Here is a 46,692-nt window from a genome sequence, read left to right as displayed (position 1 = left end):
CGGCCGCCCACTCTTGACCCCTACCGGCAGCAACGGCTCCAGCTTCGCCCACTGCTGATCGGTCAGATCTCCACGTCCCACACCAAGATCATCTCACCCAGAGATCCACTTCTGAAACACGCCCTAGGCGCTCCACGCCATGCCCACCGTGAGGAACACGATGATCGAGGCGGCCACGGCGACCGCCGCGAAGAGCACGTGGGTGCGGCGCTTGCGGCGCTGCTTCTTGCGCTCCACGCGGGAGGTGCCGTCCTGGTCCTGGACGAAGTCGAACGGCATGTCCTTGCCGAGCTCGGGTTCGGAACCCTTGCGGCGCAGCCACTTGAACTTGTTGCGCCGGGCCTCCTCCTCCCGGGCGATCTCGTCGTGCACCGCGGAGAAGCGGGCCAGCGTCGCGTCGATCTCCTCGACCTCGCGCTCGTCGTCCTCCTCTGCGGAGTCGTCCTCCTCGTCGTCGAAAGCGTCGAAGTCCGGGACGTACTCGACCGAGTCCTCCAGCAGGGACTCGTCCTGCTCGGGCTCGTCATAGGGGTCGACGGCACCGGTGAGCGCCGTTTCCGCGCCGCCCAGCGCACCGTGCTGCGCCGTCGCCTCGGGGTCGGCCGCGGCCGGCCGCGGTGCCGCGGGGGCCGACGGGCGGGGAGGCGCGGCCGGTGCGGACCGGGCGTCCTCCGCCGCGGAGACCGGGGCGTGCTGCGTCGTCGGCGCGTCCGCGCCCGGAGCAGAGGCCGCGCTCGCACCGCTGCTCAGCGCCTGCGTGATCCGCGTGGCCGGTTCGGACCCGGCGGCGGGGCCGGCCGGGGGGCGGTTGCCGTTCTGCGGGGAACCTCCCGCCGGGGCGGCCGGCGGTGCGGCCGTCGTGCTCGGTCCCGCCTGCGGACCCGGCCCCGCCTGGGGAGCGGAGCCCGCGGGGGTTTGGGGGGCGGACTGCGGCGGGTGCCACCCGCGGTTGCCCCCGGGACGACCGGGCGGCTGCCCTTGGGGCTGTCCCGGGGGCTGCCCCTGCGGCGGCCGCGGAGGTGCTGCGGCCGCGCCCTGCGGCGGTTGCCCGGCGGCGGGGCCGGCCGGCGGTTGCGGATGCCCGTTGCTCTGGGGGGAGGACGCGGGCGGAGCCGGTGGTCGCTGCGGGAAGGCGCCTTCCGGCGCGGCGCCGTTGGACGCCGGGCCCTGCCCGGTGCTCCGGGGCGGCTGCGGGGCGTTCGGCGCGGCGCCCCCCTGCCCACCACTCGTCTGCGGGGCGCCGTTCTGCGCGGTGCCGTTCTGCGCGGCGCCGGGGGTGCTGGTGCCGGCCTGCGGGGCGCTGCCGCTCCGGGGCCCGCCGTTCGGCTGGGGGTTGTTGGGGGAGGGCGTGCCGCCGGCAGGTGGCGCCCCGTTCGCGCCCGGGGGCCTGCCGTTGGGTTCCGGGCGGGGGTGCGCCGGCGCTGCGGACCCGTTCGGGCCGGACCCGTTGCGCCCGGCCTCGGGTCGTGCCGGCCAGGCAGCGGAGGGATCGGCGGGAGCGGCGCCGTTCGGTCGGGCCGGGGGGTTCGCGCGCGACGGGGGCGGCGGCTCGCCGGGCGCGGCCTGCGGCGGTCGTGCGGGCTTCCGGCCGGCGGCCTCGGACCCGTTCGGGGCGGGCTGCTCCGGTTCGGCGCGGCGCCGGTGCGCGCTCGTCTCCTGCGGGGCCTTGCCGTGCTTGGACAGCAGGTCGATGACGTGGGTTCCGCTGGTTCCCTCCTCGCCCGCGGCGCGGCGGCGCCTGCGGCCGCCGTTCGCGTCGGCCTCGGAGCCGTTCTGGGCCTGAGGAGGGCCGTCATCACCGGTCGGGCGGGAGTCCCGGTGCCCGAGCTCGCCATGCCGGGGATCGTGCGGCACCAGATGTCCCTCCCAATGCGTACGTCTCGACTGCCATGTGACGTGCGTGCAACCGCAACGTTATCCGAACGCGGCCGCTATCCCCCGACAGATATCGACCGGCGCCATCGAAATAGTACGGCGGGTCGCCCAAACTGACGATACCGACGACAACTTATTCACAGCCAGTGCACGACATGGCTGCCTCGCTCGTCCAATTTGGTGCATCGCTTTCGGTTGAAAGCGGGTGAACAGCCGCCCGCCGTGGCGCGCTGCGATGTGTTGATCGCGTTCAGTAGTCGGCGGTCGGGCGCGGTGGAGCCGAGCGGCGTCCCGCGGCCATGCCCGCCAATCGCACCTCCTTGCCGCAGCGGTACGCCACCGCGTTCCGTCCGGCCTGCTTCGCCGCGTACAGCAAGGCATCGGCACTGATCAGCTGTTGCTCCGCGGACGGCGGCGCGGACTGGCCCGCGGTGCGCTCATGGGCCAATCCAACGCTGATCGTGACACGCAACCCCGCGGCCAACCGCGTCCAGGGGTGCTTCTCCACTCGCGCGCGGGCCTGTTCGCAGACCGACACGGCCGTCGTCGGTTCGATCTCCGGCAGGACCAGGACGAACTCCTCGCCGCCGTAGCGCGCGCAGAACCCCTCGGTGGGCAGGGCCTGGTGGAGCAGCTCGACGAGGTCCTGCAGCACGCGGTCGCCGAGCAGGTGCCCGTGCGTGTCGTTGACCTGCTTGAACCAGTCCAGGTCGACCAGGGCCAGGGCGAGCCCGGACCCGGACCCGCCGGTGTGCGCCGAGAGCATGTCGGCGAGCCGCTCGTGGAGGTAGCGGCGGTTGTAGCTCGCGGTGAGGCTGTCGCGCCTGCTCAGCTCGCGGGCTTCGGCGCGCTCCCTGCGCAGCCGGTTCACCTCGTGCCGGAGTTGCTCCGGCACCTGCACCGTCTCCGTCGTGGACATGAGGTCGAGCGCGGAGCGCAGGTGGTGGTAGGCCTGCCGCCACTGGCCCCGCGCCGCGAGTAACCGCGCTATCGACTCGTGCAGCTCGGCCATGCCGGTGCTCCCCGCGCCCTCGCGGCCGGAGCGGCTTCCGGGAGGTGGCGTCGCGGACGCGCCCTCGCGGACCGGTTCCGAACCGGCGAACCCGTTGCGCAGTCCGGCCATCGCGCTCACCTCCCGTCCGTGATGTCGTCGCCTGGGACGGATCGCTTGAGCCAGCAGATCCGAGTACGACTCGAATTCGCTCGTCCGGCTGAGCGAGTGTGCGCGCACGAGTGCACATCCGTCCAACTTCCCGGATGTGTACCGGCCTCCTGGCGTGCGCAAAACCGCTGTGCGCAAGCCCCACCCGCACGGGGGAGCGGTTCCGCTGTGTTGTTCGTCACTCGTCCCGGTTTCCGCGGTCGGACGCCGCGGGAGCCCGCGACGTGCGGCCGCCGTCCGGGGCGCCCCGCCGAAAGGGCTGGCACACCCGGTGATCCGTTGCCCCAGCAAGGAAACCGGTGCCTCGTCGGCCCGGGCGGTCGGTACCCGGCTCGTGCCCGCGGGGGCGGGTACCGCTCGCCGGAGGGGCCCGCCGCCGAGCGGCGCGCCCGCGAGCTCCCCCGCCGCGAGCCCGGCTCCTCACCGGGCGCACGGCGCGAACCCGTACAGCGAGCCGTTCAGCATCACCAGGTGCTGCGAACCGATCTGCCGGGACTGGACGACGCCGTCGCGGCGCGTGGTGACCTCGACCCCCACCACCCACACCGCGCCGCGCGGCTCGATCCCGTCCGAGGTGAACTGCGGATCGCGGCGCAGCGTCGACCACGCCGGGTCGAACTCCACGGTGGAGCCGCCGAGATCGCACTCCTGAGCGGGGAAGTCCGGGTGCTGGGTGCGGCGGAAGAAATCGCGCTGCGCGTCGGGGCCTTCGCGCGCCGCCGTGTTGTTCGCGGCGAAGTACCGCTGGGACAGCCGCAGCGGTTCGGCCTCGCGATCCGCCGCACACCCCGCCATCACGAGCACGAGCGGAACCAGACCACAGAGGACACCGCGGAATCCGCGGTGTCGCAGGCTGGTTCCGTCGAGCACCGCGATCAACCGCCGTTGTGGTCCATCTCGGCGCCCGCCGGGACGCTGGGGTCCTCGGGATCGTCCAGCCAGCCCTCCGGCAGCACGACGGTGCTCGCCGAGCCCTGGCGCCCCCGCGGGCCCTCCGCCTCCGGCGGGAAGGGGGTGCTCGGGTCCAACCGGGCCAGCAGGTCGTCGAGCTCCGGCAGCCGCGACACCAGGCCGAACTGCCGGCGCAGCTCCGAACCCACCGGGAACCCGCGCAGGTACTGCGACACGTGCTTGCGGAGGTCGCGCAGACCGGCGTCCTCGCCCATCTCCGCTGCCAGCAGCTCCGCGTGCCTGCGGATGACCCGGGTGATCTCCCCGAGCGCGGGCGGTTCCGGGACCGGCTCGCCGGCGAACGCCGCCTGCAGGTCGCGGAACAGCCAGGGGCGCCCCATGCAGCCGCGTCCGACGACCACCCCGGCGCAGCCCGTTTCCGACATCATCCGCAGCGCGTCGGAGGCGCGGAAGATGTCGCCGTTGCCCAGCACCGGGATGTCCGGCACGTGCTCGACCAGGCGGGCGATCGCCCGCCAGTCCGCGGTCCCCGAGTACCGCTGCGCCGCGGTCCGCCCGTGCAGGGTGACCGCAGCGGCACCGCTGTCAGCGGCGATCCGGCCCGCGTCGAGGTGCGTGACGTGCTCGTCGTCGATGCCGACCCGGAACTTCACCGTCACCGGGATGCCCGCGGGCTCGGCCGCGCGCACCGCCGCGCCCACGATGTCGCCGAACAGCCGGCGCTTGTACGGCAGCGCCGAGCCGCCGCCCCGGCGGGTGACCTTCGGCACCGGGCAGCCGAAGTTCATGTCCACGTGATCGGCCAAGTCCTCCTCGGCCACCATCCGCACCGCCTCGTGCATCGTGGCGGGGTCGACGCCGTAGAGCTGCAGCGACCGCGGGTGCTCCCGCTCGTCGAACCGGATCATCCGCATCGTCTTGGGGTGGCGCTCGACCAGCGCCCGCGAGGTGATCATCTCGCAGACGTACAGGCCTGCCCCGTACTCCCGGCACAACTGGCGGAACGGCGCGTTCGTGATCCCGGCCATCGGTGCGAGCACGACCGGCGTGTCGACGGTGTGCGCGCCGATGCGCAGCGGCGGGGCGACTCCCGGGGTCGCCGCTCGAAGGGTCGGATCGAGCACGGTCATCACCGGTGATTGTCCCCGACGCGGCCGCCGATCTCTCCCCAGGCCCGCCTTCCCGGGCTCTCCGTTCCGGGGACGTCCCCCGGGAGGCGTCCTCCCCGGGGTCGGCAGCACTACCCGGCGGGCGTCCGGACCGGGCTGGCGGACCGGTCCGCCGCGAGCTTCGCCACCAGCAGCGCGCCCAGCGCGGCGACCACCCCGCCGAGCAGGAACCCGGCGAGCACGTCGTGGGGGTAGTGCACCCCGAGGGAGATGCGCGTGAAGCCCTCGAGCACGGCGAGCAGGAGGGCGGGAACGGCTGCGGACCGCCAGGCGATGACCAGCGCGACCGCGGCAGCGGCGGCGATCGTTGAGTGGTTGCTGGGAAGCGACCAGTCGCCGACGGCGGGGCAGTCGACGAGGCTCGGTAACGCGTCCGGCACGGCGCGGCACGGGCGCCCCTGCTCGAGGACGCTCTTCAGCGCCTCGCTGATCCCGTAGGCCAGCGCGGTCACCGCGGGTGCGGCCACGCCCAGGGCGAGGGCCCGGCGACCGCTGCCCCGCACGCGCCACAGGTTCACCACCATCAGCAGTCCGAGCAGGAGGACCACCGCCGAGGTCGCCACCTCGAGCGAGGCCTGCAGCCAGCCCGGCGTGCTGTGCGCGAACCCGGTGATCGCGCGGTAACCGTCGACGCTGATGTCCGGAACGCCGTCCACCTCGCCCGCGGCCTCGGCGCTGCCCGCCCCGTGATCCATCCATTCCTCCTGCTGATGTTCACCGCCCTGTTGTTGACACTACGCATTGTCTGTGCAGTGCGGGGATGTCGATCATGCGGGTGGGTGGCCGCGCTCGGCGAGGGTGTTCGCGTGTGCGCGCACCGTGCTGGGCGGTAGTGTCGCCGCCGGTTCCTCCCGACGGACCCAGCTCCACCCGACGGACACGCCGAACGAGCCGACGGATTCCTCCGAGGAGGCCCAGTGCACGGGATGCGGGACGTGGCCCGAGCCGCCGAGGACGCCCTGCCGGAGGTCCTCGCCGACGTGCGGCGCCTGGTCGAGCGGGAAACCCCCAGTCACGACCGGGACGCGTTGGAGCGGGGGGTGGCCGAGCACGAAGCCCTGCTGGTCGAGCGCCTCGGGCGGCCGGAGACCCGCACCCTGTACGACGGGGGCCGGCGCGGCGACGTCCTCGACGTGACCTTCCCCGGAACCGCGCCGGGCCGGGTGCTGCTGCTGTGCCACTACGACACGGTGTGGCCGGTCGGCACGCTCGCGGAGTGGCCGTTCCGGGTGGACGGCGACCGGGCCACCGGCCCCGGCTGCCTGGACATGAAGATCGGCACCGTCCACGGGGTCCGCGCGCTGGTGCTGCTGCGCGAGCTGGGCATCCCGCACCCCTCCGTGCGGTTCCTGCTCACCGGGGACGAGGAGATCGGCAGCGACGCCTCGCGGGAGCACATCGAACGCGCCTGCGCGGCCGCGGACGGCACGCTCGTGCTCGAACCGGGGCGCGCCGGCACGGTGAAGACCCACCGCAAGGGGCTCGGCATGTTCGAGGTGACCACCCGCGGCGTCGAGGCGCACGCCGGACTGGACCCCACGGCCGGGGCCAGCGCGGTGCACGCCCTGGCCGAACTCGTCCCGCGGATCGCCGCCCTGGCCGCACCTGAGGCGGGCACGACCGTCAACATCGGCCGCATCGAGGGCGGAACCGGCCGCAACGTCGTGGCCGGGCGGGCGACCTGCGAGATCGACGTCCGCATCCAGGACCCGGACGAGCGGGCGCGCATCGACGCCGGACTGGCGGCCCTGCACGCGGCCGACCCGCGGGTGGAGGTGCGGGTCACCGGAGGCTGGAACCGTCCGCCGATGAACCCCAACCCGCCCTCGCAGGAGCTGTTCGCCACGGCCGGGGAGGTGGCCGCGGAACTCGGCCAGCCGCTGGAGGGCGTGGCGGTCGGCGGCGTCAGCGACGCCAACTTCGTCTCCGCGCTCGGCCGCCCCGTGCTGGACGGCCTCGGCGGTGCCGGGGCGGGGCCGCACTCGCGCGACGAGCACTTCGACCCCGGGCGGTCCCCGGGGCGGATCGCCCTGCTGGCCGGGATCCTCGCGCGGCTCGGCGCGACGAGCGGGCGCTGAGCCCCGGGCGCCGCGTCCCCCGGCCCGCGCAGAAGAACCGGCGCCGGTGCGGGACCGGCGCCGGTTCTCGTGCAGCGGGGTGGTTCAGGGCACCGAGCGGGTGGCCCTGGAGGAGATCTTCGCGACGAACTTCTCCAGCGGGCCCTGCCCGTACCAGCGCTGCCAGAGCACCGCGAACAGCACGCTGCCGGCGAGGAACAGCAGGGCGTTCGTCGCGGTCGAGTTCGGCTCACCGCCCCAGAGCAGCTGCATCACGACGAGGTGGCCGACGTAGCACGTCAGCGAGATCGCCCCCACCGCGGCGAACGGTTTCATGAAGCGGGCCGTGTAGGGCTGCAGCCACATGCACCCCCCGATCACGAGCAGCGAGAGCCCGACGCCGGCGGCACCGTTGAACGGGGTGCCCACGTGCGCGTAGGGCAGCAGCAGCCAGGCCGGCGTGTCGGTCGGTGGGGTGCCCTGGATCCGGAACAGGTTCAGGTGCAGGAAATCGTTGACCGCGACCCCGTCGGCATCGGCGTAGGACTGGATCGTCGCGTAGATGCGGTTGATCCCGCCGAACGCGTACAGCGTCAACCAGGAGGAGACGTAGGCGACGGCGGCGAGGGCGGCGCCGCCGAAGGTGAGCCGGCGCGCGACCGCGAGCGACGTGAGGTCGAGCCGGCCCAGGGCCATGCCGGCGAGGACGTAGCCGATCCAGATGAAGGTGGGGAACACGCCCGTCAGCATCAGCGTCACGGCGAACTCCCCGATCCCGCTCAGGGACGTGAGCATGGCGAAGTCCAGGTCGTTGAGCGGCGTGTCCATCAGCGTCTTCGGGAAGTAGGCGCTGCGGATCCACCACGAGACGACGGGCGCGAACGCGATCATGAACGCCGCCAGCAGCCCCAGGCTCCCCGCGCGCATGCGCAGGAACGGCAGCGAGAGCAGGAAGAACCCGCCGTAGTAGGCGAGGATGATCCACACCGGCACGATGAAGACCTGGTTCATGACCAGGCCGAGCGCGAGCATCAGCACGGCGCGGGTGCCGATGCGGACGAGCGCCTTGCGCCAGCTGCGGCCGACCGCCGGTTCCCTGCTGCCGGACATGATGGCGATCGAGATCCCCGCGAGCACGGCGAAGAGGATCGCCGCCCGCCCGTGGAACGGCAGGAACGCCCACGAGTGCGGGTGGTCGTAGTCGGTGGGACCGACGTGCGAGGCGAACATGCCGAGGATGGCGATCGCGCGCGCGAAGTCGATGCCGACCAGTCGGGCGGCCGATCCCGCCGCCGACTTGGCCTTCCCGCCGGTGCCGGACGATTCGCCCGAGCTGCTGCCGTTCGCCGGCGGCGGGTCCTGCGGCGGGGTGCGGGACCCGTCCGAGGCCGGGGACGAGCCGTCCCGCGCCGCGGCTTCCTGCGGAGCGCTCACTGGTTCAGTCGAACTCATATTCCCGTCTCATCCTGGCTGTGCGTTGCTGCTCGGCACATTCTCACCGATCGGCCTACATGCCCGTTGTCACGGTGGCTGTGCTGTCGACTCGGTGCTACTAGGCGTCGTCGAAGACACAGCTCATCTAATCCGGACGAGTGAGACGTCTCCGGGTTGCGCTGCGTTCCCGACACGCTGAGCGAATCAGATGCAGGAGACGTTCCGCTGTGCGGGGTGGTCGCGCGTGCGGTCCGCCGATGCCCTCCCCCACCGCCGACCGGCCCGGCCGCCGGTCGGTGCGGCCGCCGGTCGGCCCGGGACGGCGCACGACCGCACCGCCCGGGGGGCGGTGATCGTGCGGCCCGCTCGCCTCACCGTGATCAAGAGTACGCAGTGCGCGGCTCCGGTGCACTCCTCCGGACGGCAGGATCGACTCGGCGCGTGCGGATGAGCTCGGGGGCGGCCACCGCGCCGCCTGCGCCCGGCGCCGCCGTGCGGTTGGCCCTGCTGTACAGCCGGTCCGCTGTGCGGTTGGCCCTGCTGTTCGACCGGTCCCGCACGCAGCCGGCGACGTGAAACGACCCCGGCCGTCCGGCCGGGGTCGTAGCCGCGTGGTCCGCGGCGAGTCACATCACGCGGGCGCACGGGTGGTGCCGAGCACCGGCCCGTGCAGGCGCCGCGTTCCGCGAATCGTTCAGAGGGCGACGACGTTGACCGCCTGGGGCCCCTTCGGGGTCTGGCTGATCTCGAACTCGACCTGCTGGTTCTCCTCCAGGGTGCGGAAGCCCGTGCCCTGGATCTCCGAGTAGTGGACGAACACGTCCGGCTCGCCCTCGCGGGCGATGAAGCCGAAGCCCTTCTCCGAGCTGAACCACTTCACGGTGCCGGTAGTCATGATGCTTCCTCGATCTTTCGACAGCGGCTTGCTGTCCCGGCCGCACTGCACGACCGGGGGTTGGTCCATGCGACGACGAGGTCTCCGGCTTGCCCAGCAAGAAGAAACGCAACGGCGCCCGCAACGACGTTCTTTGCGAGCGTGGTGATACACGAACACAAAAACTTCAGACCTGGGGTCACTGTACGCCACGGAGCTCCACGAGGCGACCACCTCTGCCCCGATCGTGGTGATCAGCCGGTCCCGGCGCGTCGCGAGCGCGCGCCCCGGGCCGCGCGTGGGGCCGGTGGCCTGCTGGTTCGGCGCGTTCGGGTGGTCCTCCGCTGTTGCGCGCGGGATCTGTAGGCTGGCTCTCGAAAACGATTTTCATTGCAGATTAGCTGCCGGAGCCCCGGAGGTGTGCCGATGAAGGTGCGCAGCTCGCTGCGCTCGTTGAAGAGCAAGCCCGGAGCCCAGGTCGTGCGCCGGCACGGCAAGGTCTTCGTGATCAACAAGAGCGACCCGCGGTACAAGGCCCGGCAGGGCTGAGGGCTCGTTCCGCGCCCGGAGGTCGCTCACCGCGCGGCGCGCAGCAGGTCGTTGCACGAGCGCGCCGCGAGCTGGGCGGTTCGACGCCCGGCGACCGCGTGCGCCCCTCGCGCTGCTGCTGCGGGCGCCCGCGGTCGCCGTCGTGCTCGATCGCTCCGACCTCGACGAAGGTGCCGCGGCCGTCGACTTCGTCCAGTCGTCGACCGATTTCGTCCGGATCGGCGCAGCGCGCCTCGATCTCGACGTCGAGGTGCTCCACGTCCGCGCGATCGCAGCTTCGTTCGGCGCGGTACGTCCCGTTTCCGGCGGAAAGCGCGGACGGGGAGGAATACCTGTTTGGTCCGATTCCCGCGCGAAAGCGCGCTCCGCGCCCCAACCTACCGAATTGCGGTGGATCGTTGCTCCGGAACGGGCGGATCGGCGCCGCTCGGTGAGCGACTTCTCGTGCCGGTCTTGCTCCGGACGGGTGAAAATCGTGGGGATCGAAGGAATCGGTGGACACGGTCGGGTGATCCTGCGATCTTCATGCGCGCTGTGTTGGCAGAGCGCGATCGGGAAGTGGGGGAAACGCGTGCTTCTTTCTGGGGGCGATCGTTGGGTTCGCTTGCTCGGAGCGGTGCTGACGACCGCGGCCGTGGCCTCGGGGTGCGGATGGCAGCAGCCCGGATCCGGGTCATCGCCCGAGACCGTGACCGTGACCAAGCCCGCTCCGCGGAGCGGGGAGACCACATCGGACGAACCGGAGAGCGGGGAGGGCTCCGCTGCGGAGACGGCGACCGGATCCGAGTCGGGCGAGACCGCGGCGGAGTCCACACAGGACGAAACGGGGTCGGCGGCTGACGCGGGTAGCGCGCCGCCGTGCCGGACCGAGCAGCTGCGGGCGCGGTTCTACCCGAGCAAGGGGGCGCACGTCTCGACGGGACCGGACGGGAAGATGCACACCACGCTTCGGCTCGCCAACGTGGGTGCGGAGCCCTGCGTGGTGCAGGGGCGTGCGCGCGTGGTGTTCACCGATGGTCAGGGCGTCGAGCTGGGCGGGGACACGCTCGACACCCCGGCCGGCCCCGGTCCTGAGCTGACGCTGCCCACGCGCGGCGGCGCCCTGCAGGACATGTCGTGGGACATCCACAACGGGGGCTGCACGGATGCGCTGGGGGCGCTCATCTATCCGCCGGGGCAGGACGAACCGATCAGGCTGCCGTGGAACCTCGGAGCGATCTGCGACGACATGCGCGTCGAGCACAGCCAGCTGTACGCGGGCTGATCCCGGCCGCCGCAGAACTGTTGAGCCGGAGAGCGCACGGAAGAACGGGGGTTGAGCATGAACTGGCGATTGGCGCGAAGTCTCGAGGTGCTCAAGGAGCAGATCGACCGGGCCTTCCCGAACCGCAACGAGGCCAGCGACGGAACCATCGGCGACCGGAGCCACCAGAACAGCCGGAGCGATCACAACCCGCACTACGGGCCGGGAATCGTGACCGCGATGGACATCACGCACGATCCGCGGAACGGGGTCGACATCGACCGGCTCACCGATGAGCTCGCCGCCAGCAAGGACCCGCGGATCAAGTACCTCATCGCGAACGGCCTCATCCTGGACACGCGGCCGCAGTTCAACCCGTGGCAGTGGGTGCGGTACGACGGCAGCAACCCGCACACCAAGCACTTCCACATCTCCGTGGTGGCCTCTCCGGAGTGCGACGACCCGCGGCCGTGGAACCTGCCGAGCCTCGGCGGGCAGGGGAACCAGCACCCGCCGAAGCCGCCGCCGAACCAGCCCCAGCCCAACCAGCCGCAGCCCAACCAGCCGCAGCCCAACCAGCCGCAGCCCAACCAGCCGCAGCCCAACCAGCCGCAGCCCAACCAGCCGCCGCAGCAGGGCGAGCCGCGGCCGCCGGAACCGCAGTACCCGCCGGCCCCGCAGGGGCCGCCGCCGAGCGACGGGAACAACGTGCCGCGTCCCGACCCCGAGGTCGCCAAGACGGTCTTCCTCGTCGGCAAGGAGAGGAACGCCTCGCCGCGGGTCATGCTGGCGGCGTTCGAGACCGGCTTGGTCGAGTCGGAGATGACCAACCTCAACTACGGCCACGCCGACTCGCTCGGCGTGTTCCAGCAGCGGCCCAGCATGGACTGGGGGTCGCCGCAGGAGGTCATGAACGTCAACTACGCGGCGCACCAGTTCTTCGAGCGTGCGCTCGAAGAGGACCGGAAGCTGGGGCCGGACGTGAGCGCCGGCCAGCTCGCGCAGGAAGTGCAGAAGTCAGCGTTCGGGGAGCGCTACGACCAGCGCGAGGAGGACGCCGAGGCGCTGCTGGGCAAGACGCGCGAGCAGTTCGAGCAGCAGCCGCCACCGGGACCGCCGCCCGGCCAGGGTCAGCCGGGTCGGGGGCAGCCGGGGCGCCCACCGGGCAACCAGCAGCCGCCCCAGCCCGGTCATCCGGGGCAGCCCGGTCAGCCTGGAAATCAGCAGCCCGGCCACCCCGGGCAGCCCGGTCAGCCGGGCCAGCAACCGCCGCGCCAGCCCGGAAACCAGCCCCCCGGGCAGCCGGGGCGTCCTGGGCGGCCCGGCCAGCCTGGAAATCAGCAACCCGGCCAGCCCGGCCAACCGGGGCAACCGGGGCAACCGAGTCGTCCCGGACAGCCCGGGCGGCCACCGGCCCAGCGTCCGCCGCAGCCCGAACCGGCGCACCCGAAGGCCTTCGGTTCCTGGGTGATCGCGACCCCGGCCGGCACGCTGTCGGCGTTCGCGGGCAGTTCCAGCACGGGCGAAGTCGTCACGGCGTGGCAGGTCGCGCCGGGTGGTGACTGGGTCGGCTGGCTCGGGATCGGCGCGGAGCCGGAGGGCGCACCGGTCGTGGCGCGCGACCCGGAGGACGCGCTGTGGGTGTTCGCCCGCGCTCGCGACGGCCGGATCGCGGTGTCCAGCTGCCCCGCCCCGGGGGCTCCGTGGGGCGAGTGGGAGCACGTCGGCGAGCGGGTCGCCGGTGATCCGGCGGTCGTGCTGAACCCCGACGGTTCGCTGGCCGCGTACGCCATCGGCGAGGACGGCAAGCTGCACGGCTCCTCGCAGGCGGGCCGGGGCGGCCACTGGACCGGCTGGACGGACTTCGGTGGGGAGCAGCTGCAGGGCACGCCCGCGGTGGCGGTGCGTCCGGACGGCACCGCGTCCGTGTTCGCCCGCGGGCCGGAGGGCCAGGTGCTCACCAGCACGCAGGGCACGGCGGGTGCGGGCTGGTCGCCGTGGGAGGACCTCGGCGGCACGATGTCGGCCGATCCGGCCGCGTTCGCCCTGCCGGACGGAACCGTCGTGGTCCTCGCCGTCGGCGAGGACGAGGGCCTCTACGCGCAGCCGCAGCCGGGTGGTCGGTGGTCCGCCCTCGGCGGGGCGTGCGCCGGGGTCCCGGCGGCCCTGATCGAACCGGACGGGCGGCTCGAGGTGCTGGTCCGCGGTTCGGGAGGCGGGCTCATCGCGATCCGCCAGGAGGGCCCGCACGGCGGCTGGGAGGCCGCTCGCGAGGTGGACGGCGCGCTCTCCGGCGATCCGGTCGCGGTCGGACTGCCCGGTGGCTCGGCCGCGGCGTTCGCGATCGCCGAGGACGGCGACATGGTGACCACGACCCGTCCGGATCCCTCCGGGGACTGGGGGCCGTGGGAGCCGCTGCTCGACTCGTTGCGCGCCGGCTGAGGCCGCGCCGCCAGGGGTCGGGCGTTCGCGCGGGACGCCCGACCCCGCTCGCGCGGTCGGGGTCAGCGTGCTGGATCGGCCAGGAGGGCGTCGGCGTCGGTCTCCCAGTCCTCGACGTCGGCGAGCCCGCCGTCGACGGGGACGAAGCGGTCGTCGAGCGGTGCACCGGTGCGCACCCGCTCGGGCCAGTCGCGGTTGGCCAGCGCCGACTGGCCGAGGGCGACGAGGTCGGCGTGGCCCTGCTCGAGCAGGGCGTCCGCGTCCTCGGGGGTGTCGATGTGGCCGTTGGCGATGACGGCGGCACCGGTGAACTGGCCGGCCAGCGCCGCCAGCGACCGGGTGTCGTCCGCGAAGGCCGGTGCCGCGGCGATGTGCTCGGTCGTGTGGACGTAGTCGACGCCGGTGCCGGCCAGTTCGGTGAAGACGGCCTCGGCCTCGTCCGCGCCGCCGGCCCACTTGTGGGCGGGGTCGCCGACCTTGCCCTGGGAGATGCGCACACCGACGAGGAAGTCCTCGCCCGCGGCCGCGCGGACGGCGCCCGCGACCTCGGCGGTGAGCCGCGCGCGGTTCTGCGGGGAGCCGCCGTAGCGGTCGTCGCGGTCGTTGAGGTAGTCGGTGAGGAACGCGTCCAGCAGGTAACCGTTGGCGCCGTGGATCTCCACGCCGTCGAAGCCGGCCTCGCGGGCGCGCAGCGCGGAGTCGGCGAAGGCCTGGCGGATCGCGCCGATGTCCTCGACCGCGAGCGGCGTCGGCGCGGGGTAGGGCCCGGAGCCGCCGTAGATGCTCAGCTGCTGCCCGCGCGCGGGCTCGTCGGTGGGGCCGACCGGTCCCAGGCCGTACGGGTTGCCCTGCACCTGCGGCCCGGCGTGCATGAGCTGGGCGATGATGGCCGAGCCCGCACCGTGGACGGCGTCGGTGACCGCGCGCCACGACTGGACGTGCGCGTCGGTGGCGATGCCGGGCTGGTTGAAGTAGCCGGGGCTGTGGGCCGTGTCGACGTGGAGGCCCTCGGTGATCAGCGCGGCGAACCCGCCGGCGGCGAAGATGCGGTAGTACTCCGCGATGCGGTCGGAGACCGTGCCGTCCGGTTCGGCGCTCACGCGCGTCATGGGGGCGAGCACGGTGCGGTTGCGCAGCGCGGTGGGGCCGAGCTGGTAGGGCTCGAACAACCGCGCGCGGGCGTTGCTCTGCACGTTGCCTGCTGTTTCCGCCATGCCGCCACGGTAGAATCTGACACATGTGTCAGGTTCAACTCGGAAGGGCGTGAGGTGCGCCATGCGGATCGGCGAACTGGCGCGGCGCACCGGCGTCAGCGAGCGCTCGCTGCGGTACTACGAGCAGCAGGGGATGCTGGCGGCTCAGCGCACGTCGGGCGGGCACCGCGAGTACTCCGAGAGCGCCGTGGACCGCGTCGCCCGCATCCAGGAGCTGTACGCGGCCGGTCTGTGCAGCTCCAAGATCGCACAGCTGCTGCCCTGCATGCGCGACACCGACGGCGGCCCGTCCGAGGCCGCCACGCCCCAGCTGGTCGCCGAGCTCTCCGCCGAGCGCGACCGCATCGACCGGATGATCAGCGACCTGCAGCGCTCCCGCGACGTCATGGACCGGGTGATCGAGACGGCCGCGGACGGCGGCGAGCGCACCTGCCGCGACGGCGGGCCGCAGCGGCCGGAGCCGCGCGGGACGACGGGTTCAGCGGGGTGACGAGGAGATGATGAGCTCCCGCAGCCGTTCCACGGCGCGGGCGCGGGCACCCGCCATTTCCGGCTCGGCCACCTGAGCCGGGGTGACCGGCACGGGACGCGGGGATCCGGCGCACTCCTCGGTGATCGCCCGGACCACCGCCGGCTCGGTCCCCCACGACCCCCCGAGGACGACGAGCTGGGGATCGGCGAAGGCCACGGCCGCCGACAACACCCCGCACACGGCGCGTGCGAGCGCCGCGCACGAGCGCTCCGCCGCCGCGTCGCCCGCGCGGATCGCGCGCCGCAGCGCCTCGACGTCGATGGCGGTCGCCCCCTCGTGGCGGAGTCCGAGAGCACCGAACACCTCGGTCAGCGGCAGCGCCGCGCCGTCCGGCCCCCCGGTGCAGACGTGGGCGATCTCGCCGACCAGGCCGCGGTGCCCGCGGCGCACTTCTCCGTCGTTGACCACTGCGCAGCCGAGGCCCTCGCCGAGGTGCACGTACACGAAGTCGTCGACGCCTTCCGCGCACCCCCCGCTGCGCTCGGCGGAGGCCGCCCAGTTCACGTCGTTGTCGACCAGCACCGCCCCGTCGACGCACGGGGCCAGGGCGGCGACCGGGTCCAGATCACCGACGAGGAACGGCACGTCCGGCAACTGCTCCAGGCGCCCGGTCGCGCGGTCGACCGGGTCCGCCGCGCTCACCACGGCGCAGCGCAGACCGCCGGGTGCCTCGCCGCGCAGCTCGCCGGCCACCTCCGCGAGCGCCTCGGCGGCCAGCTCCGGGCCGGCCGCTCTGCCCAGTTCCGCCCGGCTGCGGGCGACGACCCGGCCGAAGGCGTCCACCGCTTCGGCGGTCACGCCGGACGGGGCGATACCGGCGACCAGCGCGGTCCCGCAGTCCGCGGTCAACGAGTAGTAGGAACCGGCCCGCCCGCGGCCGGTCGTCCGCTCGCCCGTGTCCACCAGCACGCCCGCCTCGCTCAGCCGCCGCACGCTCTCGGAGATCGTCGGCTTGGAGATCCCCGTGGACGTCGCGATCTCCGCGCGGGTCGACCGCCCCCGCTCCATGACCACCCGCAGCACGTGCTCGTCGGTCAGCGAGCGCAGCAGCCCCAGCGATGGCTTGGCGGAAGACATGGCACCAGTTTAGTCAGGAGTCTTGCCCAAAGTGCGCGTGAGAGTTAGCTTGCCCACAAGTTAGGAGACCTGACCAAAGGAGTTCGACATGAGCACCACCTCCGGTCCCGCGCGAGTCCTGCCGCCGCTGCCCCACTGGGAGACCGAACCCGAGGACCTGTCCGCAGCGGTCCGGGAGATCAAGCCCGCGCTGCGGGCGCGCATCGAGGCCTCCGGGCGCACCGTCGAGGAGGTCTTCGCCGTCGTGGAGCGGCGCATCGCCGCCCGGGTGGCCGAGATCGAGGCGGAGAAGGAACGCGGGGAGGACGTCTGGCCGATCATCGACTACGACGACATCGCCGACGGCACCGCGAGCGCGGAGCAGCGCGACAAGGTCGCCCGGCGCGGCTGCCTCGTCGTGCGCGGGCACTTCGACCGCGACCAGGCCCAGGCGTGGGACGACGACATCGTCGACTACGTCGAGCGGAACAACTTCTTCGAGAACTACCGCGGGCCCGGCGACGACTTCTTCGGCAGCGTCGGCTCCACCCCCGAGATCTACCCGATCTACTGGTCGTCGGCCCAGATGCAGGCCCGCCAGAGCGACCGGATGGCGCGCGTGCAGGCCTTCCTCAACTCCTTCTGGAAGCACGAGTCCGGAGGAGTGCAGTGGTTCGACCCGAACCGCGACGCGATGTACCCCGACCGCATCCGCCGCCGCCCGGAAGGGGCCGACTCGGCGGGTCTGGGCACCCACTCCGACCCCGGCACCCTCGACCTGTGGATGACGCAGGCCTACCAGCGGGCCTTCCGCCACCTCTTCGACGGCACCGTCGAGCAGTACGACCCCTGGGACGCCGCGCACCGCACCGCCGGTCCCCAGTACCCCGGAACCACCATGTGCTCGGCGTTCCGCACCTTCCAGGGCTGGACGGCGCTGTCGGACATGGCGCACGACCAGGGCGTGCTGCACGCCGTGCCCGTCCCGGAGGCCATGGCCTACCTCATGCTGCGCCCCCTGCTGCCGGACGTGCCCGAGGACGACATGTGCGGGGTGACCACCAACCAGGTCTTCCCCGCCAGCAACAAGTGGCACACCGACGTGCTGGAAGCACTCACCGGCATCCCCGACATCCGGGCCGGCGACTCCGTCTGGTGGCACTGCGACGTGATCCACAGCGTCGCGCCGGTCACCGACCAGAAGGGGTGGGGCAACGTCATGTACATCCCCGCCGCCCCGTGGTGCCCCCGCAACGAGGAGTACGCGGCCAGCGTCCGCGAAGCCTTCCGCACCGGTTCCAGCCCCGACGACTTCCCGGCGGAGCACTACGAGCGCGACTGGACCGGCCGCTTCACCTACGACCAGCTCAACGAGATCGGGCGACGCGGCCTCGGATTCGAGTGACCGGATCCGGCTGACCGGCAGCGCTCGGGCAGTTCCTCGCGCGCGGGCGCTCCGACGTCGGCGGCGCTGGCCGAAGAGGTCATCGCGATGGGAACGCCGCGCTGCCGGCACTCGCGCGCTACCGCGATGTGCTCCGGACTCGCCCAGCGGTCCGGTCGCTCGAAGCCTCGGTCGTGCTGCAGGAGTGGAGCAAGGCCTGGGGTGACCTTGATGCGGCACGTGGGGATGTGACGGATGCGCAGTGGGCGACGCTGGAGCCGTTGCTGCCGGTGGGAAGAGTGCCGCACCGGGGACGCAGAGCCGTCAGAGTGGGTTGAGGCGGGCCTTGAGCAGGCAGAACGCGTTGCCTTCGGGGTCGGCGAGGACGTTCCACTGCTCCTCGCCGGTCTGGCCGATGTCGGCCGGGCGCGCCCCGAGCTTCAGGAGGCGTTCGAGTTCGGCGTCCTGATCGCGGTCGGTGGGGTTGACGTCGATGTGCAGCCGGGACTTCCCCTGCTCCGGCTCGTCCCCGCTTCTGAGGATGATCGTCGGCTGCGGCCCGCCGAACCCTTCGCGCGGCCCGATCTCGATGGCGTAACCCCCTTGGCCCTCTTCGCGACCGAGCTCCACGAAGTCCAGGACCTCGCACCAGAACCGCGCCAGCACCTCGGGATCGCGGCAATCGAGCACGAGCTCACCGATACGACATGCCATCAACGAACCTGCTTTCATCCTGGGAACGGCCAAGGCGGCCGCGCGCGGAGCCCTCGGGCTCTCCGAAGTGCGAACGGCTCGAAACCGTACCGGGCGCGGCGAGCAGGCGCGACGGATTTTCGGGTCCTCGCCCGGCCGGGCCGCCCACGTGGTCGTAGCGCTCGAGAAGCTCCTGCTGTCTGGGGTGAGCTCCCACCTCATCGTGGGTTGGCGGTCCCGGGGCCGCCCCTGATGCGGTGGAGGAATTCCGAACACACGCACTCTGGGACTGTGCGCTGCGGGAGTTGCTCAGACTCGGTGTGAATGCGTAGTTCCGCATCGATGAAGGAGGTGATCACGGTGCGGAAGGTCGTCTCCACGGCGTCGGGATCGGCGCCGGTGTCGGCCGCGATCGCACATGGGCCGCAAGGCGCCGACCCGCGATGCCGCGGATGCGCTGGAAGGGGTGCTGCTCGACGAGTAGCGCGACGAAAAGTGCACCAAAACTGCACCAGTCGGACCACCCCGCACGAAACCCCAGGTCGTCTGACCTGGGGATTTGGTGGGCCGCCGGGGGATCGAACCCCGAACCCGCGGATTAAAAGTCCGCTGCTCTGCCAGTTGAGCTAACGGCCCGCACCGGTAGTGGACAACTTTAACCGCTCACTCAGCACAATCCGCACAGGGTCCCGGACGGGGCGGCGCGTCGGGAAGCCCCGCGCCCACCGCGTTCCGCGCCGGCCCGCCGAGCGGAGGTGCGGTCCTCAGCGCGGCTGCACCTCCGGTTCGGTCCGGATGCTCGTGCGCTCGCTGATCCGCTCGTGCCAGCCGAGCCCGGTGACCATGGCGACGACGAGCGCGAACCCGAGCCACTGGCTGGCCGTCATCGGTTCGCCGAGCAGGACGACTCCGATGAGCGCCGCCGTGGCGGGGAAGGCCAGCTCGGCCAGGGTGGCGCGCGCCGCCGGCGTCGTGCTCATGCCGAAGTAGTACAGCAGCAGCGCGATCAGGCCGGGGATGAGCGCGAGCAGCAGCAGTCCCCAGGCGTTGCCCCAGCCCACGGCCACCGGCGAACCGGTGGCGAGCGCGATGACCGCAGCTGCGGGCAGTCCGGTGGAGAAGCGCAGCGCGGTCACGTCGCGGTAGGACAGCTTCGCCGACACGGCACGTCCCAGCACCGTTCCCGAGGCCCACAGCGCCGCGGCGCCCAGGGCCAGCAGGGCGGGCAGCAGCTGCTCCACGCGCACGTGCCACGGATCGGGGAACGCCAGCAGCCACGCGCCGAGCAGCGCGGGCGCGGCGAAGAGGAAGTACCGCGGCTGCGGTCGTTCGCGCAGCACGAGGAACGCCGCGACCGCGGCGAAGATGGGCTGCATCTTCTGCAGGACCAGCGGGGTCACCGGATCACCCGCCTGGAAGGCCATCGTGAACAGCGAGGTGGCCAGGGCCGAGGCGCCGACCCCGAGCGCGAGCACGGCGATGCGGTCGCGCCACGCGCACGCCGCCCAGGCGCGCCACGCGCGGGGGAGGAACGGCGACAGCAGGGCGACGATGATGACGTGCTCGGCCAGCACGACCGAGGGGGACGGCAGGCTCGTGGCCAGCGGCATCCGCCAGAGCGCGTCGGTTCCCCACATCGCCGTCGCCAGGGCGACCACCCACGTGCGATCAGGCCCTGCACTCACCCGTTCGGAGGTCATCCGGGCACTTTAGAACGGGATTCGGCGGTGTTCTCGCGCGGGACGTTCCGGTCGAGCCCGGCGCGACGCGCCGGGGTCCTCCGTTGGCGTGATTCCTTGGACGAGTCGATCACGGTGCGGGAGGCTTCGGGCATGACACGCGCAATCACGACAATCGCGGCGGCGTCCGCCCTGTGCGCCCTGGGCGCGGCAGCCCCCGCCGCCGCTGCTCCCACCCATCCCGGAGATCTGACCCCCCGGTTTTCCCACGGCGTGTACCAGCCGTACGCGGAGGGGGCGAACGCCATCACCTACGACGACCGCGTTCCGGAAGGCGCCACGAGCCACCTCGGTTCGCAGCCCCTGCCCGACGGTTCGACCAAGATCGTCGTGACGCTCACCGGGCTCGAACCCAACCGCGAGTACGGCGCGCACGTGCACACCAAACCCTGCGGCCCGTCCGGCTCGGACGCGGGCCCGCACTTCCAGGACGTCCCCGACCCGGAGCAGCCCTCGACGAACCCCGAGTACGCCAACCCGGACAACGAGGTGTGGCTCGACTTCACCACGGACGCCGCGGGCAACGCGACGGTCGTCGAGCACGGCGACTGGCAGCTCCGCGGCCGGATGGCCAACTCGTTCGTGATCCACGAGCACCACACGCTCACCGCCCCCGGCGAAGCAGGTGAAGCTGGTGACCGGTTGGCCTGCATGAACGCCGACTTCTGAGGCGGCGCCGCGCCTGCCCGCCCCGGTTGCCGGGAGGCTCCGCCCCGCCGTCCGGGCGCGCCCCGGCGGCGGGCGCTCGCGGCTCACACCTCCGCGAACAGCACCTCGCCGAGCTCGACCTCGGCCGCGCCCGCCGTCACCTCGCCGAGCCACGAGCGCAGCTCGTCCACCGATTCCTCCGGCACGTGGACGTGGAACCGCGCCCGGTCGCCGTACTCGACCCCGGCGACGTGGTGGCCCGCGGAGTGCAGCTCGTTGTCCAGCTTGCCCGCGGTGGCGTAGTCGGCGGTGACGAACACCACCCGGACCGGGCGGCGCTGCACCGTCCCCACGACCTCCAGGGCCTCCGAGACCGCCCCGCCGTAGGCGCGGATGAGCCCGCCGGCGCCGAGCAGGACGCCGCCGAAGTACCGGGTGACCACGGCGACCGCGTTGGTGATCTCGTTGCGCCGCAGCACCTCCAGCATCGGCACGCCGGCCGTGCCGGCCGGTTCCCCGTCGTCGCTGGACTTCTGGACCTCGCCGCGGTCGCCCAGCACGAACGCCGAGCAGTTGTGCCGCGCCTCGTGGTGCGCGCGCTTGCGCTGCGCGATCACCTCGCGGGCCTCCTGCTCGCTGGTGACCGGGGTGAGGGAGCAGAGGAACCGGGACTTCTTGATCTCGGTCTCGTGCTCTCCGGTCTGCCTGAGCGTGCGCATGTGGCTCCCTGTCGGCGGCGACGTCGACAGGGATCCTCTCACCGGCGGTTTCGCGGCAGGGCAGCGCGTTCGCAGGTCACCGTGGTGCAGTCAACATCTCGTGGACGCGGCTACCACCCCTCCCGCGGAGGCACGTACGGTCGATTCCCATGGAGCAGGCAGCGAGTCCGTTCGAGCCCGGTGCGCGGGTACGTGCCACGTTCGGTCGCTTTCGGGACCAGGTGGGCACGGTGACGGAAGCGGCCACGGGGCTTCCGGAGGTCTTCGACGACCCCGTTCTGTGGGTGCGGTTCGACGGGGACTCCGAGCCGGGTCTGGTGGCCAGCCAGTTCCTGGAAACGGCGGCCTGAGCGGCGGTGGCCGCGCCCGCCGGCGCTCGCGCCGGGACCTGCCGGTGGCGAGCGCCCGCCCGGTCCGCGCGGCCCCGCTCGGGCGCACCGCGCTCGTGCTCGACTCCCAGGACCCGCGTTCAGCCCCACACCTCGGCGGCCGTTTCGACGACGAGCCGGAGCTTGGCGGCCTGCTGCTCGCGGGTCAGCTCGTTGCCTTCGGAGGTGGAGGAGAAGCCGCACTGCGGCGACAGGCACAGCTGGTCCAGGTCGATGTAGCGGGCGGCCTCCTCGATCCGGCGCTTGAGCCGGTCCTTCGACTCCAGCTCACCGGTCTTGGTGGTGACCAGGCCGAGCACGACGACCTTGTCCCGCGGGACGAAGCGCAGCGGTGCGAACCCGCCGGAGCGCTCGTCGTCGAACTCGAGGAAGAACCCGTCGACGTCCAGCTCGTTGAACAGCTGCTCGGCGACGAAGTCGTAGCCGCCCGTGGCGGCCCACGAGGAGCGGTAGTTGCCGCGGCACATGTGGGTCGTCACCGCCATCGTCCGCGGCCTCTCGCGCAGCGCCTCGTTGATGAGCTCGATCGTGCGCTCGTGCTCGTGCTCGGCCTCACCGCCGCGGGCGGCGAGCTGTTCGCGCTGCCGCGGGTCGTTGAGGTAGGCCAGGCTCGTGTCGTCGAGCTGGAGGTAGTGGCAGCCCAGGTCCGCCAGCGCGCGGACCTGGCGCCGGTAGGCCGCGGCGAGGTCCGCGCGGAACTGCGCGGGGTCGGGGTAGACGTCCTCGTCCAGGGCGGTCTTGCCGGCGCGGAAGGTCAACATCCCGGGTGAGGGGATCGTCAGCTTCGGCGTCGCCGTCGTCGCCTGCTCGCGCAGGTAGGTGAAGGCCTCGCCGAAGATCGTGCGCTCCAGTCCGACCTCGCCGTCCACCCGCAGGTCCGGCGTGGTGAACTCGACGTCCCCCTCGGCGTTGTGGAAGCGGACCTGCAGCTCCGAGTCCGCCGCCTTCGACACACCGGAGAGCTGGTAGAGGAAGTCCATGTGCCACGAGGTGCGGCGGAACTCGCCGTCGGTGGCGCTGAACAGCCCCACGTCCTCCTGCGCGGCGACGGCTTCGGCGATCGCCTCGTCCTCGATCTCGGCCAGGCGCGCGTCGGACAGCCGGCCTGCCGCGTGCTCGGAACGCGCGTCGAGCAGGCGCTGCGGCCGGAGCAGGCTGCCGACGTGATCGGCCCGGAACGGAGGTGTGATGCGTGGACTCATGTCCGGCAACCTAATGGCCGCGTGCGCACCTGACCAGGGTGCTGATCAACGGAGCGGAAAGGTGACTTGCAGCACGCTTCGTGGTGGAGCAGCCGGGGAGGAACCTCGAAAGGTGGATAACATGACAGCAACGACGTGCTACTGACCCACGGATGGAGACGATGCGTGTTCTCGTAATCGGGGGCGGAATCGGAGGACTCGCCATCGCGAACGGGCTGCTCGCCCGGGGGCACGAGGTCGAGGTCTTCGAACACGCCGAGAGCTACCGCACCGGCGGGGCCGGCATCACGATGTGGAGCAACGGTACCGCTGCGCTGCGGGAGCTGGGCGTCGACATCGAACGGGCCGGTCGGCGCCTGCACAGCCTCCGTTCGCTCACCGACTCCGGCCGCCTGCTGTGGGAGGCCGACCTCGACGCCGTCACCGAGCAGCTCGGCGCTCCCACCGTGCAGATCCCGCGCCGGGTGCTGATGCGCAAGCTCGGCGAGCAGCTGCCCGCCGGCGCGGTGCACTTCGGGCGCCGCTGCGTGGGCATCGCGGAGCACCCCGACCGGGTGGTCGCGACGTTCGCCAACGGCAGCCAGGCCACCGGCGACGTGCTCATCGGTGCGGACGGCCAGCGCTCCGCGGTGCGCCGCTCGGTCGTCGGCGGCCGCCTCGCCCGCCCCACCGGCTGGGCCAGCTGGCAGGGGCTCACCGCCACCGACCTGCCCGTCACCCGCGGGAACCGCACCCTGAACATCGCGGGGCGCGCCGCGCACGCCGGGCTCATCCCCAGCGGCTCCGGCCTGCTGCACTGGTGGTTCGACATGCCCTGGAAGGACGGCGACCCGGTCGCCTCGGTCACCGACCTGCGGCGCGTGTTCCGCGGCTGGCCGGAACCCGTCGAGGAGCTGCTCGCCAGCGTCACCGACGAGGACCTGAGCTTCTTCCCGCACATCCGCCACGACGTGCCCCGGGTGTGGGGCGGTGAGCGCACCACGCTGCTCGGCGATGCCGTGCACGCCATGCCGCCGGCCGTGGCGCAGGCCGCCAACCAGACCATCGAGGACGCGTGGGTGCTCGCCGAGTGCCTCACCCGCGGCGAGGGCGAGCCCGCACCGCTGCTGCGGGCCTACGAGCAGGAGCGCCTGCCGCTGGTGCGCAAGGTCTCCCGCACGGCGGCGCTCACCGCGGCGCAGCGCAACACGCCGCTGCAGCGCCTCGGCAAGCTCCCCCGCTGGATCGCCACCCGCAGCCAGGTCGTGTCGCTGCGCGCGGGCAGCAGCGTGCTGCGCGGTCTCACGCCGCCGCGCCCCCGGTTCCACCCGGCCTGAACGCGCAGCGCACCACGCGGAAGGAGCGGGGGACACCAGGTGCGTCCCCCGCTCCTCGCGTGTGCCGGTGCGCTCCGGTCAGCCGTTGAGCTCCTCCGGGTTCGGGCCGACGCGCTCACCGGTCTCCAGGCCGGTGATGGCCTGCATGTCGTCCTCGGCCAGTTCGAAGTCGAACACGTCGATGTTGGCCTCGATGCGCGCGGGCGTCACCGACTTCGGGATGGTGACGTTGCCCAGCTGGATGTGCCACCGCAGGACGATCTGCCCCGGGGTCTTGTCGTACTTCTCGGCCAGCGCGGTGACCGTCGAGCTGTCCAGCAGGCCGTTGTTCCGGCCGAGCGGGCTCCACGCCTCGGTGGCGATGCCGTGCTCGGCGTGGAACGCGCGCAGCTCCGGCTGCGGCAGGTTCGGGTGCAGCTCGATCTGGTTCAACGCCGGCACGACGTCGGTTTCCTCGAACAGCCGGCGCAGGTGCGGCACGTGGAAGTTGGACACGCCGATGGCCTTCGCGCGGCCCTCGTCGTGCAGCCGCTCGAACGCCTTCCAGGTGTCGACGAACCGGTCCTTGGCGGGCAGCGGCCAGTGGATCAGGTACAGGTCGACGTAGTCGAGCCCGAGCTTGTTGAGGCTCTCGTCGAACGCCTGCAGCGTGCTGTCGTAGCCCTGCCGGTCGTTCCACAGCTTGGTGGTGACGAACAGGTCCTCCCGCGACAGGCCGGAGTCGGCGATCGCCTTGCCGACGCCCTCCTCGTTGCCGTACACGGCGGCGGTGTCGATCTTGCGGTACCCCGCGCGCAGCGCGGTCAGGATGGGCTCGACGACCTCGTCGTCCGGAACCTGGAACACGCCGTACCCCAGCTGCGGCATGGACGCACCCGTGTTCAGCGTGATGTTCGGAACCTGAGCCATGTGTTGTCTCTCCTCAGCCAAAGTTGCGTCGTGCGGCCCGAGATGGTCGCGATGCGGCCTGCACGTCTCACCGTACCGGTGGACGGCGGGGGAGCGTTCCGTCCTCGGCCGCCCGCGCCGTGCGGCAGCGGCCCACCCAGGTGCCGCGCGGCGGGGGCGCGGTACCCGAGCGCCGGCGGGTCAGCCGCGCGTTCCGCCGCGCGCGTCGGCGAGCTCCGCCGCGTCCGCGGCAGCCTGCTCGCCACCGCCCTCCGTGCGGTGCGAGGCCACGACCTCCGGGGCGTGCTGCGGACGGCGGTCGGACCAGACGGAGACGACGGCGAACCCGAGCCCGGCCAGCGCGAGCACCGCACCGATCCAACTCGGCGACAGCAGGCCGAACCCGGCGCCGAGCACGACACCGCCGGCGGAGGCGCCCAGCGAGTTGGCGATGTTGAAGGTGGACTGGATGCTGGCCGAGCCCAGGGCGGGGGCGTCCTTGGCGAGGTCCAGGATGCGCCCCTGGATGCTCGGCATGGCGGTGAACGCGGTGGCGCCGATGAGGAACACGTTGACGGTGGCCAGCACCGCGTTGTGCGCGGTGACGGTGAACAGCGCCAGGCTCGCGGCCAGTCCGCCCAGCCCCGCGCACAGCGTCCACATCGGAGCGATGTCGCCGAGCCGGCCGCCGAGCGCGGTGCCGGCGGTCATGCCCACGCCGAACACCGCCAGCAGCACGGTCACCGCGGTCGGGGTGAAGCCGGTGATGCCGGTGAGGACCGGCTTGATGTAGCTGTAGAAGGAGAACGTCGCGGCGAAGCCGAAGACGACCACGCCGAACGCGAGCCACATCCGGCCGCGCAGGAACGTGCGCAGTTCCCCGCTGAGGCTGACGTTCTGCGGCTTGGGCTGCTGCGGGACGAGGGCGGCCACCGCGATCAGCGCGACCAGGCCGATGGCCGCGACGAGCCCGAAGGTCCAGCGCCAGCCGAGCTGCTGGCCGAGCAGCGTGCCGACCGGGACGCCGACGATGTTGGCCACGGTCAGGCCGATGAACATCATCGAGATCGCCTGCGTGCGCTTGTGGCTCGCCACCAGGCTGGCCGCGACCACCGCGCCGATGCCGAAGAACGTGCCGTGCGGCAGCCCGGAGACGAAGCGGGTGACCAGCAGCATGCCGTGGTTGGTCGCGAACGCCGAGCCGAGGTTGCCGATGGTGAACAGCACCAGCATGTTCAGCAGCATGGTCTTGCGGTGGGCGCGCATGCCGGCGATCGTCAACAGCGGTGCGCCGATCACCACGCCGAGCGCGTACAACGAGATGTAGCTGCCGGCGACCGGTTCGGACACGTGCATGGCCGAGGCCACTTCCGGCAGCAGCCCCATCATGACGAACTCGGTCGTGCCGATTCCGAATGCGGCGATGGCCAGTGCTAGCAGTGCAACGGGCACAGAAGTCTCCCCTGAACGAGTGCCGTACTGGTGCGTTCAGCTCCGCCCGGTGCGGTTCTCGCTGCGGCGGAGGCGGTGAAGAATCAGGAAGACGACGAACGGTGGCGCTCCCCGGACGTCCTCAACGATAGATCGTCCACGCCGTGTTCCCCCAGCGAATATGAACCGCGCCACGTCGCTGACCTGCGTGAAAACGGGAAAGATCCGCGCCCGGCGCGATCAGTGCCCATTGTGGACGAAATGTGGGACGGGCCTCGCGGCACCGTGCACAAACCCGTTCGGGGAGCATTGTGCGCATCGCCAAAACGGCGCGTCCGCGCTCTCGTTCCTGCGGAAGAACGGCTGAATTTTTGCCCGTTGCTCATTCCGGGCGAGTGCACCGCATCCGGGGCGCGGGTCCGGGGCGTTCGGGACCCGCGCGATCGGTGGGGCTACTCGCGCTCGGGGTTACGCCCGTAATCGGGTGTTTCGCCCGATTCCTCCGCCGCTCCCCGCTCCCGCGGGCCGAGCCCGGCGTGCGCCTCGCTCTCGAGGCGCTCGACCATGTGCGGGTAGTGCAGCTCGAACGCGGGTCGGATCGAGCGCACGCGCGGCAGCTCGGTGAAGTTGTGCCGCGGTGGCGGGCAGGAGGTGGCCCACTCCAGCGAGTTGCCGTGCCCCCACGGGTCGTCGACGTTCGCGATGGTGCCGTAGCGGTAGCTCTTGAACACGTTGTACAGGAACGGGAGCATCGAGGCGCCCAGGATGAACGCGCCGACCGTCGAGATCGCGTTCAGCGTGGTGAACCCGTCCGAGGGCAGGTAGTCGGCGTAGCGGCGGGGCATGCCCTCGTTGCCCAGCCAGTGCTGGATCAGGAACGTGGTGTGGAAGCCGATGAAGGTCAGCCAGAAGTGCAGCTTGGCCAGCCGCTCGTCCACCATCCGGCCGGTCATCTTCGGGAACCAGAAGTACATGCCCGCGAACACGGCGAACACGATCGTGCCGAACAGCACGTAGTGGAAGTGCGCCACGACGAAGTACGTGTCCGTGACGTGGAAGTCCAGCGGGGGCGAGGCCAGCAGGATGCCGGTCAGCCCCCCGAGCAGGAACGTGATGAGGAAGCCGACGGAGAACAGCATCGGCGACTCGAACGTCAGCTGCCCGCGCCACATCGTGCCGATCCAGTTGAAGAACTTGATGCCGGTCGGCACGGCGATGAGGAACGTGGTGAACGCGAAGAACGGCAGCAGCACCGCGCCGGTGGCGAACATGTGGTGCGCCCACACCACGGCCGAGAGCACGCCGATGAGCAGGGTCGCGAAGACGAGGCCGGTGTAGCCGAACAGCGGCTTGCGGCTGAACACCGGCAGGATCTCGGTGACGATGCCGAAGAACGGCAGCGCGACGATGTAGACCTCGGGGTGGCCGAAGAACCAGAACAGGTGCTGCCACAGGATCGCCCCGCCGTTGGCCGGGTCGAACACGTGCGCACCCAGGTGCCGGTCCGCGAGCAGCCCCATCAGCGCCGCGGTGAGGATGGGGAAGGCGAGCAGGATCAGGAAGCTCGTCACCAGGATGTTCCAGCAGAAGATCGGCAGCCGCCACATGGTCACCCCGGGGGCGCGCAGGCACACCAGCGTGGTGATCATGTTGACCGCGCCGAGGATGGTGCCGAGGCCGGAGACGAGCAGCCCCGCGATCCACACGTTGCCGCCCATCCCGGGACTCGCCTCCGGGCGGGACAGCGGTGCGTAGGCGGTCCAGCCGAAGTCGGCTGCGCCCCCGGGCATGAGCAGGCCGGACAGCACGATGAGGCCGCCGAGCAGGAACAGCCAGTAGGAGAAGGCGTTCAGCCGCGGGAACGCCACGTCCGGCGAGCCGATCTGCAGCGGCAGGATCACGTTCGCGAAGCCGAACACGATGGGGGTCGCGAACAGCAGCAGCATGATCGTGCCGTGCATGGTGAACAGCTGGTTGTACTGCTCCTGCGACAGGAACTGCAGGCGCGGGTAGGCCAGTTCGCCGCGCATCAGCAGCGCCATGAAGCCGCCGATGAGGAAGAACCCGAACGAGGTCGCCAGGTAGAGCATCCCGATGCGCTTCGGGTCCGTCGTGTAGATCCACGACAGGAACGCGCCCTTGTTCCCGCGCGGCATCGCGTGCGGCCGGGTCGGGGCCGGTGTCGTCGTAGGAGTGGTGGTCAACACGCACCTCCGGAACCTGGGACGCGGGGCCGACACCGGACGGGGATCGGCGGGGCCGATCCGGGTGCGGTCGACACCGCGCGTGCTCGCCCGGTAGCGGTCGGCGTCCACCCAGTCTCCTCGGGCAGCGATCGCACGCAACCGAGCGCGCCGGGCTGATGCATGTCGAACTGGAGTTCGCACGATGGTGTGCAACGCGGTCGACGTGCTGGCGAACTGCTGTTCGCTCCGCACATCCTGGGGCCATGACGAGCGGAGGAGTGCACGTGATCACAGGTGCTGCGGTGGTCGCAGGTGCAGCAGGTGTTGTGGAGGTCGCTGCGGCCGGAGGGGTTGCTGCGGGCGGGGCAGCGGGGCGCGCGCCGGCGGCGGTGCGCCCGGTGGCGGTGCTGCGCAGGTCCGGCACCGCGGCCCGGGCGCCACCAGGTGCGTGCCGCGCCGCCCGTTCGCCGGGCGGAGTGGCCGGCCGCACCGCCCGGTGGTCGCCCGGTGCTGTGATCATCCGGCGCTGTGCTCGACCGTCCGGTGCGGTGGCCGCCGTGCGGTGGCGTGCTGTCGCACGGGTGTTGTGAAACGTGTTCGGCGGACCTTGACAACTCCACAGTGGAGGCGCAGCTCGCGGGCCCGTGGCGGGTCGGGCGTCCCGCTCGTCCGGGGAGGGCCCGCTCGTCTGCGCAGCGGCGTCCCGTCCCGGTGCGGCGGATGGCGGGCGGTCTCGCGTGGCGCGGTGCTCGGGCGGCCCGGGGCGCCTCCTCAGGCGCTCTCCGCGGCGGGAGGCGCCTGGCCGGCCCGCTCGAGGGCGGCCCACGCCATGCCGTGCAGCAGTCCCGTCATGGCCTCGGTGTCGAGCTGGGCGCTGTGCGGCGTGGAGTTGATCAGCCCGAACACCGCGTGCGCCGTCGCGCGCGCGGTGTCGGCCGGCATCCCGGGGTAGCGCGCGCGCATCGCGTCGGCCCACACCTCGACGTACTCGCGCTGGAGCTCGCGGACCTGCCGCCGGCTCGGTTCCGCGAGGCTGTCGAGGTCGCGGAACTGCACGGTGATCAGCGCCTGGTCGGTGAGGGCGAACTCCACGTGCCAGCGCAGCAGCCGGTCCAGCGCCTCGCCGCTGTCCGCGGCGAGGCCGACGCGTTCGCGCGCCCCGTGCAGCAGCCGTTCGCTGATGCCGGTGAGCATTTCGGCCAGCACCGCTTCCTTGCTGCGGAAGTGGCGGTACAGCGCGGGCCCGCTGATGCCGACGACGGCTCCGATGTCGTCGATGCCGACGCCGTGGAAACCGTACTGCGCGAAGCGCTCCGCGGCCGCGGCGAGGATCTGCGTGCGGCGGGATTCCTGCGCGGATGGGTCCATGGCTGCGATGCTAGACGAGTGAGTTAGTGCACGTTAACATAGCCGCGTTAACGCGTACTAACGCGCTTTGCGGAGGTAGCCGTATGGAGGCGCCCGTCCTGGGCACCGCGGTGGACGTCCACGCGGAGGACTTCCAGCGCAACGCCGAGCACCACGCGCGGCTCGCCGCGGATCTGCGCGCGCGGCTCGACGCCGTGCGCGCGGGAGGTTCGCAGAAGGCGCGGGCGCGCCACGTCGAGCGCGGCAAACTGCTGCCGCGCGACCGGGTGGACGGGCTGCTCGACCGGGGAGCTCCCTTCCTGGAGCTCTCGCCGATGGCCGCGCACGGCATGTACGACGACGAAGCGCCCGGCGCCGGCATCATCACCGGCATCGGGCGGGTCGCCGGACGGGAGTGCGTCATCGTCGCCAACGACCCCACCGTCAAGGGCGGCACGTACTACCCCATGACGGTCAAGAAGCACCTCCGCGCGCAGGAGGTCGCGCTGCAGAACGCCCTGCCCTGCCTGTACCTGGTGGACTCCGGCGGGGCGTTCCTGCCGCGGCAGGACGAGGTGTTCCCGGACGCGGACCACTTCGGCCGCATCTTCTACAACCAGGCGACGATGTCGGCCCGCGGGATTCCGCAGCTCGCGGCGGTCCTCGGGTCGTGCACCGCGGGTGGGGCCTACGTGCCGGCGATGAGCGACCAGGCCGTCATCGTGCGCGACCAGGGCACGATCTTCCTCGGCGGGCCGCCGCTGGTGAAGGCGGCCACGGGCGAGGAGGTCAGCGCGGAGGAGCTCGGCGGCGGGCGGCTGCACACGCACACCTCCGGCGTGGCCGACCAGCTCGCCGCCGACGACGCCGACGCCCTGCGCCAGCTGCGCACGATCGTGAGCACCCTCGGGCCGCCCGCCGAGGCGCCGTGGCAGGTGCACGCGGCCGAGGAGCCCGCGGTCGACCCCGGGGACCTGTACGGCGTGGTGCCACCGGACACGCGCACTCCCTACGAGGTCCGCGAGATCATCGCGCGGCTGGTGGACGGCAGCCGCTTCGCCGAGTTCAAACCGGACTACGGCACGACGTTGGTGACCGGTTTCGCGCGCCTGCACGGGCACCCCGTGGGCGTCATCGCGAACAACGGGATCCTGTTCGGGGAGTCCGCGCAGAAGGGGGCGCACTTCATCGAGCTGTGCGACCAGCGCAGGACTCCGCTGGTGTTCCTGCAGAACATCTCCGGGTTCATGGTCGGCAAGGAGTACGAGGCCGGCGGTATCGCCAAGCACGGCGCGAAGATGGTCACCGCGGTGTCGTGCGCCCGCGTCCCCAAGTTCACGGTCGTGATCGGCGGCTCGTTCGGCGCGGGCAACTACTCGATGTGCGGGCGGGCCTACGAGCCGCGGATGCTCTGGATGTGGCCGAACGCGCGCATCTCGGTGATGGGCGGTGAGCAGGCGGCTTCGGTGCTGGCCACGGTGCGGCGCGAGCAGATGGAGCAGCGCGGCGAGGACTGGCCGGCCGCGGACGAGGAGGAGTTCAAGCAGCCCATCCGGGAGCAGTACGAGCACCAGGGGCACCCGTACTACTCGACCGCCCGCCTCTGGGACGACGGGGTGATCGACCCCCGCCAGACCCGGGACGTGCTCGGGCTGTCCCTGTCGGTGGCGGCGAACGCGCCGCTGGACCCCGCCTCGTACGGGGTCTTCCGGATGTGACGCCCTCGCACGTGATGCGAGCGCAGGTGTGACGTGGGGGCATCGGCAGTACCGGAACGCAGTGCCGGGAGGAGTGGACCAGTGGGCTTGTTCGACACCGTCCTCGTCGCCAACCGCGGGGAGATCGCCGTGCGCGTGATGCGCACGCTGCGCCGGCTCGGCATCCGCTCGGTGGGCGTGTACAGCGATGCCGATCGCGACGCGGCCCACGTGCGGGAGGCCGATGTCGCCGTGCACCTCGGGCCGAGCGTTGCCGAGAAGAGCTACTTGGACATCGCACGGCTCGTGGACGCGGCGCAGCGCACCGGTGCGGCGGCGGTGCACCCGGGGTACGGGTTCCTCTCGGAGAACGCGGAGTTCGCACGTGCGTGCGAGGCGGCGGGCCTGGTGTTCATCGGGCCGCCGGCCGAGGCGATCGACGCGATGGGGAACAAGATCCGGGCGAGGGAGACCGTTTCCGCGGCAGGTGTGCCCGTGGTGCCCGGGTACTCCGGCGCGGCTCAGGACGATGACCACCTCCTCGCCGCCGCCCGCGACATCGGTTTCCCCGTGCTGCTGAAACCCGCGGCGGGCGGTGGCGGCAAGGGCATGCGCGTGGTCACCGGGGAGGGCGAGTGGCCCGAGCTCATCGCCGCTGCACGCCGCGAGTCCGAAGCCGCGTTCGGGGACGCGACGATGCTGCTCGAGCGCTACGTCGCCCGGCCGCGGCACATCGAGGTCCAGGTGCTCGCCGACGCGCACGGCACGGTGCTGCACCTGGGCGAGCGCGAGTGCAGCCTGCAGCGGCGCCACCAGAAGATCGTCGAGGAGAGTCCCTCGGTGCTGCTGGGGCCGGAGGAGCGTGAGCGCATCGGGCGATCCGCCGCGGAGGTGGCCCGTGCGGTCGACTACGTCGGTGCGGGCACGGTCGAGTTCGTCGTCTCCGCGCAGCGGCCGGAGGAGTTCTTCTTCCTGGAGATGAACACTCGCCTGCAGGTCGAGCATCCGGTGACGGAGATGGTGGCCCGCTTCGACGGGGACGGGGGCATCGACCTCGTGGAGCAGCAGGTCCGCATCGCCGCGGGTGAGCAGCTGCCCTGGTGGCAGGAGCAGCTGCACCTGCACGGGCACGCCGTGGAGGCCCGGGTGTACGCCGAAGTCCCCGAACAGGACTTCGTGCCCGCGAGCGGGCGGGTGCACGCGCTGCACGAGCCGCACGGTCCGGGGGTCCGCGTGGACTCGGGGATCCGGGAGGGCAGCGTCGTCGGCACCGACTACGACCCGATGGTGGCCAAGATCGCCGGGTGGGGCGCGGACCGCGGTGAAGCCCTGCTGCGGCTCGACTCCGCGTTGGCCGAGACCGCCCTCCTGGGGGTGCGCACCAACATCGCGTTCCTGCGGACGCTGCTCGCCGACGCGGACGTGCGCTCCGGCGACATCGACACCGGCCTGGTCGAACGGGTGCGGGAGCGGTCCTCGCCTCCGGAGGCGCCCGAAGCGGTCTACGTCGCCGCTGCACTGGAACGGCGCCACGCGGCGGAACCGGCGGGGAGCGTGACCGACCCCTGGTCCGTCCCGAGCGGATGGCGTCTCGGCGAGCCCGCGTGGAGCCTGTGGCGCCTCTCCGCAGGTGAGGGCGAGCGCCGCGTGTACGTGCGCGGACGGGCGCACGACGCGCAGGTCGCCGTGGAGACGGCCGAGTACCGCGAGGCGGGGGCGGATGCGTCCGCGAACGCGCCCGCGACGGGCAGCGAGGTCGTTCCCGTCAGCCTCGCGGTGCGTGGTTCCGAGCTCCTGCTGTCGCTGCGCGGCCGCACCTGGCGGTACCGCTGGGCCCGGACCGAGGACGCGACGTGGCTCGCCGCCGACGGCCGGCAGTGGGAGATCGCCGAGCGGGACCTGCTCACCGATGCGAGCGCGGAGGTGGGCGCGTCCGAGGGCTCGGTGGTCAGCCCCATGCCGGGAACCGTGCTGACCGTGGACGTGTCCCCGGGGGAGCAGGTGCGCGCCGGCCAGCGGCTGTGCGTCGTCGAGGCGATGAAGATGGAGCACACGATCTCCGCGCCGTTCGACGGACTCGTCGCCGACGTCAGCGTCCGCGCAGGTGACTCGGTGCGGCTCGAGCAGGTTCTGGGGACCGTGAAACCCGTCGAGGAGGCTTGAATGGTGGATCACCGGCTCGATGCGGAGCACCGGCAGCTGTGCGAAACCGTGCGGGAGTTCGCGCGCAGCGAGGTCGCGCCCGTGATCGGGGACTACTACGAGCGCTGCGCGTTCCCCTACCCTCTGGTGCGTTCGATGGGGGAGATGGGGTTGTTCGGCCTGCCGCTGCCCGAGGAGTACGGGGGCATGGGCGGCGACTACTTCGCGCTGTGCCTGGCGCTCGAGGAGATCGCGCGTGTGGACTCCTCACTGGCGGTGACGCTGGAGGCGGGGGTGTCGCTCGGGGCGATGCCGGTGTACCGCTTCGGCGATGAGGAGCAGAAGGCCACCTGGCTGCCCCGGTTGAGCACGGGCGCCATCCTCGGCGCGTTCGGGCTGACCGAGCCGGACGGGGGGTCCGACGCGGGGGCAACGCGGACGACCGCGAAACTCGACGGCGCTGAGTGGGTGCTCAACGGGTCCAAGGAGTTCATCACGAACTCGGGAACCGAGATCACCGGGCTGATCACGGTGACGGCGGTGACCGGGCAGAAGGAGGACGGCGGCAAGGAGATCTCCACGATCATCGTGCCTGCGGGAACACCGGGGCTGACGGTGGCGGAGAAGTACTCCAAGGTCGGGTGGAACGCTTCCGACACGCACGCGCTGTCGTTCTCCGACTGCCGCGTTCCGTCGGAGAACCTCCTGGGAACGCGTGGGAAGGGGTACGCCCAGTTCCTGTCGATCCTGGAGGAGGGGCGTGTTGCGATCGCCGCGCTGGGGGTTGGTCTGGCGCAGGGCTGCGTCGACGAGTGCCGCCGCTACGCCGGCGAGCGCACTGCTTTCGGACGACCGATCGGGAAGAACCAGGCGATCCAGTTCAAGATCGCGGACATGGAGGCGCGGGCGCACACGGCTCGCCTGGCCTACTACGACGCCGCCTCCCGCATGGTCGGCGGTGACCCCTTCGGGCGGCAGGCGGCGATCGCCAAGCTCACCTCGTCGAACGCGGCGATGGACAACGCGCGGGACGCGACCCAGATCTTCGGCGGGTACGGGTTCATGAACGAAACCCCGGTGGGGCGGTTCTACAGGGACGCGAAGATCCTCGAAATCGGTGAGGGCACCAGCGAGGTGCAGCGGATGCTCATCGCGCGGGACCTCGGCGTCGAGGGGTGACCGGGCCGCCGCGGCCGCTCCACCATCGCGGGAGGTCCGCCCGGTGCGGGTGGAGGGCGGTGTCGCGCGGCAGGTTGCCGCCGCTCGGGTGAGCTGCAGCAGGTGCGCGTCCTGCGCCGATGCAGCCACCGCAGCAGCCGGGCGGACCGGTGTCTCAGCGGCCGAGCTGGCCGTGCGGGATCGTGATTTCCTCGGTCTGCTCGGGATCGGGCAGGCGGTTCCCGCTCCACGTCCTGGTGTGGGCGCCGTCGGGATTCACCGGCGGTTGGGCGGGTCTCGTTTCCACGCCGAAGTCCTGCTCCGGCCAGGCGTGCTCTTCGGGCATCGCCCCGGGGGCGTCGGTGGTGCGCACCGTGGCGGTCCTCGTGGGTTGCTCCGAATGCGCCGAGCGGGGCGCTGCTTCGTTCGTGGGTTCCTGGAGTGAGCCGTCGGGTTCGGCGAGGTGCTGCAGCACCCAGTCCCGCGCGAGCGCGGCTGGGGAAGTGCCCTGCTTGGCGGCGAGCTCCTTGAGGCGCTCGTTCGCGAGCAGCGGCAGGCGCAGCTGGTAGACCTGGGAGTTTCCGAACCTGCGCCCGGAGCCGGTGCTCTCCACGTCTTCTTCGGGAGTCAGCGCCGCGAGGTACGAGTCCAGCTCATGGTCGGCTTCAGCCACCTGTTCGTCCTGCCAGTCCGTGTCCTTCTGGCGGCGGTTGCTCTTCGCGCGTCCGAGTGCCACGCGCACACGATAACGGTTCGATTGCGGGACACGAGTCCGTGTGCGGCGAGTCACCCCGTCGTGGTGCAGGAAGACCCCCGCGCCAGGGGGAGGAGCGCGGGGGTGTGGAGGACATCCTCACTGAGGCTGACCGCGTCAGCAGGGTGGAGTCTCGCACGCGTGGGCGCGTTCGCACAGGGTGCGCGGGTGCGGCCCGACGTCCGCGCCGGGCGGAGAGCTTCCGACGTGTCGTGCATCACCGGGACTCACGCGGCGAGCTCGGTGCTGCTCTGCTTCGATGGGGCGTATCGCGGTGCTGGCAGCGGGGCTGCCGAGGAGGTCCAGTGTGGACTCCCCACCCGGGAAGGTCCAGCAAGATCCATTCCGGGTGCGTGGAACCGTTTGATTACTTTCCGTTTATAGTAAATCACTCTCTGGGGGGCTGCGGGGCTTCGCAACCTGTGGATAGCCTGCGGCCGACACCCGAGCCGGGGAGGCATCATGTACGGGTCGCTCGACGTGCGGAAATTCTTGTTGCAGCAGGGCGAGAGCCTCTCGCGGTCGTCCGCGGTGCCCGGTCCGCGCGAGGGGGATTCCCCGCGGATTTCGCAGGAGAAGATCCACCGCGCGCGCATTGCCGTGGCGCGGGGCGCGCACGACGCCGAAGACTGCCGGATGCTGTTGGACATGCTCGGCCTCACCCCGGACGAGGACGGCACTCCGCCGGCTGCGCGCTGAGTCGGTGGAGTTGCGATTTCCCGGGTGGTGCGCGGCGCCAGCGTGATCAGTGCTGCGCACGCGTCTTCTCGCGCGCCCGCGTGTGCGTGGCGTCCGTGTGCACCGGTTGTGCGGGCACGATGCTGACGCGGTAACTTCACGTGACGTAGTTGATCACTCTTTCGTGGGTTATGTCGTCCACGAGCGGGAACTCGCACGGGAGCCGCGCATGCCCCAGCAGCGCCGTGCTCGGGTGACGCGAGGTGCCATCCTCCTGGCTGCTGCCGAGGAGTTCGAGCGCATCGGCTACCCGGGGGCCACGCTCGGGGCGATCCTGCGGCGCAGCGGGGTGACCAAAGGTGCCTTCTACTTCCACTTCGATTCGAAGGAAGCCGTGGCCGGTGCGCTGGTCGGTGAGTACGAGGAAGTCTGCGCGCGGCTGTGGCGGTACTGGGCCGCGCGGCGTGTCGACCCCCTGTCGACGGCCGTGGGGCTGACCCGGGACGCCGCGGAAGCGCTCGAACGTGATGTGCGGGTCTGCGCAGGGCTGTACCTGGCCTGCGTGTGCGATGTCGCCCCTGCCGAGTCCGCTGCCCCCGAAGGGGTTGTCCGGCTGCCCCTCGTGTCGGCTGCGGAGAGCAGCGTGGTCTCCCGATTGCTGCGTCGGTCCGCGGAGCGGGGGCAGTTGCGCGCGGAGGTGGATCCGCTCGTGGTGGCGCGCCTCGTCCACGATGTGCTGCTCGGTCTCTGGTTCGACGGGGCGCCGCGAGAGGGGGGCGTCGCGCGCGTGACGGAGACGTGGCGTGCTCTCCTGCGCGGAGTGGCCGCCCCCGGTGTGCGAGCCGAGCTCTGCGGCTAGACGTGCTTGTTCGCGGGGGCGGCCCGCAGTGCTCCGCGGTGGGCGCTTCCGCGGCGCGGGGTGGTCGCCGAGCAGCGGGCATGCCGCAGCGACGACCGGGATGAGTTGCGGATCACAGTGTCGCCAACGAGCCCGACACGTCGCGACGAAGGGCCCGCGAGGCGGCTCGGTGAGCCCCAGCGGGTTCCGCGCGAGCGGAAAAGTGCAGGTCATCATGCTTTCTCGGGGTATCTCGCGGGAAAGGGGGACCCCCTGTGCGAGTCCGCCTTCGCGGTGTCGTAAGCTTTTACTGCTCCCAACGGAAGGCAGCCCGAGCGGGAAGCCGGTTGGAGGCAAGGTCGAGACGGCCAAGCCCCCATCGTCTAGTGGCCTAGGACGCCGCCCTTTCAAGGCGGTAACGCGGGTTCGAATCCCGTTGGGGGTACGATATAACTGAAGAGTTCGATGAACATGGCCCAGTGGCGCAGTCGGTTAGCGCGCCGCCCTGTCACGGCGGAGGTCGCGGGTTCGAGTCCCGTCTGGGTCGCCATAGCGGGCGGTGCGTCCGCCCCCGCACGGCCAGGTAGCTCAGTTGGTACGAGCGTCCGCCTGAAAAGCGGAAGGTCGGCGGTTCGACCCCGCCCCTGGCCACCGCGATGAGCTGCGAAAACGGCCTCCACGGAATCCCGTGGGGGCCGTTTCTCGCTCGTTGGTCTCAGTTCGAGGGCCAGAACTCCTGGTTCACAACCGCTACGGCCCGGTCGGCCTTCCAGGAACGTGCGCGCAGCGCAGTCATGCGCGCGGAGCGCTGCTCCGCGGTCCCCGAGTGGCCTGTGATCTCCCGCGCGTCCCGTTCAGGACCTGCGGGAATCACCAGGGCGGGGTCGTCGGGGCGACGTGGCGGTGAGACCGCGCACCCTCCGCCGCAGGTGCGCTCTTCCCCGCTCGGTTCGGTGCTGCAACGGCCTCCGGTTCGTTTCCCGTCACAAGCCGCAGCGCTGTCTCGTCTCGGTGTCGAGGGCCGTACCGGGGAGAGGAGCGTGGCACGATGCGGGTGTTCGTGGCAGGCGGTGCCGGGGTCATCGGGCGGAGCCTGGTGCCGCAGCTGGTGGCCCGAGGGCACCAGGTGACGGCGACGACGACGAGCGCGGGCAAACTGGGGCAGCTGGAGCAACTGGGCGCCGAGGGCGTCGTGATGGACGGGCTGGACGGCGGTGCTGTCGGTGAGGCCGTGGCCGCGGCCCGGCCGGACGTGATCGTGAACCAGATGACGGGACTGTCCACCGAGCACGCCGGCAAGCCGAACCTCAGCAGGCCCGAGCGCTTCTTCGCCGCCACCAACCGGCTGCGCGCGGAGGGGACCGATCACCTGCTGGCAGCTGCCGATGCGGCCGGCGTCTCCCACGTCGTCGCGCAGGGGCACGCGAGCATGAACGGTCTCCGCCAGGGCGGGCGAATCAAGACCGAGGAGGAGCCCCTGGAGGTGATCGAGGGGACGAAGGCGATCCGCCACCTCGAGGACGCGGTCGTCGGGGCCGGCGGCGCGGTGCTGCGTTACGGCGGGTTCTACGGCGCGGGTGCCAACGACGACCAGGTCAAGTTCGTGCGCAAGCGGATGTTCCCCCTGGTCGGGGCAGGAACGGGTTACTTCTCGTGGGTGCACGTCGACGACGCCGCCAGCGCGACCGTCCTGGCCGTGGAGCAGAAGGCGGCAGGTCTGTTCAACATCGTCGATGACGAGCCGGCGCCGGTCAGCGAGTGGCTCCCCCACCTGGCGCGGTGCGCCGGCGCCAAGCCGCCGCGGCGGCTCCCGGTGTGGCTGGCCCGCCTGCTGGCCGGCGAGATGGTGGTGGGCATGATGACCGAGGGACGCGGCTTCTCCAACGCCAAGGCCAGGCGGGAGCTCGGCTGGGAGCCGAAGTACCCGTCGTGGCGGCGGGGTTTCGAGGCAGAACTGGCATGACCCGGGCGAGGAGTTCGCGCAGTTGCGACCGCTCCCGCCTGGAGGGCCTCCGGCCGCGACCCCTGGCCACCGGTCGGAGCGGCGGGCCTCCGGGACTCGCGTCCGCTCAGTCGGCCTGCTCCGCGGAGCGGGGAGGCGCGGTCACCGCGGGGTGCCACCCCGTGAAGGTGAGATCGGCGGGTCCCCACTCGCCGGTGTTGGCCACGAGTCTGCCGTTGGCGCCGAGCCCGATGAGCGTGATGTCGCCGTTGGGCTCGGTGACCGCTGCGGGGTGATCGGTGACCACGCCGCCCAGGTCGGTCCAGCCTCCCCGCGGTCCGGGCCGCTCGGCCACGTGCACCGCGCCCGCGGCGTCCCGGGCGATCCGGATCAGGTCCGCGCGCCCCGGTCCCGCCTCGGCCAGTACCGGTTCGCCGATCCCGCCGGGACTGGGCAGCGCGCCCTGCTCGTCCCACCGGCCCTGCGGGGTGAGTGCGCGCTCGACCAGCTCACCACCGCGGTTCGTGCGCACCAGCAGCCGGATCCGACCGTCGCGGCCCCGCTCGGCCGCCGGTGCTCCCGCGGGGCTGACGGGGCCGATCGGCACCGCCTCGCTGCGTGCGGCCCCGTCCCGCGGAACCTCCCAGTGCAGCACCTGTTCCCGGGTAGCGGCGAACACGTGCACCGCACCTCCCCGGCCGGGGACCACCGAGAGGCCGTCCTGGACGTCGGCTCCGCCGAGGTCGGTCCACGGCTGCCACCGCAGGCTCCCGGGGGCGGTCTCCCGGCGGATGCTGACCCCGCCCGCGGCGTTCTTCAGCGCCAGCACGACCCGGCCTTCCGAGTCCACGGTGCCGGCGGGCTGTCCGTTCTGGGAGGGATCGGTCCCGCCGGGGGTGTCCAGGACCTGCCACCGCCGGGGCCAGGTTCCCTTCCGGTCCTGCCGCTTGACCAGGAGGCGCGCCCCGTCCTCGCGCTGCGCGACCAGCGTCAGCCGTCCCCGCCCCTCGCCCAGCACCGAGATCTGCGGGCGGAGGGGCCCGGGCAGCGGCCGCAGCTGCGGACCTCGCCAGGTGCCTCCCGCGGTGCGCGTCCAGTGCGCGAGGCCGCGCGCCTGCACGGAGAACGCCTGCACCCTGCCGTGCACGCCCCGCCCCGCCCACGTGCCGCGGCGCGGCCACCGGTAGGCGCTGCGGTCGCTCCACGTCTCGTAGATGCCTCCTTCGGTGAGCACGTCGTGCGCGGAGTACGCGGCGAACGCCTCCCGCGTCGTGCGCTTGTCCTGCTCGGACAGACCGCCCGGTGCGTCGGCGACGTTGTAGTCGCGGTAGGTCAGCACCGTCGGCGGGAAGGAGTCGGACCGATGCGCGGCGAGGGCCTCTTCGGCCAGCACCGCCCCCGCGACGTGGTCCGGGTGGTTGTGGAACCCGTCCCAGCTGGGCTGGTAGCGCTCGTCCGGCTGGTCGTCCTGCAGGCGCACCACGGTGGGCCGGAACCTGTCGAACAGGGTGGTGAGCGCGTTGACCACCGCCCTCCGGTCGTACGCCTGGGGACGCTGCGCTGCGGCACCGGCCGGAACCGTCGTGTTGACGGTGACCGACCCCTCCCGGTCCTGCATCAGCCGGGTCAGCGCGTGCTCACCGCGCTGCGTGTTCGCGTCCTCGGGCAGGTTCAGGAACACCAGCTTGACGTCTGGGGCTGCGCGCAGCGTGTTGAGCTCGGCGACACGTCCCTGCCCCACCGGGATCGTGCTGCGCTTCCAGTCGTTCGGCTTCCGGGCCATTTGCGCGTAGCTGGCCCGGGTGCCCTCCTGGCGCTCGGCGCTGTAGCGGGCCGGTTCGGCCACGTCGCTCTCGCCGGCGGTGAGGTAGATCCCGGTGGTGGGACGTCCGGCGCGCAGCCCTTCGGCCAGGTCGGGGTTCATGAACAGGACGTCGTCGTCGGGATGGGCCACGACCTGCACGTAGCGGGCCTGCGGGGGCGGGTGCGGTGTGGTCTCGCGCTGCGGGGGTGCCTGGCACGAGGCCAGGAGCGCGAGCACAGCCGCGATGGCGAGTCCGGCGGTCCTGCTCATCGGGGCACCCCGGCAGCCGCGGCACCGTCCCGGCGACGCGCACGGATCTGGTGGAGGCCGGCGCCGGCGGCCAGCAACGCCCCACCCGCGGCCGCCGTCAGCCCCAGGCGCATGTTCGGCGGGGTCCAGGTCAGCTCGAGGTGTCCCGGCCCGTGCTGCCCGGCGGGCAGCACGACTTCCAGCAAACCGGCCGGCCCGGCGCGCGCGGGGACCTCGACCCCGTTCCAGGTCGCGGTGTAGCCGGGCCAGGCGATCTTGGCGAAGACCAGCCGTCCGGTCCCGTCCCCGGTGCGGTCGACATCGGCGACTTCGCGGGTCGCGGTCTCGGAGACGTCCGAGCCCACGCGCAGGTTCGGTGAGCTCCAGCTGAGGTAACCCGTGCCGGCGGAGGCGACTTCGTCGCGCCGCAGCACGCTGACCCGTTCGTTGCGCTCGGCGAGGTGCCATCCCTCCGGCACGGCGGGCTGCGGGATGAGCTTGTGCTGGACGACGACCGTGTCGAGCAGCAGCAGGTCCGCGAGCTGGGCGTGCGCTCCCTCCGGTGGGCGCCACAGCGCGTCGTAGGCCTCCGGGCACGACGAGCCCTCGTAGCGCATGCACAGGAGGTCGGCGAACTCCCTGAAACCGATCCCGGTGTACGAGCCGAGGTTGTTAACCCCGGACGGGAGGTAGGAGTTGCCGACGGCCATGTCGCGCCACATCTCCCGCGGCCCGTCCGGTGGTTCCTCCTCGTTCAGCGCGGTGTCGGCGATCTGCAGCACGCGGCCCTCGTAGCGGTCCGCGTAGTTCTCCCGCATCTGCTGCGGGGAGCTCGGGAAGAAGTGGTGCAGGTCGGTGCTGCCACCGACGAACCAGAAGACCTGCGCGGAGAAGGTGAGCACCGTGCCGATCTGCAGCACCGCGCCCAGCCGCCGGGTCCCGCGCGTCCGGGAGGCCAGCACCGCAGCGGCGACCAGGATGCCGATCAGGAGCGCGAGGAAGACGGCGCGGCGCAGTGCTACGGGGTCGGGACTGCGCGCGGTGGTGAAGTACGTGGTCAGCAGCAGCACGATCGCCGTGCCGGCGGCACGGTAGCGCCAGCGGTCCAGCCGCAGCCCGGCGGTGAGCACCACGGCCAGCAGGACGGCCGCGGCGAGGTATCCGTAGTGCACCACCCGCAGCGGCCAGCGGAACATCCACACCTCGGAGGGCCCGAGGATCGCCAGCAGGTACCCGGCCGCGATCACGAACACCCCGGACAGCTCGCGCCAGCGCCTGCGCAGCACGGTCCAGTCGCACCAGAACGCCAGCGGGACGGCGAACCAGCAGAAGTACACCGCGGGTACGCCCACGTCGGGGACGTCCGGGACGTAGGTCGGCATGCTGAGGTTGAGCAGGTCGCCGAGGTGCGGCGCCAGCTCCCCCGTGTTGCTCACCCCCGCGGAGGTACGCCAGGTCATGTGGCTGGTGCGCACCAGCGGCAGGTAGACGAGGGGCACGACCGCCCCGATCGCCGCGGACACCAGCAACAACCGCCGGACCCCGGCCCAGCTCCGCTGCAGCCCGGCCTCGAGCAGCGCAGCGCCGAGCACCGCGCAGACGCCGAGCAGGCCGTAGGGGTTGCCGGCGGTCACGGCGAGCGCACCGAGCAGGAACACCCAGAAGGCGTTGGTGCGGCCGCGCATCGTGCGGCGAGCGGCCAGCCAGACGAACGGCACCCACACGAACGCCAGCAGCGCCGCGGGCCACTTCGCCACGTCGTAGTAGAGCAGGGAACCGGCGAACGGCAGCGCTGTGGCGAGCGCGCTCGCCGGCCAGCGGGCCGCCCCGTACTCGCGGCACACCAGGTAGCAGCCCAGTCCCAGCGCTGCGAGAGCGATGGTCCGCACGACGATGCCGGCGACCCCCAGGTCCGAGGCGAACGAAACCCCCACCCACACCAGGGCGTGGACCGGGTTCCAGATGCCGAACAGCGTTTCGGCGGCGAGGTTTCCGCCCATCAGCAGGTCCGGTTCCAGCAGCGGCGGCCAGACACCGTCCCGGACCTGGTGGCCCAGGTGGTACCACATGGGCAGGATCTGGTTGGCCGCGTCGTCGGCGAAGTAGAACCAGCCCGGGCGCAGGACGGGCAGCTGCGCGAGGGCGGCGATGAGCAGGCAGGTGATCACCGGTGCTGCCAGGCATCCGCGGTCGCGGGTGCGACCGCGGCTGCGGTCGACGGCGGGCGGCCGGGTGGTGGCCTTCTCAGCGGGGTCGACTGCGACGCTGCGCGTCACCATGATTTCCCAATCGTCAGCGAATCTTCGGGGGCTGCGCTGGGCGCGCGGTTCGGGGAGGTCAGGATCAACCGGCTCACCAGGTAGGTGGCCGGGGTGGCGAGCAGTCCGCCCAGCACGGTCGAGAGCAGGGGGTGGATGCCGGCCACTTCGACCAGCAGCCACATCGCGGTGGCGCTGACGGCGAGGTTGGTGGCGTTCGACGCCGGGTACAGCAGGAAGGTGCGCAGTCGTGGCCGGACATGGAAGGTGAAGCGGCAGTTGAGCAGGTAGGACGCCGACATCGCCACGGTCGTGGCGAGCACGTGCGCGAGCAGGTACGGGACCAGCAGCCAGGCCGCCAGGTAGACCAGGTAGTGCACGGCCGTGTTCACGGCTCCCACCACGACGAAGCGTCCGAACTTGCCGGTTTCGCTCACTCCGCGCACGAGCGTCCCCCGGTTCCCGTGGCGGGATCGGCGACCAGCGGGTCCTCCTCGGCGGGGCGGCGCGGCGCGATCAGGCGGGGGAAGGAGCTGACGCCCTTCGGCAAGGCCGGCTGCTGGCTCACCGAGCCGCCGGACTCCTCGACGAAGTAGTGCGGCCGGTTCTTCGTCTCGAAGTAGATGCGCCCCACGTACTCGCCGATCACGCCCAGGAACAGCAACTGCATCCCGCCGAACCCGGCGATGCCGACCATCAGGGTGGCGTATCCCGGGACTCCCGGTTCGCCGGTCAGCCCGGAGATGACCACGTACACGGCGTAGACGAAGGCCAGCAGCGTGACCGCGCTGCCGAGGTATATCGCGGCGCGGAGCGGTTTGCTGTTGAACGAGATCACGCCGTCGATCCCGTAGTTGACGAGCTTGCCGAAGCTGAAACCGGATTCGTCGTACTTCCGGGTGACGTTGCGGTAGGGCAGGGTTGTGGTGCGAAAGCCCGCCCACGCGAACAGGCCCTTGGAGAACCGGTTGCTCTCGGGCATGGACAGCACGGCATCGGCGGCCCGGCGGGAGAGCACGCGGAAGTCGCCCGCACCGTCCTCGAGCGGGACGTCGGCGAGCTTGTTGACCCCGAGGTAGTACATCTTGGACAGCAGTGATCTGGTCCGCGGTTCCCCGTGCCGGTCTCGGCGCGCGACGACCTGGTCGTAACCGGACTCCAGCAGCACGAGCATGTCGTTGATCAGCCGCGGCGGGTGCTGCAGGTCCGCGTCCATGAGCAGCACCCGGTCGCCGGTGGCTTCGCGGATTCCGGCGAGCAGCGCGGCCTCCTTGCCGAAGTTGCGGCTCAGCGACAGGTACCTGTAGTGCCGGTCCAGAGAGCTCAGCCGCCGGGCTTCCTCGAGCGTGCCGTCGGAACTGCCGTCGTCGACGAGCACGACCTCGTACTGCCCCACGAGCTCAGGCAGCACGGTGTTGAGCTCGTCGCGGAGCTCCTTCAGGCCGCGTTCTTCGTTGAAGCACGGAACCACAACAGAAAGATCCATGATCGCTCTCGCGCAAGATCGGTAAATCCGGAAATCAACTCTGCTGAAATCGATCACTCGGCAGGCGCTGCTAAACCCCCGAGGGGCGGTTCGGCGGAGCCGGGTCGAGTTGCGCGCGAAAATGATCTGCCGCAGCTTTCTCGGTGCGCGCGCCCCGTTTTCCGGAAATTGATCTCCACGTTCGCTCCGGTGTGCGTGTTTTCCGCGGATCCGTTGCTGCGGTGGTGTTTCCGCGTGTCGAGGCGTAGCATTCGCCACCTCCGAGATCGTCGCGGCCGGACCGGGTGATGGCAGGGCGGAACGGTTCGTGCATCTGCCGGGCGCGCCGGTCACCGAATTCCCGTTCGCCTATCGATCAGGTCCCGATTGACGGTAATCGAGGCGCATCCCGGCCGCACACCGACATCATTCCGGCCACTCCATAGCGTGATCTGTGCACGCGGGACGAGCCGGACGCGTTCGGGGGCTCGGCGGGTGTTGCCGCCGACGACTCGGCGCGCTGCGCCGCAGGCGGTCCCCTTTTCGCCCGCGCCAGCACGTTTCGCGCCCGCAGCGAGGGGCGCGGAGGCGGGGTTCGCGAGGAGGGGCTCGCGAAGAAGGCGCCCCCGCGCTCAACCGGCCTGGGGGGCACCGGGAGTGCGGGGGCGCCGAAGGTCCACCTCTGGGGGTCAGGTGGACTGATCACAACACTACGCGGAAGTAGGGTGCCTGTCGTCTTCCGCGCGACATTTTGAAGGTTGGACATCTCACGCTGCAGAGGGTTGCGGCTCCCGAGTGGCGCGGTTCACTCCAGCGCACGCTGTGATCAGCAGTTCCGCCGCCGGCGAGGGCGACGCGCGGTGGCGGTTCCACCGGTGGTTTGGGGCGGTCCTGCCCGCCGGCGCGGCCCCTCGTCGCGTCGGCAGGCGCCCCTCGTGCCCGGTGGCGCGGGGCAGCGGCACCGGGTCGGATGCCGGACCGGGAGCACCCGGTCCCGGGTGGGCCGGCGCGGTGGCCCGTCCGGGACTCGTCGGGGCGCTTCGATGGTGCCGCGACTCGCGGCAGATCACCGGATGGGACCTCCGCGTCGCGCGGCCGGAGGGCGCTCCTCCGCCGCGCGGGCGGCACCGGGTGGCGGGAGAGCTCCGGTCGGGTCGCGGAGAGCGGTGCGCGGGACGGGTCGGGCGCGGGACCGGTTGCGCACGGGGTGGGTTGCGCGCCTTCCCGGGCCCGGAGCCGTCCGCTC

The 46,692-nt window shown here is 71.9% G+C and carries 37 protein-coding genes and 4 tRNA genes; 18 read left to right on the top strand and 23 right to left on the bottom strand.

Annotated features, from left to right (window positions below; translation table 11 throughout):
• Positions 1–123: 123 nt before the first annotated feature.
• The 5 genes from ACYVJE_RS18820 to ACYVJE_RS18800 all read right to left on the bottom strand — a co-directional run bounded on the left by ACYVJE_RS18820 (position 124) and on the right by ACYVJE_RS18800 (position 5,813).
• Entirely contained in the window at positions 124–1,854 is a 1,731-nt protein-coding gene (locus ACYVJE_RS18820) for a hypothetical protein (RefSeq protein WP_461145472.1), read from the bottom strand.
• A 271-nt stretch (positions 1,855–2,125) separates the two neighbouring features.
• On the bottom strand, positions 2,126–2,998 hold the full coding sequence (locus tag ACYVJE_RS18815; RefSeq protein WP_459157588.1) for a GGDEF domain-containing protein: 873 nt from the start codon (positions 2,996–2,998) through the stop codon (positions 2,126–2,128).
• A gap of 459 nt (positions 2,999–3,457) precedes the next feature.
• Entirely contained in the window at positions 3,458–3,832 is a 375-nt protein-coding gene (locus tag ACYVJE_RS18810) for a hypothetical protein (RefSeq protein ID WP_461145481.1), read from the bottom strand.
• A gap of 80 nt (positions 3,833–3,912) precedes the next feature.
• Entirely contained in the window at positions 3,913–5,079 is a 1,167-nt protein-coding gene (dusB, locus tag ACYVJE_RS18805; protein WP_461145471.1) for a tRNA dihydrouridine synthase DusB, read from the bottom strand.
• Between the two features lie 110 nt (positions 5,080–5,189).
• The gene (locus ACYVJE_RS18800) at positions 5,190–5,813 is read right to left on the bottom strand and encodes a phosphatase PAP2 family protein (RefSeq protein ID WP_461145470.1); all 624 of its coding nucleotides are present in this window, start codon (positions 5,811–5,813) and stop codon (positions 5,190–5,192) included.
• Positions 5,814–6,044: 231 nt separating this feature from the next.
• Between ACYVJE_RS18800 and ACYVJE_RS18795 the strand changes: the two genes are divergently transcribed.
• Entirely contained in the window at positions 6,045–7,196 is a 1,152-nt protein-coding gene (locus ACYVJE_RS18795) for a M20/M25/M40 family metallo-hydrolase (protein ID WP_461145480.1), read from the top strand.
• A gap of 84 nt (positions 7,197–7,280) precedes the next feature.
• Here the strand turns inward: ACYVJE_RS18795 and ACYVJE_RS18790 are convergent, their stop codons facing one another.
• A complete protein-coding gene (locus ACYVJE_RS18790; protein WP_461145469.1) occupies positions 7,281–8,609 on the bottom strand; it encodes a heparan-alpha-glucosaminide N-acetyltransferase domain-containing protein in 1,329 nt (442 codons plus the stop codon).
• A gap of 441 nt (positions 8,610–9,050) precedes the next feature.
• Between ACYVJE_RS18790 and ACYVJE_RS18785 the strand changes: the two genes are divergently transcribed.
• Positions 9,051–9,185, top strand: coding sequence for a hypothetical protein (locus ACYVJE_RS18785; RefSeq protein ID WP_461145468.1), 135 nt, complete (start codon positions 9,051–9,053; stop codon positions 9,183–9,185).
• Positions 9,186–9,303: 118 nt separating this feature from the next.
• Here ACYVJE_RS18785 and ACYVJE_RS18780 read toward each other — a convergent pair whose 3' ends face one another.
• A complete protein-coding gene (locus ACYVJE_RS18780; RefSeq protein WP_459157584.1) occupies positions 9,304–9,504 on the bottom strand; it encodes a cold-shock protein in 201 nt (66 codons plus the stop codon).
• Positions 9,505–9,909: 405 nt separating this feature from the next.
• On the opposite strand from ACYVJE_RS18780, the gene ykgO reads away from it, so the two are divergent.
• From ykgO to ACYVJE_RS18765, 3 genes are all read left to right on the top strand, one after another.
• Positions 9,910–10,032, top strand: a complete 123-nt coding sequence (gene ykgO / locus ACYVJE_RS18775) for a type B 50S ribosomal protein L36 (RefSeq protein ID WP_459157583.1) — start codon at positions 9,910–9,912, stop codon at positions 10,030–10,032.
• A 688-nt stretch (positions 10,033–10,720) separates the two neighbouring features.
• Positions 10,721–11,296 carry a DUF4232 domain-containing protein gene (locus ACYVJE_RS18770; protein WP_461145467.1) on the top strand — a complete coding sequence of 192 codons (576 nt, stop codon included), beginning with the start codon at positions 10,721–10,723 and terminating at the stop codon, positions 11,294–11,296.
• 57 nt (positions 11,297–11,353) lie between these two features.
• Positions 11,354–13,717, top strand: coding sequence for a PLL family lectin (locus ACYVJE_RS18765; protein WP_461145466.1), 2,364 nt, complete (start codon positions 11,354–11,356; stop codon positions 13,715–13,717).
• A 62-nt stretch (positions 13,718–13,779) separates the two neighbouring features.
• Here ACYVJE_RS18765 and ACYVJE_RS18760 read toward each other — a convergent pair whose 3' ends face one another.
• Positions 13,780–14,931, bottom strand: coding sequence for an NADH:flavin oxidoreductase (locus ACYVJE_RS18760; RefSeq protein ID WP_461145465.1), 1,152 nt, complete (start codon positions 14,929–14,931; stop codon positions 13,780–13,782).
• Positions 14,932–14,992: 61 nt separating this feature from the next.
• Between ACYVJE_RS18760 and ACYVJE_RS18755 the strand changes: the two genes are divergently transcribed.
• Complete coding sequence (locus tag ACYVJE_RS18755) at positions 14,993–15,421, top strand: MerR family transcriptional regulator (RefSeq protein WP_461145464.1); 429 nt, start codon at positions 14,993–14,995, stop codon at positions 15,419–15,421.
• Here ACYVJE_RS18755 and ACYVJE_RS18750 read toward each other — a convergent pair.
• Positions 15,410–16,540 carry an ROK family transcriptional regulator gene (locus ACYVJE_RS18750; protein WP_461145463.1) on the bottom strand — a complete coding sequence of 377 codons (1,131 nt, stop codon included), beginning with the start codon at positions 16,538–16,540 and terminating at the stop codon, positions 15,410–15,412. The genes ACYVJE_RS18755 and ACYVJE_RS18750 overlap by 12 nt on opposite strands.
• Positions 16,541–16,628: 88 nt before the next feature.
• Here ACYVJE_RS18750 and ACYVJE_RS18745 point away from each other — a divergent pair, with 88 nt between their 5' ends.
• A complete protein-coding gene (locus ACYVJE_RS18745; RefSeq protein ID WP_461145462.1) occupies positions 16,629–17,924 on the top strand; it encodes a DUF1479 domain-containing protein in 1,296 nt (431 codons plus the stop codon).
• A gap of 303 nt (positions 17,925–18,227) precedes the next feature.
• Here ACYVJE_RS18745 and ACYVJE_RS18740 read toward each other — a convergent pair whose 3' ends face one another.
• The 3 genes from ACYVJE_RS18740 to ACYVJE_RS18730 all read right to left on the bottom strand — a co-directional run bounded on the left by ACYVJE_RS18740 (position 18,228) and on the right by ACYVJE_RS18730 (position 20,296).
• Positions 18,228–18,617, bottom strand: a complete 390-nt coding sequence (locus ACYVJE_RS18740; protein WP_459157578.1) for a VOC family protein — start codon at positions 18,615–18,617, stop codon at positions 18,228–18,230.
• A 539-nt stretch (positions 18,618–19,156) separates the two neighbouring features.
• Positions 19,157–19,232, bottom strand: a tRNA-Lys gene (locus ACYVJE_RS18735).
• 128 nt (positions 19,233–19,360) lie between these two features.
• The gene (locus ACYVJE_RS18730) at positions 19,361–20,296 is read right to left on the bottom strand and encodes a DMT family transporter (protein ID WP_461145461.1); all 936 of its coding nucleotides are present in this window, start codon (positions 20,294–20,296) and stop codon (positions 19,361–19,363) included.
• Between the two features lie 132 nt (positions 20,297–20,428).
• On the opposite strand from ACYVJE_RS18730, the gene ACYVJE_RS18725 reads away from it, so the two are divergent.
• Positions 20,429–21,004 carry a superoxide dismutase family protein gene (locus tag ACYVJE_RS18725; RefSeq protein WP_461145460.1) on the top strand — a complete coding sequence of 192 codons (576 nt, stop codon included), beginning with the start codon at positions 20,429–20,431 and terminating at the stop codon, positions 21,002–21,004.
• A gap of 83 nt (positions 21,005–21,087) precedes the next feature.
• Here the strand turns inward: ACYVJE_RS18725 and ACYVJE_RS18720 are convergent, their stop codons facing one another.
• The gene (locus ACYVJE_RS18720; RefSeq protein WP_461145459.1) at positions 21,088–21,702 is read right to left on the bottom strand and encodes a YigZ family protein; all 615 of its coding nucleotides are present in this window, start codon (positions 21,700–21,702) and stop codon (positions 21,088–21,090) included.
• A gap of 469 nt (positions 21,703–22,171) precedes the next feature.
• On the bottom strand, positions 22,172–23,293 hold the full coding sequence (locus tag ACYVJE_RS18715; RefSeq protein WP_461145458.1) for a 5-methyltetrahydropteroyltriglutamate--homocysteine S-methyltransferase: 1,122 nt from the start codon (positions 23,291–23,293) through the stop codon (positions 22,172–22,174).
• A gap of 161 nt (positions 23,294–23,454) precedes the next feature.
• Between ACYVJE_RS18715 and ACYVJE_RS18710 the strand changes: the two genes are divergently transcribed.
• Positions 23,455–24,609 (top strand): FAD-dependent monooxygenase, encoded by a 1,155-nt coding sequence (locus tag ACYVJE_RS18710; protein WP_461145457.1) that lies wholly within the window; start codon positions 23,455–23,457, stop codon positions 24,607–24,609.
• Positions 24,610–24,687: 78 nt separating this feature from the next.
• On the opposite strand, the gene ACYVJE_RS18705 is transcribed toward ACYVJE_RS18710, so the two are convergent.
• The 4 genes from ACYVJE_RS18705 to ACYVJE_RS18690 form a co-directional block, all read right to left on the bottom strand.
• A complete protein-coding gene (locus ACYVJE_RS18705) occupies positions 24,688–25,518 on the bottom strand; it encodes an aldo/keto reductase (RefSeq protein WP_459157570.1) in 831 nt (276 codons plus the stop codon).
• 180 nt (positions 25,519–25,698) lie between these two features.
• A complete protein-coding gene (locus ACYVJE_RS18700) occupies positions 25,699–26,949 on the bottom strand; it encodes an MFS transporter (protein WP_461145456.1) in 1,251 nt (416 codons plus the stop codon).
• A 431-nt stretch (positions 26,950–27,380) separates the two neighbouring features.
• Complete coding sequence (ctaD, locus tag ACYVJE_RS18695; RefSeq protein WP_461145479.1) at positions 27,381–29,084, bottom strand: aa3-type cytochrome oxidase subunit I; 1,704 nt, start codon at positions 29,082–29,084, stop codon at positions 27,381–27,383.
• An 801-nt stretch (positions 29,085–29,885) separates the two neighbouring features.
• Positions 29,886–30,482: an SACE_7040 family transcriptional regulator gene (locus ACYVJE_RS18690; RefSeq protein ID WP_461145455.1), complete on the bottom strand. Its 597-nt coding sequence runs from the start codon at positions 30,480–30,482 to the stop codon at positions 29,886–29,888.
• A gap of 83 nt (positions 30,483–30,565) precedes the next feature.
• On the opposite strand from ACYVJE_RS18690, the gene ACYVJE_RS18685 reads away from it, so the two are divergent.
• The 3 genes from ACYVJE_RS18685 to ACYVJE_RS18675 all read left to right on the top strand — a co-directional run bounded on the left by ACYVJE_RS18685 (position 30,566) and on the right by ACYVJE_RS18675 (position 35,479).
• The gene (locus ACYVJE_RS18685) at positions 30,566–32,179 is read left to right on the top strand and encodes a carboxyl transferase domain-containing protein (protein ID WP_461145454.1); all 1,614 of its coding nucleotides are present in this window, start codon (positions 30,566–30,568) and stop codon (positions 32,177–32,179) included.
• An 87-nt stretch (positions 32,180–32,266) separates the two neighbouring features.
• Entirely contained in the window at positions 32,267–34,321 is a 2,055-nt protein-coding gene (locus ACYVJE_RS18680; RefSeq protein WP_461145478.1) for an acetyl/propionyl/methylcrotonyl-CoA carboxylase subunit alpha, read from the top strand.
• The gene (locus tag ACYVJE_RS18675) at positions 34,322–35,479 is read left to right on the top strand and encodes an acyl-CoA dehydrogenase family protein (RefSeq protein WP_461145453.1); all 1,158 of its coding nucleotides are present in this window, start codon (positions 34,322–34,324) and stop codon (positions 35,477–35,479) included.
• Between the two features lie 154 nt (positions 35,480–35,633).
• On the opposite strand, the gene ACYVJE_RS18670 is transcribed toward ACYVJE_RS18675, so the two are convergent.
• Positions 35,634–36,194, bottom strand: a complete 561-nt coding sequence (locus ACYVJE_RS18670) for a hypothetical protein (protein ID WP_461145452.1) — start codon at positions 36,192–36,194, stop codon at positions 35,634–35,636.
• A gap of 480 nt (positions 36,195–36,674) precedes the next feature.
• On the opposite strand from ACYVJE_RS18670, the gene ACYVJE_RS18665 reads away from it, so the two are divergent.
• The 6 genes from ACYVJE_RS18665 (at position 36,675) to ACYVJE_RS18640 (ending at position 39,691) form a co-directional block, all read left to right on the top strand.
• The gene (locus tag ACYVJE_RS18665) at positions 36,675–36,911 is read left to right on the top strand and encodes a hypothetical protein (RefSeq protein WP_459157564.1); all 237 of its coding nucleotides are present in this window, start codon (positions 36,675–36,677) and stop codon (positions 36,909–36,911) included.
• Between the two features lie 208 nt (positions 36,912–37,119).
• Positions 37,120–37,749 carry a TetR family transcriptional regulator gene (locus tag ACYVJE_RS18660; RefSeq protein WP_461145451.1) on the top strand — a complete coding sequence of 210 codons (630 nt, stop codon included), beginning with the start codon at positions 37,120–37,122 and terminating at the stop codon, positions 37,747–37,749.
• Between the two features lie 351 nt (positions 37,750–38,100).
• Positions 38,101–38,173 (top strand) — tRNA-Glu (locus ACYVJE_RS18655).
• 28 nt (positions 38,174–38,201) lie between these two features.
• Positions 38,202–38,278: transfer RNA gene (locus tag ACYVJE_RS18650), tRNA-Asp, on the top strand.
• A gap of 27 nt (positions 38,279–38,305) precedes the next feature.
• Positions 38,306–38,379: transfer RNA gene (locus ACYVJE_RS18645), tRNA-Phe, on the top strand.
• 397 nt (positions 38,380–38,776) lie between these two features.
• A complete protein-coding gene (locus ACYVJE_RS18640) occupies positions 38,777–39,691 on the top strand; it encodes an NAD-dependent epimerase/dehydratase family protein (RefSeq protein WP_461145450.1) in 915 nt (304 codons plus the stop codon).
• A gap of 106 nt (positions 39,692–39,797) precedes the next feature.
• On the opposite strand, the gene ACYVJE_RS18635 is transcribed toward ACYVJE_RS18640, so the two are convergent.
• From ACYVJE_RS18635 to ACYVJE_RS18620, 4 genes are read right to left on the bottom strand one after another with little or no spacing between them, the layout of a single operon-like run.
• Positions 39,798–41,744, bottom strand: a complete 1,947-nt coding sequence (locus ACYVJE_RS18635) for a PIG-L family deacetylase (protein ID WP_461145449.1) — start codon at positions 41,742–41,744, stop codon at positions 39,798–39,800.
• Positions 41,741–44,002 carry a hypothetical protein gene (locus ACYVJE_RS18630; RefSeq protein WP_461145448.1) on the bottom strand — a complete coding sequence of 754 codons (2,262 nt, stop codon included), beginning with the start codon at positions 44,000–44,002 and terminating at the stop codon, positions 41,741–41,743. The genes ACYVJE_RS18635 and ACYVJE_RS18630 overlap by 4 nt, the downstream gene beginning before the upstream one ends.
• The gene (locus ACYVJE_RS18625) at positions 43,996–44,418 is read right to left on the bottom strand and encodes a GtrA family protein (protein ID WP_459157559.1); all 423 of its coding nucleotides are present in this window, start codon (positions 44,416–44,418) and stop codon (positions 43,996–43,998) included. Before ACYVJE_RS18625 ends, ACYVJE_RS18630 begins: the two co-directional genes overlap by 7 nt.
• Positions 44,415–45,467 carry a glycosyltransferase family 2 protein gene (locus tag ACYVJE_RS18620; protein WP_461145447.1) on the bottom strand — a complete coding sequence of 351 codons (1,053 nt, stop codon included), beginning with the start codon at positions 45,465–45,467 and terminating at the stop codon, positions 44,415–44,417. The genes ACYVJE_RS18625 and ACYVJE_RS18620 overlap by 4 nt, the downstream gene beginning before the upstream one ends.
• Between the last annotated feature and the right edge of the window lie 1,225 nt (positions 45,468–46,692).

This window comes from Salinifilum aidingensis, assembly GCF_054782015.1.
This window is presented reverse-complemented; position numbering and strand designations above follow the sequence as displayed.

Bases quoted from the DNA above. Each gene is read 5' to 3' on its own strand.
- ACYVJE_RS18760 (WP_461145465.1), bottom strand. From the start codon at position 14,931: ATGGCGGAAACAGCAGGCAACGTGCAGAGCAACGCCCGCGCGCGGTTG.
- ACYVJE_RS18690 (WP_461145455.1), bottom strand. From the start codon at position 30,482: ATGGACCCATCCGCGCAGGAATCCCGCCGCACGCAGATCCTCGCCGCG.
- ACYVJE_RS18710 (WP_461145457.1), top strand. From the start codon at position 23,455: ATGCGTGTTCTCGTAATCGGGGGCGGAATCGGAGGACTCGCCATCGCG.
- ACYVJE_RS18660 (WP_461145451.1), top strand. From the start codon at position 37,120: ATGCCCCAGCAGCGCCGTGCTCGGGTGACGCGAGGTGCCATCCTCCTG.
- ACYVJE_RS18640 (WP_461145450.1), top strand. From the start codon at position 38,777: ATGCGGGTGTTCGTGGCAGGCGGTGCCGGGGTCATCGGGCGGAGCCTG.
- ACYVJE_RS18755 (WP_461145464.1), top strand. From the start codon at position 14,993: ATGCGGATCGGCGAACTGGCGCGGCGCACCGGCGTCAGCGAGCGCTCG.
- ACYVJE_RS18620 (WP_461145447.1), bottom strand. From the start codon at position 45,467: ATGGATCTTTCTGTTGTGGTTCCGTGCTTCAACGAAGAACGCGGCCTG.
- ACYVJE_RS18665 (WP_459157564.1), top strand. From the start codon at position 36,675: ATGTACGGGTCGCTCGACGTGCGGAAATTCTTGTTGCAGCAGGGCGAG.
- ACYVJE_RS18630 (WP_461145448.1), bottom strand. From the start codon at position 44,002: ATGGTGACGCGCAGCGTCGCAGTCGACCCCGCTGAGAAGGCCACCACC.
- ACYVJE_RS18750 (WP_461145463.1), bottom strand. From the start codon at position 16,540: ATGTCTTCCGCCAAGCCATCGCTGGGGCTGCTGCGCTCGCTGACCGAC.
- ACYVJE_RS18635 (WP_461145449.1), bottom strand. From the start codon at position 41,744: ATGAGCAGGACCGCCGGACTCGCCATCGCGGCTGTGCTCGCGCTCCTG.
- ACYVJE_RS18795 (WP_461145480.1), top strand. From the start codon at position 6,045: ATGCGGGACGTGGCCCGAGCCGCCGAGGACGCCCTGCCGGAGGTCCTC.
- ACYVJE_RS18780 (WP_459157584.1), bottom strand. From the start codon at position 9,504: ATGACTACCGGCACCGTGAAGTGGTTCAGCTCGGAGAAGGGCTTCGGC.
- ACYVJE_RS18720 (WP_461145459.1), bottom strand. From the start codon at position 21,702: ATGCGCACGCTCAGGCAGACCGGAGAGCACGAGACCGAGATCAAGAAG.
- ACYVJE_RS18800 (WP_461145470.1), bottom strand. From the start codon at position 5,813: ATGGATCACGGGGCGGGCAGCGCCGAGGCCGCGGGCGAGGTGGACGGC.
- dusB (WP_461145471.1), bottom strand. From the start codon at position 5,079: ATGACCGTGCTCGATCCGACCCTTCGAGCGGCGACCCCGGGAGTCGCC.
- ACYVJE_RS18740 (WP_459157578.1), bottom strand. From the start codon at position 18,617: ATGGCATGTCGTATCGGTGAGCTCGTGCTCGATTGCCGCGATCCCGAG.
- ACYVJE_RS18685 (WP_461145454.1), top strand. From the start codon at position 30,566: ATGGAGGCGCCCGTCCTGGGCACCGCGGTGGACGTCCACGCGGAGGAC.
- ykgO (WP_459157583.1), top strand. From the start codon at position 9,910: ATGAAGGTGCGCAGCTCGCTGCGCTCGTTGAAGAGCAAGCCCGGAGCC.
- ACYVJE_RS18745 (WP_461145462.1), top strand. From the start codon at position 16,629: ATGAGCACCACCTCCGGTCCCGCGCGAGTCCTGCCGCCGCTGCCCCAC.
- ACYVJE_RS18730 (WP_461145461.1), bottom strand. From the start codon at position 20,296: ATGACCTCCGAACGGGTGAGTGCAGGGCCTGATCGCACGTGGGTGGTC.
- ACYVJE_RS18815 (WP_459157588.1), bottom strand. From the start codon at position 2,998: ATGGCCGGACTGCGCAACGGGTTCGCCGGTTCGGAACCGGTCCGCGAG.
- ACYVJE_RS18810 (WP_461145481.1), bottom strand. From the start codon at position 3,832: ATGGCGGGGTGTGCGGCGGATCGCGAGGCCGAACCGCTGCGGCTGTCC.
- ACYVJE_RS18675 (WP_461145453.1), top strand. From the start codon at position 34,322: ATGGTGGATCACCGGCTCGATGCGGAGCACCGGCAGCTGTGCGAAACC.
- ACYVJE_RS18765 (WP_461145466.1), top strand. From the start codon at position 11,354: ATGAACTGGCGATTGGCGCGAAGTCTCGAGGTGCTCAAGGAGCAGATC.
- ACYVJE_RS18725 (WP_461145460.1), top strand. From the start codon at position 20,429: ATGACACGCGCAATCACGACAATCGCGGCGGCGTCCGCCCTGTGCGCC.
- ACYVJE_RS18705 (WP_459157570.1), bottom strand. From the start codon at position 25,518: ATGGCTCAGGTTCCGAACATCACGCTGAACACGGGTGCGTCCATGCCG.
- ctaD (WP_461145479.1), bottom strand. From the start codon at position 29,084: ATGCCGCGCGGGAACAAGGGCGCGTTCCTGTCGTGGATCTACACGACG.
- ACYVJE_RS18715 (WP_461145458.1), bottom strand. From the start codon at position 23,293: ATGAGTCCACGCATCACACCTCCGTTCCGGGCCGATCACGTCGGCAGC.